This is a genomic window from Curtobacterium sp. MCLR17_040 (assembly GCF_003234735.1).
GTDB classification, from domain to species: domain Bacteria; phylum Actinomycetota; class Actinomycetes; order Actinomycetales; family Microbacteriaceae; genus Curtobacterium; species Curtobacterium flaccumfaciens.
In genome coordinates, this window is the sequence record NZ_QKTE01000018.1 from 1 (window position 1) to 56,362 (window position 56,362).

A 56,362-nucleotide genomic window follows, 5' to 3' on the forward strand; every position below is an offset into this window, starting at 1 on the left:
CCCCTCCACGGATCGCCCCCGCCCGCCCCGGGGCCGGGTTCCACCGCCCAGGCTGGGGACATGCGATCGAGTGCGCGTCCCGTCCTGCTGTCCGTGGTGTGCGCGGCGGTGCTGGGCGGGACGGCGGTGTTCGGTGCCGCGCCGTCGACGGGAGCCGGGGTGTCGGTGGGCGCCGGGGCGTCGGTGGGCACTGCCACCGATTCGGGCCGGGTCGAGGCTCGCTGGATCTGGCCCACGGGATCGCGGGTGGTCGAGCGCGCCTGGGAAGCGCCGTCCTCGGACTACGCCGCCGGCCACCGGGGCCTCGACGTCCCGGCCGCCCTCGGCAGCACCGCCTCGGCGGTGGACGACGGCACCGTGGCGTTCGCCGGCGCGGTCGGTGGCCGCACCGTCGTGACGATCGACCACGGCGACGGACTGGTCAGCACGCTCGACTCGGTGACGCCCCTGGTCGCCGCCGGGGACGAGGTCGTGCAGGGCGCGCCGGTCGGCCGTGTCTCGGTCGGGCACTGTCCGGCGTCGGCGCCGTGCCTGCACCTCGGTGCTCGCGTCGACGGTCGTTACGTCGACCCGATGGCGTACCTGCCACCGGCCGAGTGGCCGGTCCTCCTGCCCGAGTCGGCCTGGCCCGGGTGAGTCGAGCCGACCGGAAACCGATCGGAAACTGACCGGGCACCGACCGGGACGCACGTCGGCCAGCCGTCAGGCGCGCGGGTGCGCCGTCCGGTAGACCTCGCGCAGCCGCGCCGACGACACGTGCGTGTAGATCTGCGTCGTGCCGAGGCTGGCGTGACCGAGGAGCTCCTGCACCGCGCGCAGGTCCGCTCCCCCGTCGAGCAGGTGCGTCGCCGCGGTGTGCCGGAAGGTGTGCGGCCCGCTCGGCCCCTCGCCCGGCAGGTCACCGAGCAACCGCGCCACCACGCGGTAGGCACTGCGGACGCCGAGTCGGGCGCCACGGTCGCCGAGGAACAGCGCCGTGCCTGCCGGTCCCTCCGACCGTGCGACGAGGGCGGGCCGTCCGCGCTCGAGCCACGCCTCGAGTGCGTCCCGCGCCGGAACCCCGAACGGCACCACGCGTTCCTTGCCGCCCTTGCCGAGCACCCGCACGGTCAAGCGTCCGCGATCGACGTCGGTCACGTCGATCCCGACGAGTTCGCTGACCCGGATCGCCGCCGCGTACAGGAGCTCGACGAGGGCCAGGTCCCGCAGCGCCGTCGGGTCGTCCGTCGCCGCCCGGGCACCGAGCCCGTCGAGCAGGACGCGCACCTGGTCGGCTGACACGACGCGGGGAAGGTGCGCCCCGCCCTTCGGTGCACGGAGCCGGACCCCGGCGTCGGTCGTGGTCACCCCGGTCTCGCTCGCCCACCGCGTGAACGCCCGCACGGACGAAGACCGCCGAGCGATCGTCGACCGAGCGAGCCCCCGGTGGTCGGCGTCCCACAGCCAGTCGCGCAGGAGCTCGAGCTCGACGTCGGCGACGCGGTCGACCCCTCGGGTGTCCGCGAACGCCACGAGCTGCTCGAGGTCGTTGGCGTACGCGCGCAGGGTCTGCTCGCTGAGGCCCCGCGCGTGCCGGGCGTGCCCGAGGAAGGCGTCCACCGCCACCACCAGTCGACCGTCCGTCCGCGCAACCACGACGTCAGCGTACGGCTGTCGACCGTCATGCCGGGCCCCACCCGCCGCCGCTCGCGACGACGAGTCCCTGCAGCTGCGCCAGGGCGAGCGCGTCGGCGACGTCGGCCGTCGACATGCCCGCCCGACGGGCGATCTCGGCTTCGGGCAGAGCGCGACGGCCGAGCGCGTCGAGCACCCGGAGCACCTCGGGATCCTGCCGACCGGACAGGAGCGGTTCGTCCGGCACCGCTCCCCCGCTCGTCCCGGTCGCCGGTCTCGCCGCCGCGACCGGATCGCCGGGGTGCACGACGATCTGCGCCCGTCCCTGTGCGATGAGCCGGTGGCACCCGACCGATGCCGAGGACGCGAACGCTCCCGGGACCGCGAACACCGGCCGGCCGAGCTGCGCTGCGTGGTGGGCGGTGTTGAGCGCCCCGGACCGGGCGCCCGCTTCGACCACGACCGTGACGTCGGCCAGCGCGGCGATCAGCCGGTTCCGCGCGAGGAAACGCCACCGCGTCGGTCGCGTCCCCGGTGCCGACTCAGCGAGCAGCGCCCCCTGCCGCGCCACGTTGTGGAGCAGCTGCGCGTTGCCCACCGGGTAGAGCTGGTCGATGCCACCCGCCAGGACGGCGACCGTAGGCGTCCCGGCGGCGACGGCGACACGGTGCGCCACCGCGTCGATGCCGTAGGCACCCCCGCTCACGATGAGGAATCCCGCGTCCGCCGCCGTCGAGGTGATCTCCGCGGCGGCCTCGGCACCGGCCACCGTGTTCGCCCGGGACCCCACGACCCCCAACGCCGGCATCCCCTCGCCGAGGCGTGCACCCGTGCTGCGCGTCCAGAGGACCACCGGGGCGTGCGGCCCGAGGTCGTCCATCGCGGGCGGCCACCCGTCGCTCTCGGGGACCAGCAGTCCGGCTCCGACCGCACCGGCCGCCGCGAGCACGTCGCCCACCTCGACAGCGGCCAATCGGGGCCGCCAGCGTTCCACCGCGGTCTGCAGCACGCCGAGCAGCACCGCTGGGTCCTCGGCACCCGGCACCTCGGCGTCGACACAGCATCCCAGCAACGAATCGAAGTCTCCGTCGGCGGCGAGCAGCACCGCACCGAGCGCACGCTCCGGTCCGAGGCCGTTGAGGAGCTCACCGGCGACGGAGTCCCCCGGTTCGACGATGGCCGACCACGCGACCCGTGCCGCGGCCTGCACCGGGTCCACCGCGGCACCGCTCCGTCCCAGCAGGCTCGCCACGGTGTCGAGGAGCTCCGTGCCCGCCGGCATCACAGCGCGCTCCGCAGGGCCAAGGCGCCGCGGACGTGCGCACCCGTGGGCCGCTCCACCGCGTCGAGGTCGGCGAGCGTCTGCGCCAGTCGCATCACACGGTCCCACCCGCGCATCGTCAGGGTCCCGAGGTCGAGTGCGCGGTCGAGGTCCGCCGTCGACCCGGGTTCGATGCGTCCCTCGGCTCGGAGCCACGTCCCGGTGACCTCGGCATTGCGCGTCCATCCTGTGCCGTGCAGTCGCTCCGCCATGCGGGCTCGTGCTGCCGCGACCGCCGCACGCGCGACCGCCGTCGTCGGGGTGCTGCCGTCCGCGTCCCGCATCCGACCCGTCGTCACCCGGGGCACCAGCACCCGGATGTCCATCCGGTCGAGCAGCGGCCCGGACATGCGGCCGAGGTACCGGCGGACGGTGCTCGGCGAGCACTCGCACGGCTGCCCGTGCGCACCACCGGCGTTGCCACACGGACAGGGGTTCGCCGCCAGGACGACCTGGCAGCGTGCGGGGAACTCGGCCGCTCCCGCCGCACGGTGGATCGTGATCCGCCCGGACTCGAGCGGTTGCCGGAGCGCGTCGAGCACGGCCCGCGGGAACTCCGGCGCCTCGTCGAGGAACAGGATGCCCCCGGTGGCGCGCGACACGGCTCCGGGGCGCAGGACCCCGGATCCGCCGCCGATGAGCGAGACCGCCGACGCGGAGTGGTGCGGGGCTTCCCACGGTGGCTTCGTGCTCCACGACGCGGGGCCCAGCCCGGCGACGGACCGGACGGCGGCGACCTCGAGCGCGGTCTCGTCGTCGAGGTCGGGCAGCAACCCGGGCAGCCGTTCGGCGAGCATGGTCTTGCCGGCGCCCGGCGGCCCGAGCAGCAGGGCATGGTGTCCACCGGCCGCCGCGGCGATGAGCGCTCGGACGCCGACCGGGTTCCCCACGACGTCCGACAGGTCGGCCACGGGACACGGCACGGCCGTGACCGGGACCGGCAGCACCGGGTCGACCTCGACCGTCGGCAGGAGTGCCCCGGCGTCGATCGCCGCCGCCCGCAACGAGTCCACGCCCCGGATCCGGACCCCGCCGACCACACGGGCCTCGGTCAGGTTGCCGACGGGCAACACGACGCGGTCCACACCGGCGTCGCGCGCGGCGATCAACATCGGGATCACGCCGGGGACCGGACGCACCCGCCCGTCGAGGCCGAGCTCGCCGATGTAGACGATGCGCTCCGAGACGTCCCGCGCGAGACCGGCACCGGCGAGCACGGCCATCGCGATGGCGAGGTCGAACCCCGAACCGCGTTTCGGGATCGCCGCCGGGGTCAGGTTCACGGTGATCCGGCGGGCGGGCAGCGGGCACCCCGCGTTCGCCGCCGCGGATCGCACACGTTCCCGTGCCTCACCCAGCGAGGTGTCGGGCAGACCGATGATGCTGAACGCCGGCAGCTGACTGGTCAGGTGCGCTTCGACCTCGATCCGCCGACCGGTGACCCCGAGCAGCGCGACCGCGGCAGCGCGACCGATGCCCGTCACAGCACACCAGCCAGGTGCTCGACGACCGTGCGGGGACCATCGACGTGGACCGCGACGACGTCCACCCGGACCGCGCGCGCCGAGACCTCGGGATGCGCGTCGAACCACTCGGGCACGAGTCGTCGCATCCGGGTGAGCTTCGCCGCCGTGATCGCCTCGAACGGGTGGCCGGTGGTGGCCCCGGAACGGGTCTTCACCTCGATGAAGGCGAGCGTGCAGGAATCCCACGCGACGATGTCGATCTCACCGCGGGCACATCGCCAGTTCCGCTCGAGCACGCGGAATCCCCGGGCTTCGAGCCAGGCCACCGCTCGTTCTTCACCGAATCGTCCGAGTCGGCCGTTCCGGAGCGACCGCCCCGGTGCTCGTTGCACGTCTTGTTCCATGTCGTTGCCTCCACGACAACGATCTCCGGAACGCACACACCGATCGGCGGAGCCGGAGAGTCTGTGGAATCGGTGCGGGCGAATTGCCCCTGTGGAGGAAAGAAGAAGGACCCGGGCGATCGAGATCACCCGGGTCCTGCTGCGACGAGCGTCAGTGCGCTGCTGCGTAGGCTTCCTGCACCTGCGTCGAGATGCGCCCGCGGGAGGAGACTTCGTACCCGTTCTCCTTGGCCCACTCGCGGATCTTGCCGAGTTCTTCGGAGTTGCCGCGCTTCGGGGCGGACTTCGGCGCGGAACCGCCGCCGGTGCGACGACCGGAGACCTTGCGCGCTGCGGCGATGTAGTCGGAGATCGCCTCGCGGAACTTGTCGACGTTGTCGTTCGACAGGTCGATCTCGTACGACGAGCCGTCGAACGCGAATTCGACCGTCCGGCCTTCACCGGTGGTGATGGGGGAATCGTCGAGGTCGTCGACGAGCTGGACGGTGACCTTCTGTGCCATGGGGTGCTCCTGTTCGTGGGGCGGTTATTTCCCCATCAGAATAGCGCGCACAATTCCCCGGCGGTCCGGATCAGCGGCGATTCACCGAGAAAGAAGCAGGAGAAAGGAAATTGACGATCACTCGTCCAGTGCGAGTTCCTTCGGCAGTTCGAGTTCGCGCGTCGTGAGTTCCTCGACATTCACGTCCTTGAACGTGAGTACCCGGACACCCTTCACGAACCGGTCGGAACGGTAGACGTCCCAGACCCAGACGTCGTTCATCGTCAGTTCGAAGTAGAAGTCGTGCTCCGTGTCACGGCGCACGAGTTCGACCTCGTTCGCCAGGTAGAAACGGCGCTCCGTCTCGACCACGTAGCGGAACTGCGACACCACGTCGCGGTACTCGCGGTACAGGGCCAGCTCGACCTCGCGGTCGTAGTCGTCGAATTCGTCCTCATCCATTGCGCCCACAGTCTACGGCGACAGAGGCCCGTGCGGACGACGGGCTCAACCGGCGAGGGCGTCGAGTTCGTCGAACCCGTCCAGCGCGACGCTCGAGGCCTGGTGCAACCAGGACTTCCGGTGCAGCGCGTGCGCCCCGATCGCCCGGATCGCGTCGTAGTGCGCCGTCGAGCCGTAGCCCTTGTTCGACACCCATCCGTAGCGCGGAGCCTCGTCGTGCGCGGAGATCATGAGCGCGTCACGAGCGACCTTCGCCACCACCGACGCCGCGGCCACCGAGGCGCAGTCGCGATCGGCCTTGACCCGGACGACGACCTCGAGCGGATCGGCGGCCGGACGGAGCGACGTGGGCAGGGCGCGGCTCAACCAGTCGAACGAGCCGTCGAGCACGACCACCGCGCCGTCGAGGGACACCCCGTCGGCTACCAGGGAGCCGAGCGCCTGCGCACCGGCTGCACCGAGAGCGGGCACGATGCCCTGCTGGTCGACGAAGTCCGCCGACGCCATGCCGACCGCCGTGCGCGCCCAGCGCTGCACGACGGGCACGAGGTCGGTGCGGCGCGCTTCGGAGAGCAGCTTCGAGTCCGCGAGTCCCTGGGGCACACGACCGATGTCGAGCGTCACCGCGGCCACACCGACGCCGACCGGACCGGCGATGGCGCCACGGCCGACCTCGTCCATGCCGATGACCGTCACGCGGCCCTCGGCGAGCAGACGTTTCTCGACCCGGAGCGACGGACGGACGGCGGTCACTCGTCGCGCTCCTCCACGCCGGCGAACACCTCGGGGTGGTCGTCGAGCCACGTCCAGCGGCTCGCCGGCCACGAGATGACGAACGCGCGGCCCGTGACGTCGGACATCGGGACGAAGCCCTTCGACGGGGTGTCGCCGTTGTACCGGGAGTCCTTCGAGTCGTTCCGGTTGTCGCCCATCACCCAGATGGTGCCCTTCGGCACGGTGACCGAGAAGTCGGTCGCCGAGGCCGGGGCGCCGGCGGGGAGCTTCAGGTACGGCTCCTTGATCGGCACACCGTTCACCGACATCTGCCCGAGGTCGTTGCAGCAGGACACCTTGTCACCGGGCAGACCGATGACGCGCTTGATCAGGTGGTCGTCGCTGTCACCGGTGCCGAGACCGACCTGGGTCAGCGCCCAGTCGATGGCCTTCGCGGGCTGGGTGTCCGGCGTGACGCTCGGCACCTCGGACCCGGTGAGCCAACCGCCCGGGTCCTTGAAGACGACGACGTCTCCCCGCTTCAGCGCCACGGCGCCGGGGACGAGCTCGTTGACGATGACGCGGTCGTTGATCTGGAGCGTGTTCTCCATCGACGCCGACGGGATGTAGAACGACCGGATCAGGAACGTCTTCACCAGGAACGACACGAGCAGTGCCGCGATGAAGATGATGACGAGGTCGCGGAGGAATGTGAGAACACCGTTCCGTTGCTTCTCGGCACGTGGCCTGCGCCCGGAATCCTCTGTCGTGTCCGTCATTTCCGCTCTCGTTCGAACCACTGACTCCCCGCAAATGGGAAGAGCCCCCCGTCGATGCACAACCGTACATGGACGAGGGGCTCGCAGCGGCGTCCGGCTCGCGGACGTTCACTGTGAAGGCGATCAGGCGTCGCGCTTCTCCTTGATCTTGCGGCGGGCCGCCTTGCCGCGGAGCTCGCGCAGGTAGTAGAGCTTCGCACGACGGACGTCACCCTTGGTGACGATCTCGATGTGGTCGATGATCGGCGAGTGCACCGGGAACCAGCGCTCGACGCCGACCTGGAAGCTCACCTTGCGGACCTTGAAGGTCTCGCCGATGCCGTGGCCCTGACGGCCGATGACGACTCCCTGGAAGACCTGGATACGCGAGCGCGTGCCTTCGATGATGTTGACGTGCACCTTGATGGTGTCGCCGGGACGGAAGTCCGGGACGTCGGTACGCAGCGATGCTGCGTCGACGTTGTCGAGGAGCTGGCTCATGGTGGGTTTCACTCTCTGCGGACGCGCACGGGTCGCCGCGGATCGAAGGTTCGGAAAGTGGTGGTGCGTGCCCGGTGTCGGCGACTCCCCCGTGGCAGAGTCCAGCCAGGGCACAGCGTTCAATACTGCCACAGAGAGCGCGGGAGACAAAACGACGAGGATGGACCCATGATCGAACTCCGCACCCCCGCCGAGCTGGACGGACTGCGCGTCGCCGGTCGGTTCGTGGCCGACGTCCTCGACGAGCTGCTCGAGACCGTCGACGTCGGCGTCAACCTGCTCGACCTCGACCGCGTCGCGGCCAGGATGATCGCCGAACGCGGCGCGGAGAGCTGCTACGTCGACTACCACCCGTCGTTCGGCATGTCGCCGTTCGGCAAGAACCTCTGCACGTCGGTGAACGACGCCGCCCTGCACGGCCTGCCGCACGACCGCACCCTGCAGGACGGCGACCTGGTGAGCCTGGACTTCGCCGCGAGCGTGGACGGCTGGGTCGCGGACTCCGCCGTCAGCGTCCAGGTCGGCACACCGCGCGACGAGGACCAGGCACTGATCGCCACGGTCGAACGGGCACTGGCCGCCGGCATCGCCCAGGCGGCTCCCGGCAACAAACTCGGCGACGTCTCGCACGCCATCGGTCACGTGGCGCACCAGGCCGGTCACGACGTGAACCTGCAGTTCGGCGGGCACGGCGTCGGTCGCACGATGCACGGGGACCCGCACGTGCCGAACGACGGCCGCCCGGGTCGCGGCCTGAAGCTCCGGCCGGGTCTGGTCGTCGCGATCGAGCCGTGGCTCATGCAGACCACCGACGAGCTCTACCAGGACGACGACGGCTGGACGCTGCGCAGCGTCGACGGCTCGCGTGCCGCGCACGTCGAGCACACGGTCGCGGTCACCGAGGCCGGCCCCGAGGTCCTGACCCTGCGTCGCGCCCAGCGCGACCAGTAGCGAGACTGGAGGCGCGGCACCAGCTGGCACCGCGCCTCCAGTCCGTCACGCGTCGTCCCCACCCCACGGAAGCGACAGATCTCGCGGCCCGAGGACCGTCACAACAGCGAAAGCGACAGATCTCCGCGGATGTTCCGCGGAGATCTGTCGCTTTCGCGAGACGGGTGACGCTACGCGTCGGGCAGCAGGTCCGGACGGACGCGCAGCGTCCGCTCCAGCTGCTGCTCGTGCCGCCAGGCACCGACGCGGGCGTGGTGCCCGCTGAGTAGGACGTCGGGGACGTCGAGGCCGCGCCACGACGCGGGCTTGGTGTACGAGGGGTACTCGAGCAGGCCGTCCTCGTGGGATTCCTCGACCAGCGACTCGGGGTTGCCGACGACGCCGGGGACGAGTCGTCCGACGGCCTCGATCATCGCCATCGCGGCGACCTCGCCGCCGTTCAGCACGTAGTCGCCGAGCGAGAGCTCGACGACGGTGGCGCGCGACGACGCCCACTCGAAGACGCGGGCGTCGATGCCCTCGTACCGCCCGCAGGCGAACACGAGGTGCTCCGACGTCGACGCGAGGGACCGCGCGATCGACTGCGTGAAGGGCGTGCCGGCCGGCGTCGGGACCACCAGGGTCGACGAGCCGTCGGGCCGGAAGAGTGCCTCGAGCGCCTGCGCCCACGGCTCCGGCTTCATCACCATGCCGGCGCCACCGCCGTACGGGGTGTCGTCGACGGTGCGGTGTCGGTCGGTGGTCCACGACCGCAGGTCGTGCACGTGCAGGTCGAGCAGACCGCCGGAGCGGGCCTTGCCCAGCAGGGACACGTCGAGCACGGAGAAGAACTCCGGGAAGATCGTGACGATGTCGATCCGCACGGGGACTAGTCCGTGACCGTCTCGGGGCGCGAGGTGTCCTCGGGGTCCTCGAACAGGCCCTGCGGCGGCGTGACCGTGACGGTGCCGGCCGCGATGTCGACCGCCGGCACGATGGCCGAGACGAACGGCACGAGGACCTCGCCGCGGGACGGCGTGTCGATCGCGAGCAGGTCCTGTGCGGGCATGTGGTCCACACGGGCGACGGTGCCGACCTCGACGCCGTCACGCAGGACCTTGAGCCCGACGAGCTGGTGGTCGTACCAGGCGTCGTCCTCACCGGTCTCTGCGTCGGCGTCCTGCTCGACCCAGAGGATGATGCGGGCCAGGGACTCGGCCGCGGTGCGGTCGTCGATCCCGGCGAAGAACGCGACGGGGTGACCGTTGTACCAGCGGAGTTCGTCCAGCTCGAGGGTCTTGCCCGACCACGGTGAGTCGTCAGGGACCTGGAGCGTGAAGGTGGCGCCCGGGGTGAACCGACGATCCGGGTCGTCGGTGTAGAGCTCGAGCTTGATGCCGCCCTTGAGCCCGTGCGCCTTCGTGATTCGACCCACCCGGAGCTGGGTCGTCTCCCTAGGAATCGGTGTCCACCACGTCGACCCGCACGCGCTTGCCGTCGGCCAGGGCCGTGACGAGCGTGCGGAGCGCCTTGGCGGTGCGCCCGGCGCGACCGATCACGCGGCCGAGGTCCTCGGGGTGAACGCGCACCTCGAGGACCTCGCCGCGTGGGGAGGTGGAGCTGGCGACGCGCACGTCGTCAGGGTGATCGACGATCCCCTTGACGAGGTGCGTCAGCGCGGATTCGAGCAAGGACTACGCCTCGGTCGTCTCGTCGGCGGTCTCGGCGTCGTCGGCCTTGGCGGCGGGAGCCGTCTTCTCCGACTTCGGCTTGAGCACGGCCTTCTTCGAGGAGTCGACCTGGAAGGCCGGCTTCGGCTCGGCGACCTTGACCTTGGACTCGGTGTCCTTCTCGCCCTTGAACTTGGCCCAGTCGCCGGTCAGCTTGAGGAGGGCCGCGACCTGCTCGGTCGGCTGCGCGCCGACGCCGAGCCAGTAGAGCGCTCGCTCGGACTCGATCTTGATGACCGAGGGCTCCTCGGTCGGGTGGTACTGACCGATCTCCTCGAGGACACGACCATCGCGCTTGGTGCGCGAGTCGGCGACGACGATGCGGTAGTAGGGCGCACGGATCTTACCGAGACGCTTCAGACGGATCTTGACAGCCACAATTGCTCCTGTTTGCTTTCGTTGTGGTTGAACTGGAACCGCGGGCGTGGGGGCACACACGGCGAAAGCTCGAGAGAGATCGCTCACAGCTGGATAGAGGGTCGAGCTGCGGCGATTCGACCGTTCATTCTTGCAGATTCCCGGCCGTGATGCGAGCCGACTCGCTACGGCGCGAGCCGCCGCACCGCTTCGAGGGCCTCGGACGTCGCCCGGACTGCGTCCACGCTCCGCGCGTCACGCGCGCCGCCGACGACGGCGTACGGCACGCCGGCGGCCTGGAGGCCCGTCACGAGTCCGTCAGGCGCGTCGCCCTCGGCGTCGGTCGCGCGCTCCTGCCCGGCGCAGACCACGACGGTGTCCGCCGGGACGCCGACCTCGTCCCCGTGCTCGTCGCGGATCCAGAGCACCCCGGGTTCGATGCGCAGGTACTCCTGCACGCCGCCGACCATCCGCACCCCGGCGTCCCGCAGCCGGCCGATCGCGACCCAGCGCGAGGTGATGCCGATCCCCTGGCCGAACTTGCCCGAACGCCGGAGCACCGTCACCTGCGACCCCGGTCGGGTGGTGCGCCGTGCCGCGGGGAGGCGCTGCGGCACGTCGCCGACGAGCTCCTCGGACACGTCGAGGTCCCAGCGGGCCGCGAACTCGGCGGCCCGGACGACCTCGTCGGGCGACTCGGTCAGGAACGCCGCGGTGTCCACGCCGATGCCGCCGCCGCCGATGATCGCGACGGTGCCCTCGGGTACGCCGTTCCGCAGGGCCTGCTCGTAGGACAGCACGTGCGGCAGGTCGCTGCCGGGGACGTCGATGCTCCGCGGGACGACCCCGGCCGCGAGCACGACGGCGTCGCTGTCGACGAGGTCCCGAGCCGTCGCCGGGCGTCCGAGGTGGAGCGTGGCGCCCCGCTCCGCGAGCTCGGCGCGGGCGGACCGCACCGTGGCGGCGTAGTCCTCCTTCCCCGGGACGAGTGCGGCGAGGCCGAACTGGCCGCCGAGGCGGTCGGAGGCCTCCCAGACGGTGACGTCGTGGCCCCGTCGGGCGGCGTCCACCGCGGCGGCGAGCCCGGCCGGTCCGCCACCGACGACGTCGACGCGCTTCGGGTCGGTGGTCGGGCGGGCGGGGAAGGCCACCTCGCGGGCGGCACGGGGGTTCACCAGGCACGACACCGGTGCGCCGATGATCGAGCGGTCGAGGCACGCCTGGTTGCAGCCGATGCAGGTGTTCACCAGGGCGAACCCGCCCGCGAGCGAGCGCGACACGATGGCGGGGTCGGCGAGGAACGGCCGGGCGAGGGCGACGGCGTCGATGGTCCCGTCGGCGAGGACGGTCTCACCGTCGCGCAGGTCCGTCATCCGGTTCGAGGCGATCACGCGGACGTCCGGGTACGGGGACGCGCGCACCACCGCGGCGATCCGTGTCGCGTACGCCAGCCAGGCCCCGTGCGGCACCGAGGCCTGCACGGTCGGGGTGCGGGACTCGTGCCAGCCGATGCCGACCGAGATGCCGTCGAGTCCGAGCGGCAGCAGGTCGTGCACGAGCGCGTCGACCTCGTCCTCGGTCGACGAGCCGGGCATCAGGTCGGCGCCGGACAGCCGGATCGTCACGGCGAGCTCGGGCACCGCGGCGCGCACGGCCCGGACGACCTCGATCGCGAAGCGCCGACGCCGTTCCGCATCGCCGCCCCACTCGTCGTCGCGCAGGTTCGTCAGCGGTGACTGGAACTGGTTGATCAGGTACCCCTCGGACGCCATGATCTCGACGCCGTCGAACCCGATCGCGCGGGCGGTGCGGGCCGCGGCGGCGAAGTCCTCGATCGTCCGCTCGACCTCGGCCGACGTCAGCTCGGTCGGCACCACACCGCGGGCGGCCGCCCACGGCAGGGCCGAGGGCGCCACCACCCGCTGCGGGTCTCCGTGCCGGTCGACCATGCCCGACGCGAGCGCGTACCGCCCGGCGTGGAACAGCTGCGCGAGGATCGTCCCGCCCTCGTCGTGCACGGCGTCGACCGCCACCCGGAACCGCTCGTCGGCTCCCCCGACGCCGAACACCGCGAAGTCCGGACCGCCACGGGCCTCGTCGTTCACCGCGATGCCGCCGGTGATGATGCACGCCGCCCCGCCGGCCGCCCGTTCGCGGTAGAAGGCGGCCATGCCGGCTCCGCCGTCGTCGTGCACCTCGAGCCCGGTGTGCATCGACCCCATCACCACCCGGTTCGCCAGGTGCAGGGGGCCGAGGGTCCAGGGTGACGCGACCGTCCGGAGGGACTCCGGCACGACGGGGGCGGAAGCGACGCTGCTCATGCGCCTATTCTGCGGTGTCCGCGGCCGGAGCGTCGGCCGGCAGCACCGCGTCGCGGAGGGGCGACGTCGTGTCCGACCAGTACGGCGGGGCGATGACCGTCAGCCCGCCGTCGACCGAGAGCACCTGCCCGGTGATGTACCCGGCCTTGTCCGACAGCAGGAAGTCGACGGCGTCGGCCATGTCATCGGCCGTCCCAGGGCGCTGCAGCGGGAGCTTCTCGAGCACGGTGTCCATCGGCGCCTGGCCGGGGACCTTCGTGTAGAAGTACTCGAGCGAGTCGGTGTCGATGAGGCCGCCGTTCACCGCGTTGACCGTGATCTGACGCGGACCGAACTCCACCGCCATGTACTTCATGTACGCCTCGCTCATCGCCTTCGCGGCACCCAGTGCGGCGTAGGTCGGGAATGCCCGGAGTGATCCGTACGAGGTCACGACGACGATGCGGCCACCCCGGTCCATGAGTTCCGCGGCGCGCTGGGCGCCGAGCACGAACGAGCGGGCGTTCGTGGCGTAGCTGCGGTCGAGGTGGTGCAGCTTGAGGTCGGCGACGGGCTTGAACGCGCTGGCGGCGGCGTTCGCGACGAACATGTCGAGGCGTCCGTAGGTGTCGCGCACCAGGTCGAACAGGGCGTCGATCGACTCCGGCTGCTCGATGTCGACCTGCGCCGTGATGCCGTCGCCGCCGGCCGCCTTGACGTCGGCCAGGGACTCCTCGGCCAGGTCGGCGTTGCCCTTGTACGTCACCACGACGGTGACGCCGCGCTGGCCGAGCTTCTGCGCGAGCAGGCGGCCGATGCCGCGCGAAGCGCCGGTGATCAGTGCGATGGGCGAGCTGAGCGCGATGGGTGCGTTGGTGCTGTCGGTCACTGCGGTCCTTTGCGTGCGTGGGGACGGACGGGAGGCGCGGGGCGGGCCCGCCACGGGCCTCCAGTCCGGTGGTTGGTTGCGGTCTAGAACCCGGCCTTGCCGGTCACGACGGCGCGGCCGACGATCAGCTTCTGGATCTCGTTGGTGCCCTCTTCGAAGCGCTGCGCGCGTGCGTCGCGGTAGACGCGCTCGATGGCGTTGCGCTTCCAGTAGCCCTGCCCGCCGTGCACCTGCAGGGCCTTGTCGGTGACGCGCGCGAGCATGTCGACGGCGACCATCTTCGAGGCACTGGACAGGGTGCCGGCGTCGGGGCGGTCGTCCTCGTAGGCGCGAGCGGCCTCGAGCACCAGGGCGCGTGCTGCGGCGATGTCGGCGTAGTTCTCGGCCAGGTAGAACTGGATCGCCTGGCGGCTGGAGAGCTGCTTGCCGAACGTCTCACGCTTGTTCGCGTACTCGACGGCGAGCTCGTTCGCCCGCTCCGCGAGCCCGACGGCGCTCATCGCGACGGACACCCGGCTCGGCAGCAGGAAGCCGCCGAGCGCGACCTCGAGACCCTGGCCCTCGGCGCCGAGCAGTGCACTCGCCGGCACGGGCACGTTGGTGAAGCGCAGGATCGCGTGGTCGGTGCCACGGATGCCCATGGTGTCGGAGTCGTCGATCACCTCGGCACCCGGCAGCCCGTTGTTCGGCATGAGGAACGCGACCGTGCCGTCCTGGCCGCTCGTCCCCTCGAGGCGGGCGGCGATGAGCCAGTAGTCGGCCTTGACGCCGAAGGTGATGAGGTGCTTCTCGCCGTTCATCACGTAGGTGTCGCCCTCGCGCCGGACGGTCGTGCGGATGTCCGCTCCGGTGCCCGCGGTGGCCTCGGTCAGGGTGAACGCGACGAGCGTGTCACCGGCGACGGACGGCTTGACGACCTGCTCGATCTGCTCCGGCGTCGCGTAGGGGGCCATCGCGCGCCAGGTGCCGTTGATGACGTGCACGAGCATGCGGATGGAGGCGTGCGAGCGGGAGACGACCTCCATGATCTCGAGGTAGCGCGAGAACGGGATCGCCCGTCCGCCGAGCTCCGTCGGGGCGGCGAGGCTGAGCCACCCGTTCTCCTTGAGCTCCTGGAACAGCTCGGGGGCGACCCGGCCCGTGCGCTCGATCTCGTCCGCCCACTCCTCGCCGGGGCCGCGCACCCACTCGGTGACCTCGGCCTTGAGCTGCTGGAAGGCGGCTTCGTCGAAGCCCGTGCTCGTCTGCTCGACGATCGTCATCGTGTCTCGTTCTCCTTCGTCGCGACGAGCGCGGCCGCCTGCTCGCGCAGGATGTTCTTCTGGACCTTGCCGACCGCGTTGCGCGGCAGCTCGGTGGTGTACTCGAGTCGCTCCGGCCAGTAGTACTTGCTCACGCCGGCCGTGTCGAGGTACTGCTGCATCCCGGCGAAGTCGAGCGGCTCGTCCGCGCGGGCGTTCACGACCCAGGCGCAGGCACGCTCGCCGAGCCGCTCGTCCGGCATCGCCACGATCGCGACGTCCGTGACCAGCGGGTGCTGGTACAGCAGGTTCTCGATCTCGACGACGGGGATCTTCTCGCCGCCGCGGTTGATCACGTCCTTCACGCGCCCGGTGATCGACAGGAAGCCCTTCTCGTCGACCTTCGCCAGGTCGCCGGTCCGGTACCAGCCGTCCGCGGTGAACACGTCGTCGGTCAGGTCCGGGCGGTCGAGGTAGCCCGCGAACATCGTCGACGAGTGCAGCTCGAAGTTGCCCTCGGTCCCGGCGGGCAGCTCGATCCCCGCGTCGTCGACGATGCGGATCGCGATGCCCGGCAGCGCCCGGCCGTCGTGGCCGTAGGCGTCGGCGGGGTCGTCGCTCGGGCTGGACAGGGCCCCGAGACACGTCTCGCTCGTCCCGAAGGCGCCGAGGATGGCACTGCCGAGCACCGTGCTCGCTCGCTGGGCCAGTGCGCGGGGCACCGCGGCGCCCGTCGGCACGAAGATCCGGAGCGACTCGGGCTGCGGAGCACCGGCCTCGACCAGGTCGACGAGGTCGGTCAGGAACGGCGTCGCGCACTGCACGAAGGACGCCCGGGCGACGCCGAACGCCTGCTCGAGTGCGACGCGGCCGTCCCACACCGGCTGGATGACCTGCGGGGCACCGAGCCGGAACGCCAGCAGCATGCCGTACAGGAACCCGGTCTGGTGCGCGAGCGGCGACGGGATGTAGATGCGGTCGGCGCTGGTCAGCCCGGACTGCGCCACGTGCATGGCGGTCGCGAGCCCGAGCGTGCGGTGCGGGTGCTGCACGCCCTTCGGCTCCCCCGTGGTGCCGGAGGTGAAGAGCAGCTGGCAGACGTCGTCCGGCCCGGGAGCGTGCGACGCGATCTCGTCGACGTCGACGTGCACGGCGGCGAGGGCGTTCTCGAAGTAGCGCCAGTGCCAGTCGCTCGCCACGACCCGTTCCAGGGCGTCGGCGGGCAGCGGCGGCTGGTTCGTCGGGGTGTCCCCCTGCCCGCGGGCCTCGGCGCGGAGCACGATGACGTGCTCGAGCGACAGGCGGCGGTCCTGCGCGGCGGCCTCATCGATGACGTCGAGGAGTTCGAGCGCTGGGCGGCGCTTCCGGAACACGTTCGGCAGGAAGACCACGCGGGCCTTCGAACGCGCCAGCGTCATCGTGGTCTCCCGGGGGCCGAACACCGGCATGATCGGGGTCGCGACGGCGCCGATCTGGATCGCACCGAGGGTGATCGACACGAACTCGCGCCAGTTCGGCAGCTGCATCGCGACGGATTCACCCGTGCGCACGCCGAGTTCGAGCAGCAAGGCGGAGACCCGGTCGGCCTCGTCCTGCAGCTCCTTCCACGTGGTGTTCGCGGGCGTCGCACCGCCGACCTCGATCACTGCGAGGCCGTCGGGGTCGGTCTGGGCCAGGGCACGGACCCGCTCGCTCAGGACGAGGGGGTCGGCGTCGACGCCGGCGAGCTCGGGCACGGCGACGGCGGGCTGCGGGGCGGCGGGCTGCGCGGCGGCGGGCTGCGCGACCGGCTGGTCGGCGGGCTCGGGTGCCGCCGACGTCTCGAGGTCCTCGGCTGCCGCGCTGACCGGGGGCGCGCCCAGGTGCGTGCGGACCCCGTCGGCCTCGGCGGCGTCGATCCGGTCGTCCCGCGCGACCTGGGCTGCGAGCCGGTCACCGACGGACATGTCGAGCCCGACGGAGTTCATCGCCTCGAGGAACGTCGGGTAGGAGATCCGGTAGGCACGGGGGTAGGTCAGGCCGGACACCCCGTCGGCACCCGAGGCCGCGACCGCGAGCGACATCAGCACGCGGTGGTCGTTGAACGAGGACATCGGCGCTCCGTGCAACCCGGCCGCGCCGACGCCGGTGACCCGCAGCTCGTCCGCACCCTGCTCGGCACGGCCGCCCATGCGGTTGAGCTGGAGCATCGCCGCCACGCGGTCGGACTCCTTCAGCCGGATGTGCGCCACGTTCCACAGTCGGCTCGTGCCCTCGGCGAAGGTGGCCATCGTCGACAGCACGGGCAGCAGGTCCGGGATCGGACGGCAGTCGACGTCGAGCGGCCGGAGCGGCGACCCGTCGTGCTCGATCCGGACGAAGCCGGTCTCCTCGTCGATCCGCATCGGCACGCCCATCGCGGTCGCGAGGTCGAGGAACTCGCTCTCCGGGTGGTCGGTCTCGGCCGTCGTCGTGGCCGTCATGCCCCGCAGCAGCACGTTCGACTCGCGGGTCCCGGCCGCCGCGATGCCGAACGCTGCGGAGCCGATGTCGGGCGGGATGACGTAGTCGTGCGGGGTGGCCTGCTGGCCCGCCGGGATCCGGTACTCGAGCCAGTCGTCGGAGACCTCGACCGTCAGGCCGAACTGCCGCATCATCCGCACGGTGAGCTCGACGTAGGGCTGCTCGTTGAGCCGCCCGCCGGTGATGTGGATCCGGGTCTCGTGCTCGGCGAACGGTGCCACGAGCAGCAGCCCGGACACCCACTGCGACAGGGTGCCGGCGATCGTCACGTCACCGCCGCGCGGACGCTTCGGCTGCACGGTGACGGGCGGGCAGTCGTTCGTCGCCTCGAGCTCCACCCCCATCTGCGTCAGCGAGGTGAGGAGCGCCTTGAGCGGGCGGCGCTGGAAGTACTTCATGCCCGACAGGGTCATCGGGCGGTCGGCCAGCGAGGCGAGCCCGGTCATGAAGTAGAGCGTGGTGCCCGAGGACCCCATGTTGAGCAGTCCGTCGGCACCGCGCGAACCGTGGTCGACGACGTCGGTCGCCTGGTACCGGCCGCCCAGTCCGGTCACGTGGTAGGCGTCCCCACGACGCTTGACGTCGACGCCGAGCGCGCGGAGCGTGCCCACGGTCCACTCCACCTGTCGCGTCGCGCTCACCCCGGAGACGACACTCGTCCCCTTCGCGAGCGACGCGAGCACCAGCGCGCGGTGCGCGTGGTACTTCGAGACCGGGATGTCGAGTTCTCCGACGAGCGGGGCGTTCGTCCCGCGCACCACCAACTGCATGCGTACCTCTTCCCTGTAGGAACATTTCAACGGTACGCCCACAGTGGAACTAGTTGCAGGACGATCCGCACGATCGGGACAACGCTTCGTTGTGCGTGTCCGACAAGGACCCGGGCAGGATGGACGGCATGGACATCCGCTTCACCGAGTCCCGCCCGTCGACCATCGGCGTCGAGTGGGAACTCCCCCTGGTCGACCGGTCGACCGGCGACCTCGCTCCCCGCGCCCCCGCCGTCATCGCCGCCGTGCACGAGCGGCTCGGCGACCACGACCGCGTCACCGAGGAGCTGCTGACCAACACGGTCGAGGTCGTCTCGAGCGTCCACGACCGCGTGGGGGCTGCGACCAGCGAGCTGTCCGGCATCATCGGCGAGGTCATCGACGCCGCCGAACCGCTCGACGCCCAGGTGATGTGTTCGGGCACGCACCCGTTCGCGGTGTGGGACCAGCAGGAGATCACCCCGGACAGCGAGCACTACACGACCCTCATCGACCGCACCCGCTGGTGGGGACGCCAGATGCTCATCTGGGGCGTGCACGTGCACGTCGGCATCGACGACCGCGACAAGGCCGTCCCGATCATGAACGCGATGCTCGCCTACGTCCCGCACCTGCAGGCGTTCACCGCGTCGAGCCCGTTCTGGGGCGGCACCGACACCGGGTACGCCTCGAACCGCGCCCTCATGTTCCAGCAGCTCCCGACCGGCGGGCTCCCGCCGCAGCTCGGCGCCTGGGCGAACTTCGAAGAGGTCGTCGGCGACCTCACGCACACCGGCGTCATCGACGGCGTGAAGGACCTGCGCTGGGACATCCGTCCGTCGCCGGGCTGGGGCACCCTCGAGAACCGGGTCTCCGACGGCATCTCGACCCTGCACGAGGTCGGCGCCGTCACCGCGCTCGTGCAGTGCCTGGTCACCGCCTGCTCGGTCCGGCTCGACGCCGGCGAGACCCTGCCCACCATGCAGCCGTGGTTCATCCGCGAGAACAAGTGGCGCGCGGCCCGCTACGGCATGGAGGCCGAGATCATCACGAACGTCGCCGGCGACGAGCGGCTCGTGACCGACGAGGTGCACGACCTGGTGCAGCGGCTCGACCCGATCGCCGAACGGCTCGGCTGCCAGGACGAACTGCACCACCTCGACACGATGATCGAGCGCGGCGCCTCGTACCAGCGGCAGCTGCAGGTCGCGCAGGAGAACGGCGGCGACCTGCGCGAGGTCGTCCGCCACCTCGTGACGGAGTTCCGCGAAGCGCTCTAGCCGCAACCGACCCGAATCGGGCGTACCTGGTCGAATCGGGCGTACCTGGTCGTTCCTCCCGACCAGGGACGCCCGATTCCACTTTCCATCGCGCGTGCGATGGGAAGGAACGTCGCGGCGCGACCACGAACGGACGGGAGGCCCGGTGCCAGCTGGCACCGGGCCTCCCGTCCTGGGGGCATCGGCAGTCCACGGCGAACGCTACAGTTCCCCTGTGGCGGGGGAGGCAGCACAGCGCGGACCGGCGACGGTGATCCGTGCCGGCGCGCTCGTCGACGCCGGTCGACCGGAACAGGCACTCGCCGAGGTCAGGGCGGCCGAACACGACGAAGGCGAATCGATCGCCGGACAGCGCGTACGCGCCCTGGCGCTGCTCGCGCTCGACCAGCCGGACGCGGCGTGCGAAGCTGCTCGACGAGCGGTCGCTCTCGCGCCGGGTGACAGTACCTCCCTCCGCGTGCTGTCGACCGCCCTGCTCCGCTCTGGGGACCGGATCGGAGCCGTCGAGGCCGCCCGTCGTTCGGTCGCCGCGGACCCGGGATCGTGGCAGGCGCACGCTGCGCGAGTCGATGCCCTCTGGCTCGGCGAGCAGAACCGCTTGGAGGCGATGCGGGCGAGCTTCGAAGCCGTGCGCCTGGCTCCCACCGAACCGTTCGTGCACCGCCAGCACGGCGACCTCCTGCTCGCCGTCGGACGGCAACGGGAAGCGCAGGAGGCGTACCGCCGGGGGCTCGCGCTCGCTCCGGAGGACCGAGGGGCACGGCACAACCTGGCGGTGGCACGGCTGCGGCACGGCCACGAGAGCGAGTCCGCGCTGGCCTTCGCGGGCATCCTGTCGACGAACCCGACGGACGCCACAGCACTGCGGAACCTCATGATCGGCGTCGTCAACCCACTCGCCCGCATCAGGGTGGCCCTCGGCGGCGCGGCAGTGATCACCGCCCTCGGCTTCCTGGCGACGATCGACAGCGGGGATCCGGGGATGGAGCGCTGGGCGACCACCTTCCCGCCGGTGACCGCCCTCGCCGTGATCGCCTTCATCGCCCTCCGGTTCACCTCCGAGGCACGGCCTCGCCTCGCCTTCCTCGTCTCGGTCGCTCGACGAGCGGTACCGGGTTGGGGACTCGTGACGCTGGTCCTCGGTGGAGCAACCGCGATCTCGGCGACCGGGCTGTTCCTCCCACCGGTCGCCGCGCTCGTCGCGCAGGGTCTCGTGTTCGTCGGGGTCGTCATCGCGTCCGTCCTGATGAAGCGCATCCTGCGCGCCTTCCCGAGGACCCGCCCAGCGGTGCACGAGGACGACGATGACGACGGGTGACGAGCTCGCCCTCGCGACCGAACTGCGCCTGGCCTGACGCCGCGTCGCGCGACACCACCGAACCGACCGCTCCGAGAGGACTCCCGATGAACGACGACCCGGTCCACGACGACCCGGTGATCGGCGCGCTCCGACGCGCGGTCGACAGCGCACCCCACGACGTCGCACTGCGTGTCCACCTCGGTCGTCTGCTCCTCGAAGCCGGACGTCCGGCTGAGGCGACCGCCGAAGCGGCAGCCGCACTCGCCATCGCGCCGACCGACGCCGCGGCGGGCGCGCTCATGCTGGCGGTGCTGCGCCCGGGTGCCGCCACGGCACGCCCCGCGGACGCGCCGACCGACGCTCCCGCCGCTGGTGCACCGTCCGACTTCGACTGGCACGCCGCGGAACAGCAGGTCGAGCACATCGTCGAACCGTCCTTCGTCGAGGACTCGGCTCCCGATCCGGACCTGCCGTCGGCGTTCTCGGTCGAGCCGTCGGAGGTCCGGTTCGGGGACGTGGGCGGGATGGAGGCCGTCAAGCAGCGGCTCACCGTCGCGTTCCTCGCCCCGCTCGCGAACCCCGAGCTCCGGGCGTTGTACGGCAAGAGCCTCCGCGGCGGTCTGCTGCTGTACGGCCCTCCGGGGTGCGGGAAGACGTTCATCGCCCGGGCTGTCGCCGGCGAGCTCGGCGCACGCTTCATGAGCGTCTCCATCACCGACGTCCTCGACCCCTACCTCGGCGCGAGCGAGCAGAACATCAGGGCGGTCTTCGAGGCCGCACGCGCCGCGGCTCCATGCGTGGTGTTCTTCGACGAGGTCGACGCGCTCGGCCAGCGACGGAGCCAGACCCGCAGCTCGCACGTGCGCGGGATGGTGAACCAGCTGCTCACCGAACTCGACGGCGTCGACGGCGGGAACGAGGGCGTGTTCGTGCTGGCTGCGACGAACCAGCCGTGGGACGTCGACCCCGCGCTCCGTCGTCCGGGTCGGCTGGACCGGACGGTGCTCGTCCTGCCGCCGGACGCCCCGGCACGCGAAGCGATCTTCCGCGGGCACCTCCGCGACCGACCGGTCGAGGGCATCGACCCCGCAGCGCTCGCCAAGCGGACCGAGGGCTTCTCCGGTGCGGACATCGCCTACGTGTGCGAGGTCGCCGCCGAGCACGCGCTCATGGACAGCATCACGACGGGCACTGCACGGCTCATCGGGATGCCGGATCTGCTCGCCGCCCTGGGTGAGGTCCGGCCCTCCACGAGCGCCTGGCTCGAGACGGCTCGGAGCGTCGTCCTGTTCGGCGAGGACGACGGGACGTACGCCGACCTGCGGGCGTACCTCAAGAAGTCCAAGCGCTGAGTGACGGACGGGAGGCCCGGTGCCAGCTGGCACCGGGCCTCCCGTCCTGGGGTCGCGACTAGCGGCCCAAGAACTTCTGCAGCGACGCGAGCTCTTCCTCGGTCGGTGCCTTGCCGCCCTTGGCACCTCCGAGGCCGAGGCCGGACCCCTGCGGGGCCTGCTGCGGCGCAGCCGCCGCGCCGGCAGCCAAGGCCGCGCGCTTGGCGGGGTTGCCCACCTTCGACTTCTTCTTGCCGCCCTGCTGCTGCTTCTTGCCGCCGTGCATGCCCGGGATCGGACCCATGCCCGGCATCTGCGGCACGCCACCGCGGGCGACGGTCTTCATCATCTTGGCGGCCTGCTCGAAGCGGTTGACCAGCGCGTTGACCTCGGTGACCGTCGAGCCGGCACCGCGCGCGATGCGCAGACGGCGCGAACCGTTCAGGAGCTTCGGGAGCTCACGCTCCTGGGGCGTCATCGACTGGATGATCGCCTCGGTGCGGACGATCTCGCGCTCGTCGAAGTTGTCGAGCGCCTCGCGCATGCCCTTCGCTCCCGGGAGCATGCCGAGCATGCCCTTGATGGAGCCGGCCTTGCGGAGCTGCTGCATCTGCTGCAGGAAGTCGTTCAGCGTGAAGTTGTCGGTCGCGATCTTGTCCGCGACCTTGCGCGCCTCTTCCTCGTCGAAGGCGCCCTGCGCCTGCTCGATGAGGGACAGGATGTCGCCGAGGTCGAGGATGCGGCTCGCCATGCGGTCCGGGTGGAACGGCTCGAAGTCGTCGAGCGACTCACCCGTCGACGCGAACATGATCGGGCGGCCGGTCACGCTGGCCACCGACAGGGCCGCACCACCGCGGGCGTCACCGTCGAGCTTGGAGAGCACGACACCGGTGAAGTCGACGCCTTCCTGGAACGCACGGGCCGTGTTGACGGCGTCCTGACCGATCATCGCGTCGATGACGAACAGGACCTCGTCCGGGTCGACGGCCTTGCGGATGTTCGCGGCCTGCTTCATCAGCTCGGCATCGACACCGAGACGACCTGCGGTGTCCACGATGACGGTGTCGTACTGCTGGTCGATCGCGGCCTTGATGGCGTTCTTGGCGACCTTGACCGGGTCGCCGACACCGTTGCCGGGCTCGGGCGCGAACACGTGCACGCCGGCCTGCTCGCCGACGACCTGCAGCTGCTGCACGGCGTTCGGACGCTGGAAGTCCGCCGCGACGAGCATCGGGGTGTGGCCGTCCTTCTTGAGCCACTTGCCGAGCTTGCCCGCGAGGGTGGTCTTACCGGCACCCTGCAGACCCGCGAGCATGATGACCGTCGGCGGCTTCTTCGCGAACTCGAGCCGTCGCTGCTGCCCGCCCAGGATGCCGACGAGTTCCTCGTTGACGATCTGGACGACCTGCTGCGCCGGGTTGAGCGCGCGGTTGACCTCGTCGGAGAGGGCACGCTCGCGCACCGATGCGGTGAACGCCTTGACGACCTCGAGCGCGACGTCGGCGTCGAGGAGCGCCCGCCGGATCTCGCGGACGGTGCCGTCGACGTCGGACGGAGTCAGCCGACCCTTGCTCCGCAGATTGCGGAAGGTCTCGGTCAGCCGATCGGAGAGTGAACCGAATTGCGCCATGATCCGTCGATTCTACAAGGCTCCCGCCGACGACACCGGCCCGTTCACCGCAGGAGGACACCCTCGGTCAGTTCGAGCGGCGCCCCGAGCCCCACGTCGATGACCACCGGGGCGCTCGACGGGCTCCGGTCACCGGTCGGGAACCAGCGCCGGTCGGGCGACACCAGGATCACGAGACCGTCCACGTCGCCCACCGCCGCGAACGACTCCCCCGGCGGGTTGGCGTACGGCTCGAGACCGGCGCGTCGCAGGGCCTCGACGGCGCCGAGGACGTCGGGGACGGGGACGCCGACCTCGCTGACGGAGACGAGCGGGACGGCCGTGTTCTCACCCACGTCTACGGGCAGGTCCCGCCGCTCGATGAGCTCGAGGAGCTGCTGGTCGGGCCCCTCGAAGTAGACCGACCGCGAGTTCCAGTTCGGCGGCCCCTCGAACTCGTCCTGGTCGTCCGTGCCGAGCACCGTCGTCAGTCCGGCAATCCAAGCCTTGGCCGCTTCGAACGTCCCCGTGGGGATGGTCATCGCCAGGTGCAGGGCGCCGGTCATCTCGGGCAGTTCGCGGAACACGAGGAGCGACGACCCCACCACGATGCGCACCGTGGCGTCGACGATCTCGACCGGACACCCCAGTCGTTCGTAGAACCGGGCGGTGTCGGCGAGCGATCGGGTGGCGAGCTGTACCTGTCGGATGTCCATGTCCTCATCGGACCATCTCAACCATTGTTGAGGTCAAGCACCCGGTTGTTGGACGCCGTCCAGAAACTGTCGTACGCTCGCCGCATGCCGGAACTCGAGATCGTCCGCCACCACGGCCTGCTCGACTACGCGGACGGCCTCGCCCTGCAGCGGGACCTGCACGCCGACGTCGTCGCCGGCCGCTCCCCCGGGGCCCTCGTCCTCTGCGAGCACCCGTCCGTGTACACCGCCGGACGCCGCACCGAACCGTCCGACCTGCCGACGAACGGCGCCCCGGTCATCGACACCGACCGTGGCGGACGCATCACCTGGCACGGGCCGGGGCAACTGGTCGCCTACCCGATCGTCCGGCTCGCCGAACCCCTCGATGTCGTCGCCTGGGTGCGCGACCTGGAGCAGGTCGTCATCGACGCCGCGGCCGCAGTCGGGGTGCACGCCGAACGGGTCGCGGGTCGCAGCGGCGCCTGGGTGCCAGGCACGGACGGCTCCCCCGCCGCCAAGGTCGGCGCGATCGGCCTGCACGTCGCCGAGGGCGTGACGAGCCACGGCATCGCGATCAACTGCGACAACGCCCTCGACGCCTACGCCGCGATCGTCCCGTGCGGCATCGCGGACGCCGGGGTCACGACGCTGAGCGCCGCCGCGGCGCACGTGGGGCTCGCTCCCGTGACCGTCGGCGACCTCGCACCCCTGGTCGCAGAGCGCGTCCAACAGGCCGTCGACGGCATGCACAGCGGCCACGGGATCAGCACGACGGCCCCCAGCACCAGCACGAGCCCCAGCACCAGCACCGCGTCCGCCCGACAGGAGACCCTCGTATGACCCTCGCCCCCGAAGGCCGCCGCATGCTCCGGGTCGAGGCCCGGAACGCCGAGACCCCGATCGAGACGAAGCCCGCGTGGATCAAGACCCGTGCCACGCAGGGTCCGGAGTTCCGCGAGCTGTCGAGCCTGGTGCGCGACAAGCAGCTGCACACCGTCTGCCAGGAGGCCGGGTGCCCGAACATCTTCGAGTGCTGGGAAGACCGCGAGGCCACCTTCCTGATCGGCGGCTCGCAGTGCACCCGTCGCTGCGACTTCTGCCAGATCGACACCGGCAAGCCGGAACCGCTCGACCGCGACGAGCCCCGCCGGGTCGCGGACTCCGTGGCGGAGATGGGGCTGCGGTACGCGACCGTGACCGGCGTCGCCCGCGACGACCTGCCCGACGGCGGCTCCTGGCTCTACGCCGAGACCATCCGGGCGATCCACGAACACTCCCCCGGCACCGGCGTCGAGATCCTGGTGCCGGACTTCAACGGGCGACCGGACCAGCTCGGCCCGGTGTTCGACGCCCGCCCCGAGGTCTTCGCCCACAACGTCGAGACCGTCCCGCGGATCTTCAAGCGGATCCGGCCGGCGTTCACGTTCGAACGCTCCCTCGACGTCATCACCCAGGGCCGCGACGCCGGACTGGTCACGAAGTCGAACCTGATCCTCGGCATGGGCGAAGAGCGCATCGAGATCGAGGACGCCCTGCAGCGCCTGTTCGACGCGGGCACGGACATCATCACGCTGACGCAGTACCTCCGCCCGTCGCCCCGGCACCTGCCGGTCGCGCGCTGGGTCAAGCCGGAGGAGTTCGTCGAGCTCCGCCAGGTCGCCGAGCAGATGGGCTTCGCCGGAGTGCTCGCCGGACCGCTGGTCCGGTCGTCGTACCGGGCGGGCCGGCTCTGGGCACGGGCGACGGTGGCCCGCGGCGGCTCGGTTCCCGAGCACCTGGCCCACCTGCTCGACGCGACCCCTGGTCGCCAGGCCGTCTGACGCTCCGGACGACACCCGGACAGACGGGAGGCGCGGTGCCAGCTGGCACCGCGCCTCCTGTCCGTCAGGTGGTGACGACTACTTCGCGTCGGCCTCGACCGACTCCTTCGGCTCGCCCGACGGGGTGAGCCCGCGCTCCTGGCGGCGCTTCGAGACCACCAGCGACGCGGTCGTGGCGACCGCGATCGTCAGCGCGATGAAGCCCAGCGAGAACCAGATCGGGATCTCCGGCGCCCACTCGATGTGCTCGCCCCCGTTGATGAAGGGGAGCTCGTTGACGTGCATGGCGTGGAAGACGAGCTTCACACCGATGAACGCCAGGATGACGGCCAGGCCCTGACCCAGGTAGATGAGGCGCTCGAGCAGCCCGGCGATCAGGAAGTACAGCTGCCGGAGACCGAGCAGCGAGAACGCGTTCGCCGTGAACACGATGAAGGCGTCCTGCGTCAGCCCGAAGATCGCGGGGATCGAGTCGAGCGCGAACAGCACGTCGGTCAGGCCGATGGCGACCATGACGAGCAGCATCGGGGTGAACAGCCGCTTGCCGTCGACGCGGGTGGTCAGACGGTCGCCGTCGTAGTGGTCCGAGGTCGGGATGATGCGCTTGAGGATCCGGATGAGCCGGGATTCGCCCTCGCTGCCGTGGTCGTTGCCACTGCGGGCCTGCGACCAGGCGAGCCAGAACAGCAGCGCACCGAACAGGTAGAAGACCCACGAGAAGTTCTCGATGATCGTGACGCCGAGGGCGATGAACACACCGCGGGCGACGAGCGCGATCGCGACGCCGACCAGCAGGACCTTCTGCTGGAACTCCTTCGGCACGGCGAAGCTCGACATGATGATGAGGAAGACGAAGAGGTTGTCGACCGACAACGCCTTCTCGGTCAGCCAGCCGGCGAAGTACTCGCCACCGGCCTGCCCGCCGCCGAACACCAGGATGCCGATGCCGAACAGGATCGCCAGCCCGATGTAGAAGGCCGACCAGAACGCGGATTCGCGGATGTGGGGCACGTGCGGCGTGCGGACGTGCGAGTAGAAGTCGAACACCAGCAGCGCGAGGATGCCGGCGATCGTGATGAGCCAGACGAAGAGTGGGACGTCCACGGTTTCCTTCAGGTAGGGCGCGCCGCTGATGTGTGGGTACGCCGAGGCCTGAAGGTCTCTTCCGTCGCTCGGCACCGGAACCGGTGCCGCACGACCGGCGCCCCGGGGCCGGATCGTTCCGGACCGTACTGACGGGGTCACCGAGAGGGAATACTCCCCTTCGTGATCCCGAGCATACCGGGCACAGCGGACATGTGCCGCGCTCTAAGCTGGGAGCATGGCGAGTTCTTGGTCACTGTCCACACGGCTGCGCGGCCTCTTCCAGCGCAAGACGATCGACGAGACCACGTGGGAGGACCTCGAGACCGCCCTCATCGGCGCCGACTTCGGGCCCGACATCTCCGAGGAGATCATCGAGGACCTGCACGCCCGCGTCGACCGGTACGGCACGACCGACCCCGCCGACCTGCAGCGCATGCTCCGCGAGGTCCTCGAGGAACGGCTCTCGAAGCTCGACACCACCCTGAAGCTCAGCGCGCGGCCCGCCGTGGTGCTCGTCGTCGGGGTGAACGGCGTCGGCAAGACCACGACGATCGGCAAGTTCGCCAAGTTCCTGAAGACCTACGACCGCACGGTGCTCGTCGGGGCGGCGGACACGTTCCGCGCCGCGGCGGTCGAGCAGGTCGCCACCTGGGCCCAGCGCGCCGGGGTCGACGTCGTCCGTCCGTCGCAGCCCGGGCAGGACCCGGCGTCGGTGGCGTACCAGACCGTCGAGAAGGCGATCCGCGACCAGACCGAGATCGTCGTCATCGACACCGCCGGGCGCCTGCACACCAAGGCCGGCCTGATGGACGAACTCACCAAGATCAAGCGCGTGGTCGAGAAGCAGACCGAGATCAGCGAGGTCCTGCTCGTCCTCGACGCGACGACGGGCCAGAATGGCCTCGCACAGGCTCACGCCTTCATCGAGGGTGCCGGTGTGACCGGCCTCGTCATCACGAAGCTCGACGGCTCGGCAAAGGCCGGGTTCGTGCTGAGCGTGCAGGAGAAGACCGGCATCCCGATCAAGCTCATCGGGCAGGGCGAGGGCATCAACGACCTCACGGGCTTCACCCCGCACGTGTTCGTGCAGAACCTCGTCGGCTGAGCGAAGGCGGCCACGTCGGCTGAGCGAACGCGTCGGCACGCCGAGGAGTAGCGTCCCTGACGGTCCGGGCATCTGCTCGGTCTCGTTCCAGGGATAGGAGACCCTCATGCCCGCACTGCTGATCATCGCGATCATCGTCGGCCTCGTCCTGCTCTTCAGCGGCATCTTCGTCGGTGCGCTGAAGTTCCTGCTCTGGGTGGGCATCGTGCTCATCCTGCTGGCGGTCATCGGCTGGCTGCTCCGGACGATCCGCGGTCGCGCGTAGCGACCCGGCGTCCTGTCCGGACGCACCTGACAGAACGGGAGGCGCGGTGCCAGCTGGCACCGCGCCTCCCGTCTGTCGTGGTGACGTGCACGGCTCTCCGAAAGCGACAGATCTCGGTACCGGCCCAAGGTGATCCCCGCGAAAGCGACAGATCGCCGCGAACTGTCGGCGCAGATCTGTCGCTTTCGCGGAACGGGGTGCGAAGCTCGGGCGCCTAGGCGACCGCGTCCGCCGGCTCGCGCTTCTGCACCCGCTGGCCGACGACAGCGGAGACGCCGTCTTGCCGCATCGACACCCCGTACAGGGCGTCGGCGATCTCCATCGTCCGCTTCTGGTGCGTGATGACGATGAGCTGGGACGACTCGCGGAGCCGCTCGAACACCGTCAGCAGGCGGCCGAGGTTGGCGTCGTCGAGTGCCGCCTCGACCTCGTCCATGATGTAGAACGGCGACGGCCGAGCGGTGAAGATCGCGACGAGGAGCGCCACCGCCGCCAGGGACCGCTCGCCGCCGGACAGCAGGGTCAGGCGGTCGATCTTCTTACCGGCGGGCTTCACCTGCACGTCGATCCCGGTGCCGAGCAGGTCGGTCGGGTCGGTCAGGTTGATCGACCCCGAGCCGCCCGGGAACAGGATCGGGAAGATGACGTCGAACGCTTCCTTCGTGTCGTTGAACGCGGACTCGAAGATCGTCTGCATCTTCGTGTCGAGCTCGTCGATGATCGTCAGCAGGTCCGTCCGGGTCTTCTGCAGGTCCTCGAGCTGCTCGGCGAGGAACGCGTGCCGCTGCTCGAGCGCCTGGAACTCCTCGAGCGCGAGCGGGTTCACCTTGCCGAGCTGTCCGAGGTCGCGCTCGGCGGCCTTGAGTCGGCGCTCCTGATCGGCACGGACGTAGGGCACGGTCTCGACGTCGGCCGGGTCGACCTCGTCGGACGTGTCGAACTCGGGCAGGGCCGGGCCGCCGGGCAGCGTGGACTCGGCGTTGACGAGGGCCAGGTCGTCGGTGCTCGTCTCGGCGTCTTCGTCTGCATGCGCGTCCGTGTCGGTGTCCGCGCGGTCCGGCTCGGTCACGCCCGCGGCTTCGGCCGCGGCAGCCGCCGCTGCGCGCTCCGCCTCGCGGTGCTTCCGCGCGCGCACCCGCGGGTCCACGAGCACGTCGACCGGCACGGGGACGTGCGGCCCGTACTCGGCCACCAGCACTGCTTCCGTCAGCCCGAGCTCGCTCTGCGCCCGGTCGAGGACGCCGGACACGTGCAGCTTCTTCTCGTAGATCTCCATCTCGAGCGAGTGCACGCCGTCGGTGATCGTCTGCAGGCGGTCGCGGAGTTCGCGCTCCTCGTTGCGGATCGTCTGCAGCTCGGTGTTGCGCTTCGACCGCTCGGCTTCCTCCGTCGCCAGCTGCACCCGCGCTTCGGCCAGCGAACGGTCGACCGCACCGAGCACCCCGGGCAGGTCGGCGAGCACGGCTTCCGCGGTCCGGATCTGGCCGCGTCGGATGACGGCGAGCCGGGCGGCCTCCTCGGCGGCGGCGCGCTCCGCCTCGAGCTGGCGTTCGAGCTGGTCGGCGCGGTTCCGTTCGGCGCGCACCCGCTCGCGCACGGTCTCGACCTGGATCCGCTGCTCGACCTCGGCCGCACGTGCGGCTTCGAGCGCGTCCTGCAGCGCGGGACGCTCAGACGCGTCGACCACGGGACGCTCCTGCTCGGTGAAGGCCCGGTGCGCCGACTCGGCCTCGGCCAGCACCGCCTCGGCGGTCTCGACGGCGCCGTCGGTCTCGGCCAGCGCGGCACGCAGCCGTTCGACCTCGGCCGCGGCGTTCTCCGCCTTCGCCCGCGTCGACGCACTCGTGCGGTCGTACTCGGCCTTCGCCCGCGTGTACGCGCGGGATGCTGCGTCGGCCTCGTCCGCACGGCGGCGTGCGTCCTCGACGGCACTGCGTGCGGCCTGGAGGCCCGTGGCCGCGTCCTCGGCGTCGGTCGCGATCGCGTCGCGGCGCGTCACGGCGTCGTCGCGCTCCGCGACGAGCTCGATGCGCGAGGTCACGCGCTCCCCGCCGCCGGTCACGCGGACCGCGCGGACGAGGTCGCCGGACCGCGTGACCACCGTGGCGTGCGGGGCGGCCGTGAGCACCGCCTCCAGGTCGAGGTCGTCGGTCTCCGCGACCAGCGTGTCCCGCAGGATCGACGCGAGCGCCGGCGGTCCCTGCACCAGGTCCGTGGCACGGCGGACGCCGGTCGGCAGGGTCTCGGGCAGGGCGGTGGTGACGGCTGCGGCATCCGCGACGACGACGTCGATCCGGCCGAGGTCAGCAGCGCGGGCGTGGTCGACGGCGTCGAGCGCCGCACCGCGGTCGTCGGCGAGGACGGCGTCGGCGAGTCCCTCGAGCGCGGTGGCGATCGCGGCCTCGAACCCGGGCGAGACCGTCAGGCTGTCGGCCAGGCGACCGACGATGCCCGCGCGACCGGCGTCGATCAGGGCCTGCGAACCGTCGCGGACCTCGATCGACATGCCGAGCGCGGCGACCCGGGCGTCGAGGGCGTCCCGCTCGCGTTCGAGGGCGTGGAGGCGGTCGCGCTGCTCGTCGCGCGAGGTCTGGGCCCGTTCGAGCTCGGCGCGCGCCTGCTCCAGGGTCTGCGCGAGCGCGGTCTCGTCGACGCCCTCGGACGGGTCGACACCGAGTTCGGCGAGGGCCGCCGCGGCACGCTCGGCACGCTCGCCCGCCTCGGCCAGAGCCCGCTCCCGCCGCTCGCGGTCGGCGACGGCGGAACCGCGCTTCGACCGGGCGACGTCGACGGCGCTGGCGAGCCGCTGCGCCTCGAGGTCGTGCTGCGAGACCCGGGCTGCCTGGGCGGCGATGCGTTCGTCGAGGGCGTCCAGCGAGGCGCGTGCGTCCTGCACCGCGCGGGCGGTCGTCGCCGAGCCGCCCTGCATCTCGTCGGCGCGGGCGGCGAGGCGGTCGGCCTCGGCACGGACCCCGGCGACCTGCTCCTGGGTGACGGTGGGCCCCTGCTGCGGGGCGTCGGCCTGCTGCGCGAGGAACATCAGGCGCTGGTTCGCCAGGCTCGACAGGCCACGGAGGCGCTCCTGCACGCTCTCGAGCCGGTGCACGACGGTGCGGGCACGGTCGACGTCGTCGCCGACCATGCTCTGCTCGACGTGCTGCTGGCGCACCCGGGTCTGGTCGAGCCGCTCGGTCAGGACGATGCGCTCGGACTTGCGGCCCGCCTCGACCTCCTGGTGGTCGTGCAGCTCGCGGCGCAGGCGCACCACGTCGTCGGCCAGGATGCGGGCCTTGGCGTCGCGGAAGACCGCGGCGACCGACTGGGCCTTGCGCGCGACCTCGGCCTGGCGCCCGAGGGGCTTCAGCTGCCGCCGGATCTCACCGGCCAGGTCGGACAGGCGGGTCAGGTTCGTCTGCATCGCGTCGAGCTTGCGGAGGGTCTTCTCCTTGCGACGGCGGTGCTTCAGGATCCCGGCGGCCTCCTCGATGAAGCCGCGGCGGTCCTCGGGGGTGGCGTGCAGCACCTTGTCGAGCTGCCCCTGCCCGACGATGACGTGCATCTCACGGCCGAGGCCGGTGTCGCTTAGCAGCTCCTGCACGTCGAGCAGGCGGCAGTTCTCGCCGTTGATGGCGTACTCGCTGCCACCGTTGCGGAACAGCGTGCGCGCGATCGTCACCTCGGAGTACTCGATCGGCAGCAGGCCGTCGCTGTTGTCGATGGTCAGCAGCACCTGGGCCCGACCGAGCGGGCCGCGGGTCGAGGTGCCGGCGAAGATGACGTCCTCCATCTTGCCGCCGCGCAGGGTCTTCGCCCCCTGCTCCCCCATCACCCAGGCCAGGGCGTCCACCACGTTCGACTTGCCGGAGCCGTTCGGGCCGACGATGCACGTCACGCCCGGCTCGAACGCGAACGTCGTCGGCTGCGCGAAGGACTTGAACCCCTTGATGGTCAGGCTCTTCAAGTACATGCGGTCTCCGGATGCTCTGGTTGGCGTCAGGCTAACGCGTGCGGGCGCGGGGACGGGGTTGGCACACGGGGCAGATGTGGCTCGACCGGTTCATGAAGGCCTCGCGCACGATCGTCGTGCCGCAGCGCGGGCACGGCTTCCCCTGCTGCCCGTAGACGTTCAGGCGCTGCGAGAAGTACCCGGACTGCCCGTTGACGTTGACGTACTGGGCGTCGAAGCTCGTGCCGCCGTCCTCGAGCGCCCGGCGCAGGATGGCACGGACCTCGTCGAGCAGCCGACGCAGGTCGGCACGGGTGAGGCGGTCGGCGGCGCGGTCGTAGTGCAGCTTCGCGGCCCAGAGCGACTCGTCGGCGTAGATGTTGCCGATGCCGCTCACGACGCCCTGGTCGAGCAGCACCCGCTTGATGCCGCTCGAACGCTTCCGTGCCATCGCGGTGAACCGGTCGTCGTCGAAGGCGGGGTCGAGCGGGTCACGGGCGATGTGCGACACCTGCCCGGGCACCCACCGACGCCACACGGCATCGGGGTCGATCGCGTCGACCTGCCCGCCGAACCCGGCGGGAGCACCGTCGATCGTCGGCACCATCGCGTCGATCGCCATCGAGCCGAACGTGCGCTGGTCGACGAACTCGAGTTCCACCGGGGGCTCCGCCGCACCCGAGCGGTCGGTGCCCGCGGGCTGCACGTCGATGAGGATCCGCCGGTGCTTGGCCGCCGGTCGACCACGGCCGAGCAGGATCTGCCCGCTCATGCCCAGGTGGGCGACGAGTGCCTCTGGGCGGTCCCCGTCGTGCTCGGGCTGCAGCGGCATCCAGAGGAACTTGCCCCGGCGGACCGCGGCGGCGATCGTGCGACCGGTCAGCCGGTCGGCGAAGTCCTCGGCAGGGCCGTCGTGCCGGGTGAGGGCACGGTCGTCGACCACGTCGACGTGCAGGACCCGCGCGCCGCTGACGGCGGGTTCGAGGCCGGCGCGGACGACCTCGACCTCGGGGAGTTCGGGCACGCGGTCAGGCCGCTCGGCCGGACAGCCGGGTCCAGGCGTCGAGCGCGGCGGCCATCTCGGCGGCCTTCTTGCTCGACCCGGTGCCGGTGGCGATGTCCTCGCCCTGCAGGACGACCGTCGCCATGAAGGTCTTGTCGTGGTCCGGGCCGGTCTCGGTGACGCGGTACGCCGGGTTGCCGAGCGAGCGGCTCGAGGCGAGCTCCTGCAGGCTCGTCTTCGGGTCCATCGCGGCGCCGAAGCGGTCCGGGTCGATCATGAGCGGTTCGACCAGGCGGAGCACGAGCTCGGTGGCCGGGTCGGGACCGGCCGACAGGTACGTCGCGCCGATGACGGCTTCGACGGTGTCGGCCAGGATCGACGACTTGTCGCGCCCGCCGGTCTGTTCCTCGCCCTTGCCGAGGCGCAGGTAGCGGCCGAGCCCGATCATCCGGGCGATCTCGGCCAGCGCCACGGTCGACACCAGGCTCGCTCGACGCTTGGCGAGGTCACCCTCGTCGAGGTCGGGGAACGACCGGTAGAGCTTCACGGTCACGGCCTGGCCGAGGATCGAGTCCCCGAGGAACTCGAGGCGCTCGTTGTGCTTGATGCCCCCGTGCTCGTAGGCGTAGGAGCGGTGCGTCAGGGCGAGCTGGAGCAGCTCGAGGTCGATGTCGGCCCCGAGGATGCCCTGCAGACGAACGACGTCCGGCCCCGCGGGGCGAGACCCCGCAGCGCCGGACGTTGTCGTCATGCGTTCGGTCCGATCAGACGTCGGCGACCTTGCGGCCCTTGTACTCCATGTACAGGGGCGTGCCGGCCGAGTCCTCGACGACCTTCGCGCGGTGCGGGAGGCTGTAGGTGACCTGACCGTTCTCGATCGTCTTCACGAGCTGGATCGGCGTGGCCTTCCACTGCGAACGACGGGCGTGCGTGTTCGCACGGGACTGCTTGCGCTTGGGAACGGCCATGGTGAATCTCTTTCGGTTGGTCGGTGGTCGGTACGGGGGCTGGCGGTGTCGGGACCTACTCGGTCTCGGCCCGCTCCTCGCCCTCGGTGGTCTTCGGTGCGGTGGTGTCACCGTCGGTGCTGTCGTCGAGCTCGATCGCGCTGAGCGCTGCCCAGCGGGGATCCAGCACCTGACGAGCGGGCTGCTCGCCGAGGTCGGCCAGACGCTCGCCCGTCACCGGGTCGAGTCCTGGGCAGTCCGGTCGGCAGACCGGCTGGAACGGCAGCGACAGCACCACCGCATCTCGAACGACCTGTTCGGTGTCCACGTGGTCATCGCGAACGAAGAAGTCGAAATCCTCCGAGGCATCATACGCGAACAGCTCGGCGAAATCGACCTCGATCGGTTCGCTGATGTCGATGAGGCAGCGCGAGCACTCCCCCGTGGCGTCGGCCGAAGCGTGTCCGGACACGAGGACGCCCTCGTGCAGGCCTTCGAGTTTGACGTCGATGTGCAGTTCGGCACCCTGTCGGACGCCGATCAGACCGGCCCCCATCGCGTCGGGCACCTCGATGTCGAGCGAGTGCTCGCGCATCTCACCCGGCCGGTGCGCGAGGTCGCGCACGCGCAGGGCGTAGGGGCTGTTCACGGGGGAAGACACGATCGACAAGCCTAGCGCGATCGGGGCCGAGAGTCGAGGTGGCGACAGGCGTGTCCGGACGCGGTGCCGCCCCGGGGACGCTCAGCGGGCCGCGAGCGCGTCGGCGACCGTCTTCGGCACGTAGGGCGTGACGTCACCGCCGAGGGACGACACCTGGCGGATCAGCGAGCTCGACACGTGCGCCCGCGACGCCTCGGGCAGCAGGAACACCGTCTCGACGTCGGCCAGGTGGCGGTTCATGATGGCCATCGGGGTCTCGTACGCGACGTCCTCGCCGGACCGCACGCCCTTCACCAGGACCTTCGCCCCGACCTGCCGGCAGTAGTCGACCAACAGCCCGGACGTCCACTCGCCGACCGTGACCGTCTCCGGCGCGCCGACCTCGACCAGCGAGTCCTTGATGAGCCGAACCCGGTCGACCGCCTCGAACATCGCCGGCTTCTTGTCGGGGTTGTGCACCACGAGGACGTGCACCTCGTCGAAGAGCCCGGCCGCGCGGCCGATGACGTCGAGGTGCCCGAGGGTGACGGGGTCGAAGGAACCGGGGACCACCGCGATCTGCGCCATGGCAGCGACGATACCGCCCGCGACGCTGTGCCCCCGGGTCAGTTCTTGCCGAGGAACGCCGCGTCGGACTCGTCGAGACGCCGGGCGAGGGCGTCGCGGAGGGCCGGGGACCCCTCGAGCTCGGGATCGGGTTCGAGCACGCGCTCCGCTTCTTCCCGCGCGTCGACGATGAGGTCGGCGTGCTCGACCACCCGGAGCAGGTTGAGCGAGGACCGCCCACCGGACTGCCGTTCGCCCAGGACGTCGCCCTCGCGCCGGAGCTCGAGGTCGACCCGGGCGAGCTCGAACCCGTCGTCCGAGGCGGCCACGGCGTCGACGCGCTCGCGCGAGGTTGTCTCGAGCTCGGCGGAGGTGACCAGCAGGCAGACACCGGCCCACTGCCCACGGCCGATGCGGCCGCGGAGCTGGTGGAGCTGCGAGACACCGAACCGGTCAGCGTCGAGGACGGCCATCATCGCCGCGTTCGGGACGTCGACGCCGACCTCGATCACGGTCGTCGCCACGACCACGTCGAGGTCGCCGGCGGCGAAGGAGGTCATCACGCGGTCCTTCTCGTCGGCGGTCATCCGGCCGTGCAGGACCGCGATCGAGCGCCCTTCGAGCACGGGCATGGTGCGCATCCGTTCGGCGGTGGCGAGCACGGTCGCCGGGGCACGCTTCGGGGCGTCGTCCTCGCCCTCGACCGGCTCCGGCTCGCCGTCGTCCTCGGTGTGGGCGTCGTCGATGGCCGGGCAGACGACGAACGCCTGGCGACCCTTGGCCAGTTCTTCGGCCATGCGGGACCAGATCCGGGGTTCCCACCCGGGGTGCTCCGCCAGCGGGACCGTGAAGGTCTCGACGCCGGCGCGCCCCGACGGCATGCCCGTGATGGTCGAGACGTCGAGGTCGCCGAACACCGTCATGGCGACGGTGCGCGGGATCGGCGTGGCCGTGAGCACGAGCACGTGCGGCGGGGTCGTGCCCTTGGTGCGGAGGGCCTCGCGCTGCTCGACGCCGAAGCGGTGCTGCTCGTCGACCACCACGAGCCCCAGCTCGGCGAAGTCCACCCGGTCGCCCAGGAGCGCGTGGGTGCCGACGACCAGCCGTGAGCTGCCCGACGCGGCGGCGAGCAGGGCACGGCGCCGTTCGTCGGTGGACTGCGACCCGGTCAGGATCACCGGTCGGAGCTCGGCGGCCAGGTCCGGCCCGAGGAACTTCACGATGGAGCGCAGGTGCTGGGCCGCCAGCACCTCGGTCGGGGCGATGAGCGCGGACTGGCCGCCGGACTCGGCCACCGTGAGCATCGCCCGGATCGCCACGAGGGTCTTGCCCGAACCGACCTCGCCCTGGATCAGCCGGTGCATTGGCCAGGTGCGGGCGAGGTCCTGGTCGATGTCGGCACCGACGGCCCGCTGGTCGTCCGTCAACGTGAAGGGCAGGGTGGCGTCGAAGCGCTCGAGGATGCCACCAGGGGCGGCGACGCGCGGGGTGGCCGCGGTGCGACGGGCCGCGATCCGGCGCTGCACCAGGGCGGTCTGCAGCACGAACGCCTCGCGGTAGCGCAGGGCGTCCTGCGCGCGCTTGAAGTCCGCGACCTTCTCGGGGCGGTGCAGCAGCTCGAGGGCACGGCGGAACGGCACGAGGTCGAGCCGGGACCGCGCGGACGCCGGCACCGGGTCGGGCAGGTCCGGCAGGGTGTCGAGGACGATCCCGATGGACTTCGCGATCTGCCACGAGGTGAGCGAGGCCGTCGCCGGGTAGATCGGGATCGGCTGGCGCGACCACCGGATCGCTTCGTCGGAACCGGGCTCGGCCGTGGCGCGGGGGTCGTCGGGGTCGAACAGCTCGTAGTCGGGGTGGGCGAGCTGCCGGGCGCCCCGGTAGTCGCTGACCTTGCCGGAGAAGATGCCCCGGGCGCCGGGGACGAGGTCCTTCGTGCGCCACCCCTGGTTGAAGAACGTGAGGGTGAGCAGGCCCTTGCCGTCGCCGATCTTCGCTTCGAGGATCGAGCCGCGGCGCGCGCGCATGGTGCGTTCACGGACGTCGACCACCTCGGCCACGATGGTGACCGGTTCGCCGATCGCGAGCGAGTCGAGGGCCGTCAGTGCACCACGCTCGGCGTAGCGGCGGGGTGCGTGCTCGAGGAACTCCCCCACCGTGCGGTAGCCGAAGGCCTTCTCGATCGCGGTCGCCGTCCGACCGCCGAGCACGTTCGCGAGCCGCGCGTCGAGCGGCGCCGGACCGAGGTCGGGCGCGGCCGGCGCAGCGGGGGTTCCGGAGGTGACCACGCTCCAACGGTACCGGGCACGACCGACCCCACCCGTGCCTCCCGAGCGGCCTGTGGAGAACACCGGACCGGACCCGCCGGGCCGATACGGTGGCTGCATGACCCGCATCATCGCCGGCGCCGCCGGCTCCCTGACGCTCCGGGTGCCGAAGTCCGGCACCCGCCCGACGAGCGACCGCGTGCGCGAGGCGCTGTTCTCGTCGCTCGAGGCACGGGGGCTCGTCGAGGCCACGTCGGTGGCCGACCTGTACGCGGGGACGGGCGCGCTCGGGCTCGAGGCGGCCTCGCGCGGTGCGGCCGAGGTCGTCCTGGTCGACCGGGCGTCCGCCGCCGCGCAGGCCTGCCGGGCGAACGCGAAGGCCGTGCAGCAGCGGGTGCCGGGCGTCCGGATCGACGTGCAGCCGCAGCCGGTGCTCGGGTACCTGCGCGGGACCGTCCGCACCTTCGACCTGGTGTTCATCGACCCGCCCTACGACGTCACCGAGCACGAGCTCGCCGAGGTGCTCGAGGCCCTGTCGCCGAAGCTGACGCCGGATGCCGTCGTCGTGGTCGAGCGGAGCAAACGCTCCCCCGAGCCCACCTGGCCGGCGGGGCTCGCGCCGTTCAGCAAGCGCAGCTACGGCGAGACCGTCGCGTGGGAGGCCGTCGCCGCCGGCTGAGGCGCTCTGCGCGTGTGCACGCGCTCCGCGACAGTGCACCTGTCGAACGACGCGTGTTCTGTCGCCACACGGTGGTGCACCGACCGGGCCCGGTCAGCCGGCGGCGCCGTCCCAGTCCGCGTAGGGGTCCCAGCCGGTCGTCGGCACCGGCGACCCCGCACGCAGCAGGTCCGCGTCCCCACGCTCGCGCACGACACCGATGCGCCGGAAGCCCCCGGGCAGAGCCGTGCCTGCCGGGAACGTGGCGAGCAGTCCGTGGTCCTCGCCACCGTGCAGCGCGACCTCGTCGAGGTCGGCGGCGGCATCGAGTTCGAGCGTCACCCGGCTGGCACGGGCGAGCCGACCAGCGTCGATCGCCAGGCCGTCGGACAGGTCGAGCATCGCGGTGGCCCCGGCCCCAGCCGCGAGCGGCCCGTCGGCGATCGGGGGCACCGGGCGGCGCTGGCGGCCGACGTCGGGGTCGTCGTCCGCACCGCTCGCAACCGTCGCGGCGCGGTCCGGCTCGCCCCGGCCGTCGACGCCCTCGCGGAACAGCCGGGACAGCCCACGGGCGGCACGTCCGAGCTCGCCGGACACCGCGAGCACGTCACCGACGCTCGCGCCCGACCGGAGCACGGGCGCGCGGCCCAGCAGGTCACCGAAGGCGGTGACGGCCACCGTGAACGTCGCCGAGGTGGACAGGTCTCCCCCGACGACCCCGCACCCCGGCGCGAGTGCATCGACGGCGAGCCGGAAGCCGTCGGCGATGCCCTCGAGGACGGCCACGGGGGTGTCCTGCGGTGCGGCGAGGGCGATCACGAGGCCGCTCGGTACGGCACCCATCGCGGCGACGTCGGAGAGGTTCGTGGCGGCCGCCTTCCAGCCGATGTCCGTCGGTGACGACCACGCCCACCGGAAGTCCGGACCGTGGACCATCATGTCCGTCGTGACGACGAAGCGGCCGTCCGGAGCGGCGACGACGGCGCAGTCGTCACCGGGGCCGAGGATCGGCGTGCCCGCGGGCAGACGGCTCGTGATCCGGTCGAGGACGACGAGTTCGCCGAGCTCCCCCACCGTCGGTCCGGCCCAGGCGTCGTCCGTCGCATCCACACGAGAACGGTAGCCTGGACGGCGATGGACACCGCGCGCCGCACCCCTCGAACCCTCGCGATCGTGGGGGCCGTGATCACCCTCGCCGCCGGGCTGACCGGGTGCACGAACGCCGTGTCGATGTCCGCCGCCCCGTCGGCGAACGCAGCGGCGTGCGCGGCCGTGCAGGTCCGACTGCCCGCGACCGTGGACTCGAAGTTCGACCTGCGGAACACGAACGCGCAGGCGACCGCTGCCTGGGGTGACCCCGAGGTGGCGATCTACCACTGCGGTGTCGCCGTCCCCACCGTGTCCGACCTGCCGTGCTTCTCGCAAGGCGGCGTCGACTGGATCCGCGACGACCGCGGCGACCAGGTCGTCTACACGACGTTCGGTCGGTCACCGGCCGTGCAGGTCGTGGTCGACTCGACGAAGACCACGTCATCGGTCGTGCAGGAGCTGTCCGACGCCGTGTCGTCACTGCCCAAGGACGGACACGAGTGCCTCGACCCCGCCGACGTGCAGGGCTGACCGAACTGGTCAGCGGACGGCGGCTCGACCCAGCTCGATGAGCTCCGTGATCAGCTCGCCGTAGGACACGCCCGACGCCGCCCAGCAGCGCGGGTACATCGACAGCGGCGTGAAGCCCGGCATCGTGTTGACCTCGTTCACGACGAAGCCGTCGTCGGTCAGGAAGCAGTCGACACGGGCGAGCCCCGAACCACCGATGGCCTCGAACGCGCGGGCACCGATGGAGCGGATCTCGTCGGTCTCGTCGTCGGTCAGCGGTGCCGGGCAGAGCAGCGACTCGTCGCCGCCCAGGTACTTCGACGCGAAGTCGTAGAAGCCGTCCTCGGCCACCACGATCTCGCCTGGCAGGCTCGTGCGCGGCACACCGTCACAACCCTCGAGCACGGCGACCTCGACCTCGCGGCCGATCACACGGGGCTCGACGATCACCTTGGAGTCGTGCTCGAACGCCAGGTCCATGGCGGCACCCAGCTGCGAGGGCTCGTCGACGCGCGAGACGCCCATGCTCGACCCGGCGCGGGCCGGCTTGACGAACAGCGGCCAGCCGTGGGCGGCGATCGTCTCGGCGACGTCCACGGGGTCGGCCGCCCACTGCCGGCGGAGCACCGTGGTCCACGGTGCGACCCGGAGCCCAGCGTGCTCGAGCACGGCCTTCGCGACGTGCTTGTCCATCGCCAGTGCGCTCGCGAGCACGCCGTCGCCGACGTACGGCAGCCCGGCGATCTCGAGCAGGCCCTGGATCGTGCCGTCCTCGCCGAAGGGACCGTGCAGGATCGGGAACACCACGTCGACCGGGATCGCGGTGACGGTGCCGTCGGGGTGGGACACGACGAGTTCGTTGGTGGCCGGCGAGGTCGGGAACGCGATCCGCGTGCCGTTGTCGGGAACGGTCGGCAGCGCGCCGTCGCGGATGGTCCACTGCGCCGGGTCGTCCGACTGCAGCGTGAAGGCACCGTCCTGGGTGATCCCGATCGGCACGAGGTCGTACTCGGCCCGGTCGACGACGTCCATGATGCCGCCGGCGGTCACGCAGCTGATCTCGTGCTCGCTCGAGCGACCGCCGAAGAGCACGGCGACGGTGGTCCTGGGCATGGGGGTTCCCTCGGGGATCGTGGGCACGGGAGTCCCTTCGTGACTCGGTGCGGGACCGGTCATTCGCCCTGCGGCTCGTCGGTCTCGGTGAGGTGCGGCGCGATGTTGCGCGGATCGAGCCTACCGGCGAGGACCTCGCCGACCTGGCTGACGATGGGCATGTCGACGCCGTTCGCCGCGGCCAGCTCGAGGATCGGGGCGACCGAGGCCAGCCCCTCCGCCGTCTGGTTCATCTGGCGGACGACCTCGTCGAACCGGTAGCCCTGGCCGAGCAACCGCCCGGCGGTGTTGTTCCGCGACAGCGGCGACTGGCACGTGGCGATGAGGTCACCGAGGCCCGCGAGCCCGGACAGCGTGGACGACTGCGCGCCGAGCGACACCGCGAAGTCGGTCATCTCGGCGAGGCCGCGCGTGATGATCGAGGCCTTGGTGTTCTCGCCGTAGCCGACCCCGTCGACGATGCCGATCGCGACGGCGATGAGGTTCTTCAGCACGCCGCCGAACTCGGTGCCGATGACATCGGTGTTGATGAACGACCGGAAGTACGGGTTCGTCGCGACGGCTGCGACGTCGGTGGCGGTCTCCAGCGAGGACGACGACACAACGGCGGCGGTCGGCTGCCGACGGGCGATCTCGAGCGCCAGGTTCGGGCCGCTGGCCACGGCGATGCGGTCCTGGTCGATGCCGAGGCCCTGCAGCAGGACCTCGCTCATCCGCAGGCCCGTGCTCTTCTCGACGCCCTTCATCAGGCTGACGACCGGTACGTCCGCGGGCAGCAGCTCGCGGATCGCGGCGAGGTTGGAGCGCAGGGTCTGCGAGGGCACCGAGACGTACACCTGCGAGGCGCCGTCGAGCACGCGCTCGAGCGACGTCGAGGCGGTCAGGGTGCGGGGCAGGTTGATGCCGGGCAGGTAGTCCGAGTTGCGCTTGGTCTCGGTGATCTCGCGGGCGACCTCGGGGCGTCGGGCCCACACCACGGTGGAGGCACCACCCTCGGCCAGCACCTTCGCGAACGTGGTGCCCCAGCTGCCGGCACCGATCACGGCCACTCGGGGCTTGTCGGTCGACTGCATGACCACCCGGATCGCGGCGGTGTCGAAGGCCCCCGGAGCCGCGGCGGCGGGGTCGGGTCGGTCGTCGTGGGGTCGGAGGTCACTCAAACCGGCCGGTCTCCTTCTGGTTGTTCGCCGCCGGGTCCCAGCGGGTCGCGGGTGCCCGTTCGCCACGGAGCACCTCGAGCAGCGCGGTGATCTCGCGCATGACGAGTTCGGTGGCCTCGCCGAGCATCTGCTGGTCGATCTGCCGACCGCGGTACGCCGACAGGTCGACCGGGTCACCGATGATCACGTCGACGCGGGACGGCGGGAACAGCCGGAGCTTCTTGCCGTACCTGGCCATGATGTTCTGCGTGCCCCAGTGGGCCATCGGGATGAGCGGCACGTCGTTCTCGAGCGCGATCCTCACCGCGCCCGTCTTGCCGCGCATCGGCCACAGGTCGGGGTCGCGGGTGAGCGTGCCCTCGGGGTAGACGATGATCGCCCCGCCCTGCTCGACCAGGGACCGGCCGCCACCGAGCGGGTCGCTCAGGCGCGTCCGGCCGGAGCGCTCGACCGGGATCTGCCCCATGCCGGACATGAGCTTGCCGACCACGGGGACCTTGAACAGCGACGCCTTCGCGAGGAACCGCGGCGCCCGCTTCGAGATGTACACGGCGGTGCCCACGACCAGGGGGTCGATGTTCGTGAAGTGGTTCGGTGCGAGCACGAACGCACCCTCGGCCGGCAGGCGGTTCGGGCCGTGCCAGTGGTAGCGCGCCGAGAACCGGAACGTCGGGATGACGATCGAGGCGACGATGCGGAACGCGGTGTTCAGCTCACCGCGGCGCCACCGGCGCCCACGCACGGGGAGGCCGGTCGCGACCTGCGCGTCGGAGCCGCCACGGGCCTCCAGACCGTCGCCTTTTCCTTCTGCCGGCACTGTGCCTATCCAGCGAAGTCGAAGTCGGCGCCGAGCTTGCGCAGCTTCGGGATGAAGTGCTCGTAGCCGCGGCTGATGATGCCGACGTTGGTGATGTGCGACTCGCCGTCGGCGGTCAGCGCCGCGATGAGGTGGCTGAACCCGCCGCGCAGGTCGGGGACGCGGACGTTCGCGGCGTGCAGCTTCGTCGGACCGGTGATGACGGCGGCCTGCTCGAACGGGCGGCGGGCGACGCGGCGGTCGTGGCCGGGCAGCCCCTCCTTGTGCACGACGATGTCGGCACCCATCTCGTTCAGTGCGTCGGTGAAGCCGAAGCGGTTCTCGTAGACGGTCTCGTGCACGATGCTCTGGCCGTCGGCCTGGGTCAGCGCGACGATGAGCGGCTGCTGCCAGTCCGTCATGAAGCCGGGGTGCACGTCGGTCTCGATGACGACGGGCTTGAGGGTGTCCAGCTCGCGGTAGAACCGGATGCCGTCCTCCTGGATGTCGAACCCGCCGCCGACCTTGCGGAAGACGTTGAGGAACGTCATGAGCTCCTGCTGGTTCGCGCCCTCGACGAAGATGTCGCCGTTGGTGGCGAGCGCGGCGGAGGCCCAGCTCGCGGCCTCGTTGCGGTCGTTGATCGCGCGGTGCGTGTAGCCGCGGAGCGACTCGACGCCCTCGATGAAGATGACGCGGTTCGGCTCGACCGAGACGATGGCGCCCATCTTCTGCAGGATCGCGATGAGGTCCATGATCTCGGGCTCGATCGCGGCGTTCCGCAGCTCCGTGACGCCCTTGGCGAGGGTCGCCGAGAGCAGGACCTGCTCGGTGGCGCCGACGCTCGGGTACGGCAGCTCGATCGAGGCGCCCTTCAGTCCGTCCGGGGCCGTCAGGTGGATGCCGTTGACCTGCTTGTCGACGACCGCACCCATGGCGCGGAGGGCGTCGAGGTGGAAGTCGATCGGACGGTCGCCGATGCGGCAGCCGCCGAGGTCGGGGATGAACGCCTCGCCGAGCTTGTGCAGCAGCGGGCCGCAGAACAGGATCGGGATGCGGCTCGACCCGGCGTGCGCGTCGATCTCGGCGAAGTGCGCCGACTCGACCCGCGACGGGTCGAGGATGAGTTCGCCTCGTGCAGGATCGGTGATGCGCACGCCGTGCACCTCGAGCAGCCCGCGGACCACCTTGACGTCGGAGATGTCCGGCACGTCACGGAGGATCGACGGGGTGTCACCGAGCAGCGACGCCACCATGGCCTTGGTCGCGAGGTTCTTCGCCCCACGGACCTCGATGCGTCCCACGAGCGGCTTGCCCCCGCGGATGACGATCTCGTCCGACTTGAGGCCCACGCGCGCCCCTGCGGCCGCTGCGTCCTGTACGAGAGAGTTCACTACTTCACCGGCAATGTCTTCGGCCGCCAACTGGAGCGGCGGGATTCGAACTCCGTGATCGAGGTCTCGTCACGGAGGGTGAGCCCGATGTCGTCGAGCCCTTCCATCAACCGCCAACGAGTGTAAGCGTCGATCTCGAAGGGGACGTCCACATCCCCCAGCGACACGCGCTGCGTCTCGAGGTCGACCGTCGCTTCGATGCCTGGGTTCGCCTCGATGACGGCCCACAGCCGCTCGACCTCCGGTTCGGTCACGATCGCGGTGACCAGGCCCTGCTTGCCGGCGTTGCCCCGGAAGATGTCCGCGAACCGGGGCGAGATCACGACCGAGAAGCCGAAGTCACGGAGCGCCCAGACGGCGTGCTCGCGGGACGACCCGGTGCCGAAGTCGGGGCCGGCGATCAGGACGCGGGCGCCCTGGTAGCGCTCCTGGTTCAGGACGAAGTCGGGGTCCTGACGCCATCCGGAGAACAGGGCGTCCTCGAAGCCGGTCTTCGTCACGCGCTTCAGGTAGACCGCGGGGATGATCTGGTCGGTGTCGACGTTGGACCGCTTGAGCGGCGCGGCGATGCCGGTGACGGTGGTGATCTTGTCCATCAGAAGGTCCCCTCGGTGGTGGTGGCGGACGTCGCCGCCGCGATCTCGTCGTCGGTCTCCAGGTCCCACGGGCTGGACAGCGTGCCGCGCACCGCGGTGGCCGCGGCGACGAGCGGCGACACCAGGTGTGTGCGGCCGCCCTTGCCCTGGCGGCCCTCGAAGTTGCGGTTCGAGGTGCTCGCGCAGCGCTCCCCCGGAGCCAGCTGGTCCGGGTTCATGCCGAGGCACATCGAGCAGCCGGCGAACCGCCACTCGGCGCCGAACTCCTTCATGACGACGTCGAGCCCCTCAGCCTCAGCCTCGAGCCGGACGCGCGCGGAGCCCGGAACCACCATGACCCGAACACCCGGCGCCTTCTGCCGGCCCTTGATGATCGACGCGAAGGCCCGCAGGTCCTCGATGCGCGAGTTCGTGCAGGACCCCATGAACACCGCGTCGACGGCGATGTCCTTCATCGGGGTGCCGGCGGTGATGTCCATGTACTCCAGGGCGCGGCGTGCGGCGGCCTGGTCGTTCGGGTCGCTGTAGGCGGCCGGGTCCGGCACGCTCTCGGACAGCGAGACGCCCTGGCCGGGGTTCGTGCCCCAGGTGACGAAGGGCTCGAGCTCGTCCGCGTCGATGAACACCTCGGCGTCGAACACGGCGTCGTCGTCGGTGGCGAGGGTCTCCCAGTACGCGACGGCGTCGTCCCAGTCCTGACCGGTGGGCGCGTGGTCGCGGCCCTGCACGTAGTCGTAGGTGGTCTGGTCGGGGGCGACCATGCCGGCGCGGGCACCGGCCTCGATCGACATGTTGCAGATCGTCATGCGGCCCTCCATCGAGAGCGCACGGATGGCGGAGCCGCGGTACTCGAGCACGTAGCCCTGGCCGCCGCCGGTGCCGATCTTCGCGATGACGGCCAGGATGATGTCCTTCGCCGTCACCCCCGGACGCAGCGTGCCCTCGACCGTGATCGCCATCGTCTTGAACGGCTTGAGCGGCAGGGTCTGCGTGGCGAGGACGTGCTCGACCTCGGACGTGCCGATGCCGAACGCCATCGCGCCGAAGGCCCCGTGGGTGCTGGTGTGCGAGTCGCCGCAGACCACGGTGATGCCGGGCATGGTCAGGCCGAGCTGCGGACCGACCACGTGGACGATGCCCTGCTCCTTGTCGCCCAGGGAGTGCAGCCGGACGCCGAACTCCTCGCAGTTGCGACGGAGGGTCTCGATCTGGATCCGGCTCGTCGGGTCCGCGATGGGGCGGTCGATGGCCAGCGTCGGGGTGTTGTGGTCCTCGGTCGCGATCGTCAGGTCGAGGCGACGCACCGGTCGCCCGGCCTGCCGCAGGCCGTCGAACGCCTGCGGACTCGTCACCTCGTGCACGAGGTGGAGGTCGATGTAGAGGAGGTCGGGGTTGCCGTCCTCGCCCTTGACCACGACGTGGTCGTCCCACACCTTCTCGGCGAGCGTCTTTCCCATGAGCTCAGCCCTCCTCGTCCTCGTCGTTGCGCCGCGACCGCGGCGCGATCAGGCGACTCTACCATTGGTATACCAACGCGCGGCACCCCGCCCGCCACGGGTCCGTCGCCCCGCCGTCGCACGCCCGTCACCCGGTGGCGACACAGCCTGGGGGCCCGTGGCGACTCCCCGACACCTGTCGCGGTGGGAAGATGGTGACGACATGACGACACCTGCGCACTCGACCCGGACCATCAACCTCGAGGGCGCGGCACGCGCCGCGATCGCCGGTGGCGCACCGCTCGCGCTGCTCATCGCCCTCGGCATGCCGGGGTACGCCGCCTTCGCCATGTTCGCCGGGTTCACCGCCATCTTCGGCGCGACCGAGCCCTACCGGCAGCGTGCCGTCACCACCGGCGTCGCGGGTGCGCTGCAGGCGCTCTGCATGTGCGCCGGCATCGGGGTCGGGCTCGTCGGGTCGCCGCTCTGGCTGCAGGCCGTGGGTCTCGTCGTCGTCCTGGTGGTCGCGGTCTGCACCCTCTCCACGCTCCGGGCGATCCCCGCGCAGCCGATCTTCCCGGTGTTCGCGTTCGTCGTGTCCGCACTCGTGCCGATGCGCCCGGCGGACGTCCCACTCGTCACGACGATCATCGTCTGCTCGGTGGTCTGGGCCTGGCTCGTCGCGATGTCCGGAGCGGTGCTCCGCCGGGTGCTCCACCCGCACGCCCCGCACCGGTTCCGCCCGCTCGCCGACCGCAAGCACCGCTCGCTCGCGGTCCTGCGCACGCCGGCGCTGTGGGAGACCGTCGCGCTCAACGTCGTCGGGTCGCTCGTCGCCGGTGCGGTCGCGGAGTCGATCCCCGGACTCGGGCACCCCTACTGGGCGGTCATCGCGGTGGTCTCGACCCTGCCGGCGATCCGGCAGCGGCACACCGTGGTCCGCGCCGGGCAGCGGGTGGTCGGCACGATCGGCGGCACCGTCATCGCGGTCGGCATCCTGCTGCTCGAACCGTCGGCGTGGTGGATCGTCGTGCTGGCCGTCGTCGGGCAGTTCTTCGCCGAGATCTTCGTCGCCCGGAACTACGCCGTGTGCCTGCTGTTCCTCACCCCGCTCGCCCTGGCGGTGTCGTGGCTGAGCCTGCCCGAGGCGCCGCAGCTGCTGGCGCTCGACCGCATCGCGCAGACCGTGCTCGGTGCCGTGGTCAGCGTGGGGCTGCTGCTCGTCGGGCGCGCGATCGAGCGCCGACGTGGCCGTGCCCTCGGCGCGACGAGCGCGATCCGCACCGTCTGACGCGCCCGGTCGTTCCGGGCGTACCTGGTCGAATCGGGCGTACCTGGTCGACCCGGGCATGCCTGGTCGAACCGGGCGTACCTCGTCGAACCGGGCATACCTCGTCGAACCGGGCGTACCTGGTCGAACCGGGCGTACCTGGTCGTTCCGTTCGACCAGGTACGCCCGATTCCACTTTCCATCGCGCGTGACAGGGGAAGGAACGTGCGCGGACGGCGGACGGGAGGCCCGTGGCGGCGCCGCCACGGGCCTCCCGTCCGGCCGTGGTCGCGACCACCACGTCCGACGAAAGCGACAGATCGCTGCGGGACAACCGCGCGGGTCTGTCGCTTTCTCGAGCCCGTCCGCGCCACCGCCGCGTCAGTCGCGCGGCTGGATGTTCCAGGCGTCGATGACGGGGCGGCCGTGCTCGTAGCCGAGGATGCTGACCGAGGCGGTGCCGAGCTTCAGCACGGCGCCGTCCTGCGGCGCGAGCCGGATCCACGCGGCACCGAGTGCCCGCAGCACGTGGCCGTGGGCGATGAACACCGCGTCGTGGCCCTCGGCGAGCACCGGTCGGGCACGGTTCAGGATGCGCTCGACGCGGACCCGGACCTCGGCGGCGTTCTCACCGGGGGTCTCGCCGGCGGGGACGCCGTCGGTCCAGAGGTCCCACGGCCCGTGGCGCAGCACCTTGATCTGCGGGGTGGTGAGGCCCTCGTACGCGCCGTAGTCCCACTCGTACAGGTCCTCGTCGAGCTCCGGCTCGACGCCGATCAGGTGCGCGGTGTCGCGGGCGCGCTGCAGCGGGCTCGACAGCGCCAGCGCGAACGACCGGTCCCCGAGGTACCGGCCCGCGCGCTTCGCCTGCTCGACACCGTTGTCGGTGAGCGGGATGTCGGTGCGGCCGGTGTGCTGCCCGCTCTTCGACCACTCCGTCTCTCCGTGACGGACGAGGACGAGTTCGCCGGGGCGTTCCGAGGTCATGAGTTCCTTCCGATCCAGAGGCCGAGCGCAGCTGCGCCGACCGAGACGACGAGCATCCCGAGGCCGTTCAGGACGGCGAGCCGGGTCTTGCCGGATCGGAGGAGCTGTACGGTCTCGACGCTCGCCGTCGAGAACGTCGTGTACCCACCCATCATGCCCGTCCCGAGCACAGCGACCGTCGAGGCGGGCATGGTGCCGGCCTGCCCGAGGCCCGTCAGGACCCCGAGGACGAGCGATCCGGACACGTTGATGAGCAGGGTCCCGACCGGGAACCCGGCGAACCGGGTACCGGCGACGCGGCCCTTGACGAGCCCGTCGAGCACGAAGCGCAGCGCGGCGCCGGCTCCCCCGCCGACGGCGACCAGGATCAGTTCGACCGGGCTCATCGGGCGTCCTCTCGGGGTTCGGGGCGGGTGCGAGGCCGGGTGGCCGCGGCCACCCACAGACCGAGGACGACCGCGGCGAGTCCGAGCACGACCGACAGCAGCGCGTACCCGGTGCCCGCCGTCCAGCGCCCGAGGTCGAGCAACTGCGCGGTGTCGTCCGCCAGCGTGCTGTAGGTCGTGAAACCGCCGAGGACGCCGGTGCCGACGAACAGCCGGACCGCGCGAGGACGACCGATGTCGGGGCCGCGGCGTGCGAGCGCGTCGAGCAGGAACCCGAGGCAGAACGCCCCGACGACGTTGATCCCGAGGATGGTCCAGCTGATCCCGTCGTGCGCGGGGAACGCCGTGGCGAGGAGTGCGCGGACGGCCGTCCCGATCGCGCCGCCGAGGGCGACCAGGGCGACGAGCCTCCAGCGCAGGTGCGGTGGGCGTTCGGCGTGCATCGTGCTCCCGTCGCGAGGCGATCGTTCCCCGGGTGACGGGGACGATCCAGGCTAGCCGAGACGACGAAACCCCCGCCGAGCCGGAGCTGGACGGGGGCTTGCGTGCTGGTGACCCCAGCGGGATTCGAACCCGCGTTACCGCCGTGAGAGGGCAGCGTACTAGGCCGCTATACGATGGGGCCGCGGCTGTTGTCGGACTCGGAGCATGTCACCTGTGGTGACCCCAGCGGGATTCGAACCCGCGTTACCGCCGTGAGAGGGCAGCGTACTAGGCCGCTATACGATGGGGCCGTTCCGACAACTCGACAAGTATTGCACAAGGCTCGCATCCGCACCAAAACGGGGCGTGTCGCCCGGGTGTGCCGCCATGTCGGAGCAGGCATACGGTGGATCGATGACGGCCGACCACGACGCGATCGCCCGGGCCAGACACGTGAGCGGCTGCCCGTCGGCCACGGTCCGGATCGGCCTGTCCGGGTGGCAGTACGACGGCTGGCGCGGGGACTTCTACCCCGACGGCCTCGCGAAGCGGCGGTGGCTCGAGCACGTGGCGTCGCGGTTCCCGACGGTGGAGCTGAACGGATCCTTCTACTCGCTGCAGCGTCCGGCGCGCTACCGGGCGTGGCGTACGGCCTCGGGCGGGCAGCCGTTCCGGTTCGCGGTCAAGGGCGGCCGGTACGTCACGCACATGCTGCGGCTCCGGAACGTCGAGACGGCGCTGGCGAACTTCTTCGCCTCGGGTCCGCTCGAGCTCGGCGACACCCTGGGGCCGGTGCTCTGGCAGCTGCCCGAGCGCCTGCTGCCGACGCCGGAGGTGCTCGACGCGTTCCTCGGGCTGCTCCCCCGGACGCACGGCGCGGCCGCCGAGCTCGCACGCCACCACGACGACGACAAGGTCCCCGGCGAACCGGACGGTCTCGTGGTGCCCGAGGAACCGGCGTGGTCGATCCACCACGCGCTCGAGGTCCGGGCAGCCGGCTTCGACGACGAGCACCTCGACGTGCTCCGCCGGCACCGCGTCGCCCTGGTCGACTCCCACGCCGGCGACTTCCCCCGCTTCCGGGCGGACACCGGGGCACCACTCGCGTACCTCCGGTTGCACGGCGCGCCCCGGACCTACCACGACGGGTACTCGCCCCAGGCACTCGGCGGGTGGGCGACGACGGTCCTCGAGCACGCCGAGGCCGGTCGGGACGTCTACGTGTACTTCGACAACGACGCCGAGCGGCACGCTCCGTGGGACGCCCTGGCGCTCGACCGCCTGGTCGCGGCGCGACTGCGTCGGCGGGCGCCCGACCGGTGAGCAGCAGAAGCCGGGTGCGTGGACGCGACCCGTCGCGTTCTGCTCACTCGGTGACGGACAGGAGGCGCGTGGCGGCGCCGCCACGGGCCTCCAGGCCGCGCAGCGCAGCCCTAGAGCGTCAGCGACTCCCCCGGATGCAGCACGACGAGCGTCCCGGCGGGCTCGACGGCCTCGCGGAGCCGCCCCGTGTGCATGCCGAGGCCGACCTCCGACAGGGTGGCCTCGTGGATCGGGTACGCCCGGGACGGCGCGATCGCGGCGACGTAGTCCATCATCTCGGCGACCTTGAGCCACGGCGCCCCGACGGGTGCCGCGAGGACCTCGACCGGGACGCCCGGGTCGGTGTAGGAGTCGCCCGGGTGGAACAGCCGGCCGTTCACGAGCACGCCGGTGTTGTCGACGATCGGGACCGAGGCGTGGATCAGCTGGTGCCGCGTGCCGTGGAAGGTGAGCGTGAAGGGGCCGACCGTCCGGTGGTCACCGTCCGTGACGACGTCCACCGTGACACCCGCCTCGGCGAGCGCCGCGCGCGCGCCCTCCGGTCCGATGACGACCGCACGGGGGTTGGCGTCGAGGATGCGCCGGACCTGCTCGGGGGTGACGTGGTCCGGGTGCTCGTGCGTGACGACGACGGCGACGACCCCGGTCGCGTCGACCGGTCGGGTGAATTTCCCCGGGTCGAGGACCAGGCGGGCGTCCCCCTCGGTGATGACCTGGCAGGCGTGTTCGAGTTTGGTGACCTCCATGCGGGCGACCCTACGCGGGACCCTGCGGGCGGGGGCCCGTGGTCGCGCGGACGACCAGGTGCGCTGGTGCCGCCGCGATCGGGCCGGCGACACCGCCGTCGACCTCGGCGAGCACCGCCCGTGCAGCGGTGCGTCCCTGGGCCACCGGGTCCTGCGCGACGGTGGTGAGTCCGACGGTCGAGCCGTACTCGTGGCCGTCGATCCCCATCACGGACACGTCCTCCGGGACCGCGAGTCCGGCTCGGCGTGCGGCGAGCAGGACGCCGAGGGCCATCTCGTCCGAGGCGCAGAGCACCGCCGTCGGTCGCTCCGACGCGGGCTCGGCGAACAGCACGGCCCCGGCGGCGGTCCCGCCGGCGAACGAGAACCGGCCGTCGAGGGACCACCGTTCCGGCACGGCCTGTCCCGACGACCGCACGGCGTCGAGGAACCCGTCCCGTCGCAGGTGCGGCACGGCGACGTTCATGCCGGCCTCGTCCTGCCCGCCGACGTAGGCGATGCGCCGGTGGCCGAGGCCGTGCAGGTGTTCGACCGCGATCCGGGTGACCTCGCGGTCGTCGACGCCCACGTTCCGCAGGCCCGGTGCCGGGCCGCCGATGACGACCATGGGGTGCCGGCTGAGTTCGAGCTCGGCCCGTTCGGTGGCGTCGAGCACCAGGGAGAGCAGGACGAGGCCGTCGACGCGGTGGCGCAGCATCGAGCGCCGGAACGCCCGGTCACGGTCGCCGCCCGGGCCGCCGAGGTTGTAGAGGACCAGGTCGTACCCGGCCTGGCGGAGCTCCGCGTCGACACCGCCGAGCGCCTTCACGTAGAACCAGCGGTCGATGACGGGCACGACCACCCCGACGGCGCGCTGACGCCCGGTGGCGAGGCCGGCCGCCGCCGAGCTCGGGACGTACCCGAGTTCGTCGGCGACCCGCTGCACCTGCTCGATCGTGGTGTCGGCCACGTTCGACATGCCGCGGAGCGCCCGCGACACCGTGGACTTCGACAGCCCCGTGACGGTCGCGATCTCCTGGATCCCCATCGGTGCGACCCGGGAGGCCCGTCAGCCGTCCGTGCCGTGCGTCACGTCCGCCGGTGCGTCGGGTCCACCCCGTCGGGCCGCCACCGCGGGCACGCCGCGGTCCGCCCGGCGTTGCGGCACCCGTGCGGGGCGCGCCGGCCGTCGTGCAGCCGGTGCGACCTCGTCCCAGCCCGCGTGCTGGTGCACCCGTCCGTCCGCGCCGGGTCGGGGTCGGCGACCGGTGGGGTCGGTGACCGACGTGTGCACCGGGGCGACCGCGGGAGCAGCACCGACGCCCCGGGGCACGGACGCACCCGTGCCGTCCTGCGGTGCGGTCCGGCGGAGGACGGCGACCCGCCACCGGTCCAGGGCGACGACGCCGAGCACGCACACGAGCAGGGTGAGCGCCCAGCCGAGCGCCGGTCGCCCGGTGAGCTCGCAGAACACCGTGACGCCGAGGAACAGGACGCCGAACATCCCGACGAAGCCGATCGACTCCTCGATGTGGGCGGTGGGACGGGTGGGTCCGCGCTGGGCCATGGTCGTCAGCCCTTCACGCCGCCGGCGGTGAGCCCCGCCACGATGCGCCGCTGGAAGATCAGCACGAGGATGACCAACGGGATCGTGACGATCGTGCCGGCGGCCATCACCGCCGTGTAGGGCTCCTGGTGCGGCTGCGACCCGGCGAACGAGGCGATCGCCACGGTCACCGGCTGTGTCGCGTCGCTCGACAGCTGCGACGAGATGAGGTACTCGTTCCAGCTCGAGATGAACGCCAGGATCGCCGTGGTGAACACCGCGGGCGCCGCGAGCGGCAGGATGATCCGCCGGAACGCCTGCACTCGGGTGCACCCGTCGATGCGAGCTGCCTCTTCGAGGTCCCACGGCATCTCGCGGAAGAACGACGCGAGCGTGTACACGGTCAGCGGCAGCACGAACGAGATGCTCGGCAGGATGAGCGCCTGGTACGACCCCATCCACCCGATGTCGGTGAACAGCTGGAACAGCGGCGAGATGAGGGCGACGCCGGGGAACATCGACGCGGCCAGGATCGCGCCGGCGATGAGCGACTTGCCGCGGAACTCGAGCCGGGCGAGGGCGTACGCCGCCGTGGTGCCGACGAGCAGGGCGATGATCGTCACGACCCCACCGATGAGCAGGCTGTTGGCGAGCGCCCGACCGAGGTGGTTGCCGAGCGACGTGGAGAACGCCGTCGCGTAGTTGTCGAGCGTGACGTGCGTCGGCCACGGGGTGGCGTCGAACGTGAACCCGACGTCGCGGAAGCTCGTCACCACCATCCAGTAGAACGGCAGGAGGCACCACACGGCGATGACGATCGCCTGCACGGCCGTGCGGATGCGTGGCCCGGTGTCGCGGCGCACGCGGACGTCGGCACGGTCGACGGCGCGGTCGCGTGCTGCTGCGGTGGACCGGGGGCGGTCTGCTGCGAGGGTCACTTGAGTTCACCCTTCTGCTGGGCGGCCTGCGTCTGCACGACGTTGGCGCCGAGGAACCGGACGAAGACGAACGCCACGATGAAGATCACCAGGAAGGTGATGGTCGACAGGGCCGACGCGGAGTTGAAGCCCTGCCGGATCTGTTCGACGACCAGGATCGACAGGGTCGTGGTGGCGTTGCCGGAACCACCGCCACCGCCGGTGAGGATCGCGGGCAGGTCGTACATGCGCAGCGCGTCGAGCACGCGGAACAGGATCGCGACCATCAGCGCGGGCTTGATCAGGGGCAGGGTGATGAGCACGAAGCGCTGGAACGTCGACGCGCCGTCCATCTTGCCGGCCTCGTAGACCTCCTCCGGGATCAGCTGGAGCCCCGCCAGGATGAGGAGCGCCATGAACGGCGTCGTCTTCCAGGTGTCGGCGATGATGACCGCCCACCGGGACGCCCACTCGCCGCTCGTCCACAGGATCTGCTGCCCGAGGACGTGGTTCAGCACGCCGTTCGCGTCGAAGATGAAGTACCAGAGCTTCGCGGTGACGGCCGTCGGGATCGCCCACGGCACCAGGATCGCGGCACGGACGAGCGCGCGGCCCTTGAAGTTGCGGTTCATGATGATCGCCATCCACACGCCGATCACCGTCTCGGCGAGCACGGTGACGACGGTGAAGAAGAACGTGTTGCCCATCGATACCCAGAACTGCGAGCCGAGGCTGCCGGGCGGGCACGTGACGTTGCCGCACTGCTGGCCGAGCCAGTGCGCGTAGTTCGTGATGCCGGCGAACCCGCCCTGCACGAACAGGCCGGTGGCCTTGTCGAGGCCCTGGTCGAGCTGGAACGACTGGATGATCGCGCTGACGACCGGGTAGCCGATGACGATCGCGAGGAGCAGGATCGTCGGGCCGATGAGGTACACGGCCCAGCGGCCGTGCTCGGCGTTGAGTCCGCCCTTGCGCCGCCGGCGCTTCGGTTCCGTGCCCGTCGGGTTGGGGATGGCTGCGGGGATCTCGGTTGCTGCTGACACGTGTCGGCCTCCTTGCCGGGGGTGTCGGAACGCAAGTAGGGGGCGGACGGCAGGCCCGTGGCGGACCCGCCACGGGCCTCCCGTCCATCAAGCGGCGTGCGCCGCTAGCTGCTGGTCGCCGACTTGAGGGCGTCCTGCATGTCCTTCATGGCTTCGTCGACCGACTTCGATCCCTTGAGCGCCGCGTAGGTGTTGTCCTGGATCGCCTTCGTGACGGCCGGGTAGAACGGCGTGACCGGGCGCGGCTCCGCCGACTCGATCGACTTGAGCAGCGTCGGCAGGTAGGGCAGCTGCTTCGTCAGCTCGGGGTCGGTGTACAGGTCACCGACGACTGGGGCGAGCGAACCCTGGGTCGCGAAGAACTTCTGCGTCTCGTCCGAGGTCAGGAACTCGAGGAAGTCGTGCGCCGTGGCCTTGTGCTTCGAGTACACGCTGATCGCGGCGTTGTGGCCGCCGAGCGTGGAGGCACCGACGCCGTCGGCACCGGGGATCGGCGCGATGCCGAAGGTGTCCTTGACCTTCGACGAGCCGTCGGTCTTGGCGAGGCTGTAGACGTACGGCCAGTTGCGCAGGAACAGCAGCTTGCCGGCTTCGAACGCGGTGCGGCCCTGCTCCTCCTGGTAGGTGATCGCCTCGGCCGGGATGTTCCCGTCCTCGAACGCGTCCACCAGGTTCTGCAGGCCGGCCTTCGCCTTGTCGGTGTCGAC

56 protein-coding genes and 2 tRNA genes (1 of these 58 cut by a window edge) are annotated in these 56,362 nt (G+C 71.3%); 13 read left to right on the top strand and 45 right to left on the bottom strand.

The genetic code is table 11. The features are described 5' to 3' along the window. Positions 1-60 precede the first annotated feature (60 nt). Positions 61-636, top strand: a complete 576-nt coding sequence (locus DEJ01_RS14090; RefSeq protein WP_111093366.1) for a murein hydrolase activator EnvC — start codon at positions 61-63, stop codon at positions 634-636. A 66-nt stretch (positions 637-702) separates the two neighbouring features. On the opposite strand, the gene DEJ01_RS14095 is transcribed toward DEJ01_RS14090, so the two are convergent. From DEJ01_RS14095 to rplS, 9 genes are all read right to left on the bottom strand, one after another. Further along, positions 703-1,635, bottom strand: a complete 933-nt coding sequence (locus tag DEJ01_RS14095; protein WP_084741415.1) for a tyrosine recombinase XerC — start codon at positions 1,633-1,635, stop codon at positions 703-705. Between the two features lie 25 nt (positions 1,636-1,660). Next, positions 1,661-2,896, bottom strand: a complete 1,236-nt coding sequence (dprA, locus tag DEJ01_RS14100; protein WP_111093367.1) for a DNA-processing protein DprA — start codon at positions 2,894-2,896, stop codon at positions 1,661-1,663. Then, positions 2,896-4,419 (bottom strand): YifB family Mg chelatase-like AAA ATPase, encoded by a 1,524-nt coding sequence (locus DEJ01_RS14105; RefSeq protein WP_111093368.1) that lies wholly within the window; start codon positions 4,417-4,419, stop codon positions 2,896-2,898. Before DEJ01_RS14105 ends, dprA begins: the two co-directional genes overlap by 1 nt. Further along, entirely contained in the window at positions 4,416-4,793 is a 378-nt protein-coding gene (locus tag DEJ01_RS14110) for a YraN family protein (protein ID WP_258373788.1), read from the bottom strand. The genes DEJ01_RS14105 and DEJ01_RS14110 overlap by 4 nt, the downstream gene beginning before the upstream one ends. A gap of 163 nt (positions 4,794-4,956) precedes the next feature. Next, a complete protein-coding gene (locus DEJ01_RS14115; protein WP_017888250.1) occupies positions 4,957-5,307 on the bottom strand; it encodes an Lsr2 family protein in 351 nt (116 codons plus the stop codon). A 117-nt stretch (positions 5,308-5,424) separates the two neighbouring features. Then, positions 5,425-5,748, bottom strand: coding sequence for a DUF2469 family protein (locus DEJ01_RS14120; RefSeq protein ID WP_017888251.1), 324 nt, complete (start codon positions 5,746-5,748; stop codon positions 5,425-5,427). A gap of 45 nt (positions 5,749-5,793) precedes the next feature. Then, positions 5,794-6,501: a ribonuclease HII gene (locus tag DEJ01_RS14125; protein WP_111093369.1), complete on the bottom strand. Its 708-nt coding sequence runs from the start codon at positions 6,499-6,501 to the stop codon at positions 5,794-5,796. After that, positions 6,498-7,241: a signal peptidase I gene (gene lepB / locus DEJ01_RS14130; RefSeq protein ID WP_027465880.1), complete on the bottom strand. Its 744-nt coding sequence runs from the start codon at positions 7,239-7,241 to the stop codon at positions 6,498-6,500. The genes DEJ01_RS14125 and lepB overlap by 4 nt, the downstream gene beginning before the upstream one ends. 123 nt (positions 7,242-7,364) lie before the next feature. Beyond that, positions 7,365-7,721, bottom strand: coding sequence for a 50S ribosomal protein L19 (rplS, locus tag DEJ01_RS14135; RefSeq protein WP_017888254.1), 357 nt, complete (start codon positions 7,719-7,721; stop codon positions 7,365-7,367). A 168-nt stretch (positions 7,722-7,889) separates the two neighbouring features. Here rplS and map point away from each other — a divergent pair, with 168 nt between their 5' ends. Continuing rightward, positions 7,890-8,672: a type I methionyl aminopeptidase gene (map, locus tag DEJ01_RS14140; protein WP_110863976.1), complete on the top strand. Its 783-nt coding sequence runs from the start codon at positions 7,890-7,892 to the stop codon at positions 8,670-8,672. A gap of 170 nt (positions 8,673-8,842) precedes the next feature. On the opposite strand, the gene trmD is transcribed toward map, so the two are convergent. The 8 genes from trmD to aroA form a co-directional block, all read right to left on the bottom strand. Beyond that, positions 8,843-9,535 carry a tRNA (guanosine(37)-N1)-methyltransferase TrmD gene (gene trmD, locus DEJ01_RS14145; RefSeq protein ID WP_111093370.1) on the bottom strand — a complete coding sequence of 231 codons (693 nt, stop codon included), beginning with the start codon at positions 9,533-9,535 and terminating at the stop codon, positions 8,843-8,845. Between the two features lie 5 nt (positions 9,536-9,540). After that, on the bottom strand, positions 9,541-10,086 hold the full coding sequence (gene rimM / locus DEJ01_RS14150) for a ribosome maturation factor RimM (protein ID WP_171907871.1): 546 nt from the start codon (positions 10,084-10,086) through the stop codon (positions 9,541-9,543). 19 nt (positions 10,087-10,105) lie between these two features. Then, the gene (locus DEJ01_RS14155) at positions 10,106-10,342 is read right to left on the bottom strand and encodes an RNA-binding protein (RefSeq protein WP_017888258.1); all 237 of its coding nucleotides are present in this window, start codon (positions 10,340-10,342) and stop codon (positions 10,106-10,108) included. A gap of 3 nt (positions 10,343-10,345) precedes the next feature. After that, positions 10,346-10,759: a 30S ribosomal protein S16 gene (gene rpsP / locus DEJ01_RS14160; protein ID WP_027465884.1), complete on the bottom strand. Its 414-nt coding sequence runs from the start codon at positions 10,757-10,759 to the stop codon at positions 10,346-10,348. Positions 10,760-10,923: 164 nt separating this feature from the next. Next, positions 10,924-13,059 (bottom strand): FAD-dependent oxidoreductase, encoded by a 2,136-nt coding sequence (locus DEJ01_RS14165; protein WP_111093371.1) that lies wholly within the window; start codon positions 13,057-13,059, stop codon positions 10,924-10,926. A 4-nt stretch (positions 13,060-13,063) separates the two neighbouring features. Further along, entirely contained in the window at positions 13,064-13,927 is an 864-nt protein-coding gene (locus tag DEJ01_RS14170) for an SDR family oxidoreductase (protein ID WP_111023972.1), read from the bottom strand. Positions 13,928-14,010: 83 nt separating this feature from the next. Next, positions 14,011-15,189, bottom strand: coding sequence for an acyl-CoA dehydrogenase family protein (locus DEJ01_RS14175; RefSeq protein WP_111093372.1), 1,179 nt, complete (start codon positions 15,187-15,189; stop codon positions 14,011-14,013). After that, on the bottom strand, positions 15,186-18,440 hold the full coding sequence (gene aroA, locus DEJ01_RS14180) for a 3-phosphoshikimate 1-carboxyvinyltransferase (protein WP_111093373.1): 3,255 nt from the start codon (positions 18,438-18,440) through the stop codon (positions 15,186-15,188). Before aroA ends, DEJ01_RS14175 begins: the two co-directional genes overlap by 4 nt. Before the next feature lie 119 nt (positions 18,441-18,559). On the opposite strand from aroA, the gene DEJ01_RS14185 reads away from it, so the two are divergent. From DEJ01_RS14185 to DEJ01_RS14195, 3 genes are all read left to right on the top strand, one after another. Then, positions 18,560-19,699 (top strand): glutamate--cysteine ligase, encoded by a 1,140-nt coding sequence (locus tag DEJ01_RS14185; RefSeq protein WP_181438464.1) that lies wholly within the window; start codon positions 18,560-18,562, stop codon positions 19,697-19,699. Positions 19,700-19,913: 214 nt separating this feature from the next. Further along, positions 19,914-21,017: a tetratricopeptide repeat protein gene (locus DEJ01_RS14190; protein WP_146247630.1), complete on the top strand. Its 1,104-nt coding sequence runs from the start codon at positions 19,914-19,916 to the stop codon at positions 21,015-21,017. Positions 21,018-21,103: 86 nt separating this feature from the next. Beyond that, entirely contained in the window at positions 21,104-22,351 is a 1,248-nt protein-coding gene (locus tag DEJ01_RS14195; protein ID WP_111093375.1) for a 26S protease regulatory subunit, read from the top strand. A gap of 58 nt (positions 22,352-22,409) precedes the next feature. Here DEJ01_RS14195 and ffh read toward each other — a convergent pair whose 3' ends face one another. Further along, the gene (ffh, locus tag DEJ01_RS14200) at positions 22,410-23,960 is read right to left on the bottom strand and encodes a signal recognition particle protein (RefSeq protein WP_111093376.1); all 1,551 of its coding nucleotides are present in this window, start codon (positions 23,958-23,960) and stop codon (positions 22,410-22,412) included. A 44-nt stretch (positions 23,961-24,004) separates the two neighbouring features. Continuing rightward, positions 24,005-24,655 carry a VOC family protein gene (locus DEJ01_RS14205; RefSeq protein WP_111093377.1) on the bottom strand — a complete coding sequence of 217 codons (651 nt, stop codon included), beginning with the start codon at positions 24,653-24,655 and terminating at the stop codon, positions 24,005-24,007. Positions 24,656-24,739: 84 nt separating this feature from the next. Between DEJ01_RS14205 and lipB the strand changes: the two genes are divergently transcribed. Then, complete coding sequence (gene lipB / locus DEJ01_RS14210) at positions 24,740-25,477, top strand: lipoyl(octanoyl) transferase LipB (protein ID WP_111093378.1); 738 nt, start codon at positions 24,740-24,742, stop codon at positions 25,475-25,477. After that, the gene (lipA, locus tag DEJ01_RS14215; protein WP_111029146.1) at positions 25,474-26,457 is read left to right on the top strand and encodes a lipoyl synthase; all 984 of its coding nucleotides are present in this window, start codon (positions 25,474-25,476) and stop codon (positions 26,455-26,457) included. Before lipB ends, lipA begins: the two co-directional genes overlap by 4 nt. 78 nt (positions 26,458-26,535) lie before the next feature. Here lipA and DEJ01_RS14220 read toward each other — a convergent pair whose 3' ends face one another. After that, positions 26,536-27,561: a TerC family protein gene (locus DEJ01_RS14220; protein ID WP_111093379.1), complete on the bottom strand. Its 1,026-nt coding sequence runs from the start codon at positions 27,559-27,561 to the stop codon at positions 26,536-26,538. A gap of 217 nt (positions 27,562-27,778) precedes the next feature. Here DEJ01_RS14220 and ftsY point away from each other — a divergent pair, with 217 nt between their 5' ends. Together ftsY and DEJ01_RS18235 are read left to right on the top strand one after the other, a co-directional pair. Next, complete coding sequence (gene ftsY / locus DEJ01_RS14225) at positions 27,779-28,648, top strand: signal recognition particle-docking protein FtsY (protein WP_111093380.1); 870 nt, start codon at positions 27,779-27,781, stop codon at positions 28,646-28,648. 106 nt (positions 28,649-28,754) lie between these two features. Further along, positions 28,755-28,913 carry a hypothetical protein gene (locus DEJ01_RS18235; RefSeq protein WP_171907827.1) on the top strand — a complete coding sequence of 53 codons (159 nt, stop codon included), beginning with the start codon at positions 28,755-28,757 and terminating at the stop codon, positions 28,911-28,913. A gap of 214 nt (positions 28,914-29,127) precedes the next feature. Here the strand turns inward: DEJ01_RS18235 and DEJ01_RS14230 are convergent, their stop codons facing one another. The 7 genes from DEJ01_RS14230 to DEJ01_RS14260 form a co-directional block, all read right to left on the bottom strand. Then, positions 29,128-32,880, bottom strand: a complete 3,753-nt coding sequence (locus tag DEJ01_RS14230; protein ID WP_111093381.1) for an AAA family ATPase — start codon at positions 32,878-32,880, stop codon at positions 29,128-29,130. 31 nt (positions 32,881-32,911) lie between these two features. Beyond that, positions 32,912-33,883, bottom strand: a complete 972-nt coding sequence (gene mutM, locus DEJ01_RS14235) for a bifunctional DNA-formamidopyrimidine glycosylase/DNA-(apurinic or apyrimidinic site) lyase (protein WP_071405663.1) — start codon at positions 33,881-33,883, stop codon at positions 32,912-32,914. 4 nt (positions 33,884-33,887) lie between these two features. After that, a complete protein-coding gene (gene rnc / locus DEJ01_RS14240) occupies positions 33,888-34,613 on the bottom strand; it encodes a ribonuclease III (protein WP_173034235.1) in 726 nt (241 codons plus the stop codon). Positions 34,614-34,626: 13 nt separating this feature from the next. Continuing rightward, positions 34,627-34,830, bottom strand: coding sequence for a 50S ribosomal protein L32 (gene rpmF / locus DEJ01_RS14245; RefSeq protein WP_017888273.1), 204 nt, complete (start codon positions 34,828-34,830; stop codon positions 34,627-34,629). A gap of 55 nt (positions 34,831-34,885) precedes the next feature. Beyond that, entirely contained in the window at positions 34,886-35,458 is a 573-nt protein-coding gene (locus DEJ01_RS14250) for a DUF177 domain-containing protein (RefSeq protein WP_071405664.1), read from the bottom strand. Positions 35,459-35,551: 93 nt separating this feature from the next. Next, a complete protein-coding gene (gene coaD / locus DEJ01_RS14255) occupies positions 35,552-36,037 on the bottom strand; it encodes a pantetheine-phosphate adenylyltransferase (RefSeq protein WP_110863963.1) in 486 nt (161 codons plus the stop codon). 38 nt (positions 36,038-36,075) lie between these two features. Beyond that, positions 36,076-38,304 carry an ATP-dependent DNA helicase RecG gene (locus DEJ01_RS14260; RefSeq protein ID WP_258375728.1) on the bottom strand — a complete coding sequence of 743 codons (2,229 nt, stop codon included), beginning with the start codon at positions 38,302-38,304 and terminating at the stop codon, positions 36,076-36,078. 97 nt (positions 38,305-38,401) lie between these two features. On the opposite strand from DEJ01_RS14260, the gene DEJ01_RS14265 reads away from it, so the two are divergent. After that, positions 38,402-38,962, top strand: a complete 561-nt coding sequence (locus DEJ01_RS14265) for an RsmD family RNA methyltransferase (RefSeq protein WP_110863961.1) — start codon at positions 38,402-38,404, stop codon at positions 38,960-38,962. 93 nt (positions 38,963-39,055) lie between these two features. Here the strand turns inward: DEJ01_RS14265 and thiL are convergent, their stop codons facing one another. Further along, positions 39,056-40,051, bottom strand: a complete 996-nt coding sequence (thiL, locus tag DEJ01_RS14270) for a thiamine-phosphate kinase (RefSeq protein WP_111093382.1) — start codon at positions 40,049-40,051, stop codon at positions 39,056-39,058. Between the two features lie 24 nt (positions 40,052-40,075). On the opposite strand from thiL, the gene DEJ01_RS14275 reads away from it, so the two are divergent. Continuing rightward, the gene (locus DEJ01_RS14275) at positions 40,076-40,561 is read left to right on the top strand and encodes a DUF3515 family protein (protein WP_111023961.1); all 486 of its coding nucleotides are present in this window, start codon (positions 40,076-40,078) and stop codon (positions 40,559-40,561) included. 9 nt (positions 40,562-40,570) lie between these two features. Here DEJ01_RS14275 and DEJ01_RS14280 read toward each other — a convergent pair whose 3' ends face one another. The 6 genes from DEJ01_RS14280 to leuC all read right to left on the bottom strand — a co-directional run bounded on the left by DEJ01_RS14280 (position 40,571) and on the right by leuC (position 47,056). Next, positions 40,571-41,653 carry a D-alanine--D-alanine ligase family protein gene (locus tag DEJ01_RS14280; protein ID WP_111093383.1) on the bottom strand — a complete coding sequence of 361 codons (1,083 nt, stop codon included), beginning with the start codon at positions 41,651-41,653 and terminating at the stop codon, positions 40,571-40,573. A 59-nt stretch (positions 41,654-41,712) separates the two neighbouring features. Beyond that, positions 41,713-42,726, bottom strand: a complete 1,014-nt coding sequence (locus DEJ01_RS14285) for an NAD(P)H-dependent glycerol-3-phosphate dehydrogenase (protein ID WP_031259730.1) — start codon at positions 42,724-42,726, stop codon at positions 41,713-41,715. 79 nt (positions 42,727-42,805) lie between these two features. Further along, positions 42,806-43,630 carry a 1-acyl-sn-glycerol-3-phosphate acyltransferase gene (locus DEJ01_RS14290; RefSeq protein ID WP_084741194.1) on the bottom strand — a complete coding sequence of 275 codons (825 nt, stop codon included), beginning with the start codon at positions 43,628-43,630 and terminating at the stop codon, positions 42,806-42,808. Between the two features lie 5 nt (positions 43,631-43,635). Continuing rightward, the gene (gene murA / locus DEJ01_RS14295; RefSeq protein ID WP_111023958.1) at positions 43,636-45,003 is read right to left on the bottom strand and encodes a UDP-N-acetylglucosamine 1-carboxyvinyltransferase; all 1,368 of its coding nucleotides are present in this window, start codon (positions 45,001-45,003) and stop codon (positions 43,636-43,638) included. Continuing rightward, on the bottom strand, positions 45,003-45,599 hold the full coding sequence (gene leuD, locus DEJ01_RS14300) for a 3-isopropylmalate dehydratase small subunit (RefSeq protein ID WP_111038544.1): 597 nt from the start codon (positions 45,597-45,599) through the stop codon (positions 45,003-45,005). Before leuD ends, murA begins: the two co-directional genes overlap by 1 nt. After that, on the bottom strand, positions 45,599-47,056 hold the full coding sequence (leuC, locus tag DEJ01_RS14305) for a 3-isopropylmalate dehydratase large subunit (RefSeq protein WP_111093384.1): 1,458 nt from the start codon (positions 47,054-47,056) through the stop codon (positions 45,599-45,601). Before leuC ends, leuD begins: the two co-directional genes overlap by 1 nt. Before the next feature lie 202 nt (positions 47,057-47,258). Between leuC and DEJ01_RS14310 the strand changes: the two genes are divergently transcribed. Further along, positions 47,259-48,326 carry an FUSC family protein gene (locus DEJ01_RS14310; RefSeq protein WP_146247631.1) on the top strand — a complete coding sequence of 356 codons (1,068 nt, stop codon included), beginning with the start codon at positions 47,259-47,261 and terminating at the stop codon, positions 48,324-48,326. Between the two features lie 360 nt (positions 48,327-48,686). Here DEJ01_RS14310 and DEJ01_RS14315 read toward each other — a convergent pair whose 3' ends face one another. The 5 genes from DEJ01_RS14315 to DEJ01_RS14335 form a co-directional block, all read right to left on the bottom strand. After that, the gene (locus DEJ01_RS14315; protein WP_111093386.1) at positions 48,687-49,292 is read right to left on the bottom strand and encodes a histidine phosphatase family protein; all 606 of its coding nucleotides are present in this window, start codon (positions 49,290-49,292) and stop codon (positions 48,687-48,689) included. Beyond that, positions 49,289-49,678: a fluoride efflux transporter CrcB gene (gene crcB / locus DEJ01_RS14320; protein ID WP_111093387.1), complete on the bottom strand. Its 390-nt coding sequence runs from the start codon at positions 49,676-49,678 to the stop codon at positions 49,289-49,291. The genes DEJ01_RS14315 and crcB overlap by 4 nt, the downstream gene beginning before the upstream one ends. Beyond that, entirely contained in the window at positions 49,675-50,121 is a 447-nt protein-coding gene (locus tag DEJ01_RS14325; RefSeq protein ID WP_111093388.1) for a CrcB family protein, read from the bottom strand. The genes crcB and DEJ01_RS14325 overlap by 4 nt, the downstream gene beginning before the upstream one ends. 106 nt (positions 50,122-50,227) lie before the next feature. Beyond that, a tRNA-Glu gene (locus tag DEJ01_RS14330) sits at positions 50,228-50,303 on the bottom strand. 33 nt (positions 50,304-50,336) lie between these two features. Next, positions 50,337-50,412 (bottom strand) — tRNA-Glu (locus tag DEJ01_RS14335). A 103-nt stretch (positions 50,413-50,515) separates the two neighbouring features. Between DEJ01_RS14335 and DEJ01_RS14340 the strand changes: the two genes are divergently transcribed. After that, positions 50,516-51,424: a DUF72 domain-containing protein gene (locus DEJ01_RS14340; protein WP_111093389.1), complete on the top strand. Its 909-nt coding sequence runs from the start codon at positions 50,516-50,518 to the stop codon at positions 51,422-51,424. A gap of 110 nt (positions 51,425-51,534) precedes the next feature. Here the strand turns inward: DEJ01_RS14340 and DEJ01_RS14345 are convergent, their stop codons facing one another. The 6 genes from DEJ01_RS14345 to DEJ01_RS14370 form a co-directional block, all read right to left on the bottom strand. Next, on the bottom strand, positions 51,535-52,170 hold the full coding sequence (locus DEJ01_RS14345; protein WP_111093390.1) for an MBL fold metallo-hydrolase: 636 nt from the start codon (positions 52,168-52,170) through the stop codon (positions 51,535-51,537). A gap of 10 nt (positions 52,171-52,180) precedes the next feature. Beyond that, a complete protein-coding gene (locus tag DEJ01_RS14350; RefSeq protein ID WP_111093391.1) occupies positions 52,181-53,197 on the bottom strand; it encodes a LacI family DNA-binding transcriptional regulator in 1,017 nt (338 codons plus the stop codon). Positions 53,198-53,218: 21 nt separating this feature from the next. Continuing rightward, positions 53,219-53,716 carry a hypothetical protein gene (locus DEJ01_RS14355; protein WP_111033418.1) on the bottom strand — a complete coding sequence of 166 codons (498 nt, stop codon included), beginning with the start codon at positions 53,714-53,716 and terminating at the stop codon, positions 53,219-53,221. 5 nt (positions 53,717-53,721) lie between these two features. Continuing rightward, positions 53,722-54,558 (bottom strand): carbohydrate ABC transporter permease, encoded by an 837-nt coding sequence (locus DEJ01_RS14360; RefSeq protein WP_258375729.1) that lies wholly within the window; start codon positions 54,556-54,558, stop codon positions 53,722-53,724. 71 nt (positions 54,559-54,629) lie between these two features. After that, positions 54,630-55,655: a carbohydrate ABC transporter permease gene (locus DEJ01_RS14365; protein WP_111093393.1), complete on the bottom strand. Its 1,026-nt coding sequence runs from the start codon at positions 55,653-55,655 to the stop codon at positions 54,630-54,632. Between the two features lie 104 nt (positions 55,656-55,759). Continuing rightward, positions 55,760-56,362, bottom strand: partial view of an ABC transporter substrate-binding protein gene (locus DEJ01_RS14370; RefSeq protein ID WP_111023949.1) — the end only. Its footprint extends 681 nt past the window's final position; 603 of the gene's 1,284 nt are visible here — the last part of the coding sequence; its start codon lies beyond the right edge, outside the window; the stop codon is at positions 55,760-55,762.

Bases quoted from the DNA above. Each gene is read 5' to 3' on its own strand.
- DEJ01_RS14090 (WP_111093366.1), top strand. From the start codon at position 61: ATGCGATCGAGTGCGCGTCCCGTCCTGCTGTCCGTGGTGTGCGCGGCG.
- dprA (WP_111093367.1), bottom strand. From the start codon at position 2,896: ATGCCGGCGGGCACGGAGCTCCTCGACACCGTGGCGAGCCTGCTGGGA.
- DEJ01_RS14115 (WP_017888250.1), bottom strand. From the start codon at position 5,307: ATGGCACAGAAGGTCACCGTCCAGCTCGTCGACGACCTCGACGATTCC.
- DEJ01_RS14120 (WP_017888251.1), bottom strand. From the start codon at position 5,748: ATGGATGAGGACGAATTCGACGACTACGACCGCGAGGTCGAGCTGGCC.
- lepB (WP_027465880.1), bottom strand. From the start codon at position 7,241: ATGACGGACACGACAGAGGATTCCGGGCGCAGGCCACGTGCCGAGAAG.
- rplS (WP_017888254.1), bottom strand. From the start codon at position 7,721: ATGAGCCAGCTCCTCGACAACGTCGACGCAGCATCGCTGCGTACCGAC.
- map (WP_110863976.1), top strand. From the start codon at position 7,890: ATGATCGAACTCCGCACCCCCGCCGAGCTGGACGGACTGCGCGTCGCC.
- DEJ01_RS14165 (WP_111093371.1), bottom strand. From the start codon at position 13,059: ATGAGCAGCGTCGCTTCCGCCCCCGTCGTGCCGGAGTCCCTCCGGACG.
- DEJ01_RS14175 (WP_111093372.1), bottom strand. From the start codon at position 15,189: ATGACGATCGTCGAGCAGACGAGCACGGGCTTCGACGAAGCCGCCTTC.
- aroA (WP_111093373.1), bottom strand. From the start codon at position 18,440: ATGCAGTTGGTGGTGCGCGGGACGAACGCCCCGCTCGTCGGAGAACTC.
- DEJ01_RS14185 (WP_181438464.1), top strand. From the start codon at position 18,560: ATGGACGGCATGGACATCCGCTTCACCGAGTCCCGCCCGTCGACCATC.
- DEJ01_RS14195 (WP_111093375.1), top strand. From the start codon at position 21,104: ATGAACGACGACCCGGTCCACGACGACCCGGTGATCGGCGCGCTCCGA.
- ffh (WP_111093376.1), bottom strand. From the start codon at position 23,960: ATGGCGCAATTCGGTTCACTCTCCGATCGGCTGACCGAGACCTTCCGC.
- DEJ01_RS14205 (WP_111093377.1), bottom strand. From the start codon at position 24,655: ATGGACATCCGACAGGTACAGCTCGCCACCCGATCGCTCGCCGACACC.
- lipB (WP_111093378.1), top strand. From the start codon at position 24,740: ATGCCGGAACTCGAGATCGTCCGCCACCACGGCCTGCTCGACTACGCG.
- lipA (WP_111029146.1), top strand. From the start codon at position 25,474: ATGACCCTCGCCCCCGAAGGCCGCCGCATGCTCCGGGTCGAGGCCCGG.
- ftsY (WP_111093380.1), top strand. From the start codon at position 27,779: ATGGCGAGTTCTTGGTCACTGTCCACACGGCTGCGCGGCCTCTTCCAG.
- DEJ01_RS18235 (WP_171907827.1), top strand. From the start codon at position 28,755: ATGCCCGCACTGCTGATCATCGCGATCATCGTCGGCCTCGTCCTGCTC.
- DEJ01_RS14230 (WP_111093381.1), bottom strand. From the start codon at position 32,880: ATGTACTTGAAGAGCCTGACCATCAAGGGGTTCAAGTCCTTCGCGCAG.
- rnc (WP_173034235.1), bottom strand. From the start codon at position 34,613: ATGACGACAACGTCCGGCGCTGCGGGGTCTCGCCCCGCGGGGCCGGAC.
- rpmF (WP_017888273.1), bottom strand. From the start codon at position 34,830: ATGGCCGTTCCCAAGCGCAAGCAGTCCCGTGCGAACACGCACGCCCGT.
- coaD (WP_110863963.1), bottom strand. From the start codon at position 36,037: ATGGCGCAGATCGCGGTGGTCCCCGGTTCCTTCGACCCCGTCACCCTC.
- DEJ01_RS14265 (WP_110863961.1), top strand. From the start codon at position 38,402: ATGACCCGCATCATCGCCGGCGCCGCCGGCTCCCTGACGCTCCGGGTG.
- DEJ01_RS14275 (WP_111023961.1), top strand. From the start codon at position 40,076: ATGGACACCGCGCGCCGCACCCCTCGAACCCTCGCGATCGTGGGGGCC.
- DEJ01_RS14280 (WP_111093383.1), bottom strand. From the start codon at position 41,653: ATGCCCAGGACCACCGTCGCCGTGCTCTTCGGCGGTCGCTCGAGCGAG.
- DEJ01_RS14285 (WP_031259730.1), bottom strand. From the start codon at position 42,726: ATGCAGTCGACCGACAAGCCCCGAGTGGCCGTGATCGGTGCCGGCAGC.
- leuD (WP_111038544.1), bottom strand. From the start codon at position 45,599: ATGGACAAGATCACCACCGTCACCGGCATCGCCGCGCCGCTCAAGCGG.
- leuC (WP_111093384.1), bottom strand. From the start codon at position 47,056: ATGGGAAAGACGCTCGCCGAGAAGGTGTGGGACGACCACGTCGTGGTC.
- DEJ01_RS14310 (WP_146247631.1), top strand. From the start codon at position 47,259: ATGACGACACCTGCGCACTCGACCCGGACCATCAACCTCGAGGGCGCG.
- DEJ01_RS14315 (WP_111093386.1), bottom strand. From the start codon at position 49,292: ATGACCTCGGAACGCCCCGGCGAACTCGTCCTCGTCCGTCACGGAGAG.
- crcB (WP_111093387.1), bottom strand. From the start codon at position 49,678: ATGAGCCCGGTCGAACTGATCCTGGTCGCCGTCGGCGGGGGAGCCGGC.
- DEJ01_RS14325 (WP_111093388.1), bottom strand. From the start codon at position 50,121: ATGCACGCCGAACGCCCACCGCACCTGCGCTGGAGGCTCGTCGCCCTG.
- DEJ01_RS14340 (WP_111093389.1), top strand. From the start codon at position 50,516: ATGACGGCCGACCACGACGCGATCGCCCGGGCCAGACACGTGAGCGGC.
- DEJ01_RS14345 (WP_111093390.1), bottom strand. From the start codon at position 52,170: ATGGAGGTCACCAAACTCGAACACGCCTGCCAGGTCATCACCGAGGGG.
- DEJ01_RS14350 (WP_111093391.1), bottom strand. From the start codon at position 53,197: ATGGGGATCCAGGAGATCGCGACCGTCACGGGGCTGTCGAAGTCCACG.
- DEJ01_RS14355 (WP_111033418.1), bottom strand. From the start codon at position 53,716: ATGGCCCAGCGCGGACCCACCCGTCCCACCGCCCACATCGAGGAGTCG.